This is a genomic window from Archangium sp. (assembly GCF_057119385.1).
In genome coordinates this window covers 1-57,671 of record NZ_DBNGVP010000212.1, presented here as the reverse complement: position 1 = coordinate 57,671, position 57,671 = coordinate 1, and the positions used below count along the sequence as shown (strand labels likewise).

41 protein-coding genes and 1 pseudogene are annotated in these 57,671 nt (G+C 70.4%); 25 read left to right on the top strand and 17 right to left on the bottom strand.

Going from position 1 to position 57,671, the window contains the following annotated elements; translation table 11 throughout:
- The first annotated feature begins 34 nt into the window (after positions 1 to 34).
- From AC16DP_RS48300 to AC16DP_RS48285, 4 genes are all read left to right on the top strand, one after another.
- Positions 35 to 1,570 (top strand): FAD-binding oxidoreductase, encoded by a 1,536-nt coding sequence (locus AC16DP_RS48300; protein ID WP_329728852.1) that lies wholly within the window; start codon positions 35 to 37, stop codon positions 1,568 to 1,570.
- Between the two features lie 104 nt (positions 1,571 to 1,674).
- Positions 1,675 to 2,625 (top strand): hypothetical protein, encoded by a 951-nt coding sequence (locus tag AC16DP_RS48295; protein ID WP_329728851.1) that lies wholly within the window; start codon positions 1,675 to 1,677, stop codon positions 2,623 to 2,625.
- A gap of 105 nt (positions 2,626 to 2,730) precedes the next feature.
- Positions 2,731 to 3,918, top strand: coding sequence for a tetratricopeptide repeat protein (locus AC16DP_RS48290; RefSeq protein WP_329728850.1), 1,188 nt, complete (start codon positions 2,731 to 2,733; stop codon positions 3,916 to 3,918).
- Positions 3,919 to 3,981: 63 nt separating this feature from the next.
- Complete coding sequence (locus AC16DP_RS48285) at positions 3,982 to 5,694, top strand: GNAT family N-acetyltransferase (RefSeq protein WP_329728849.1); 1,713 nt, start codon at positions 3,982 to 3,984, stop codon at positions 5,692 to 5,694.
- Positions 5,695 to 5,743: 49 nt separating this feature from the next.
- On the opposite strand, the gene AC16DP_RS48280 is transcribed toward AC16DP_RS48285, so the two are convergent.
- The 4 genes from AC16DP_RS48280 to AC16DP_RS48265 form a co-directional block, all read right to left on the bottom strand.
- Positions 5,744 to 5,965 carry a hypothetical protein gene (locus AC16DP_RS48280; RefSeq protein ID WP_329728848.1) on the bottom strand — a complete coding sequence of 74 codons (222 nt, stop codon included), beginning with the start codon at positions 5,963 to 5,965 and terminating at the stop codon, positions 5,744 to 5,746.
- 495 nt (positions 5,966 to 6,460) lie between these two features.
- Complete coding sequence (locus AC16DP_RS48275) at positions 6,461 to 7,360, bottom strand: DUF2381 family protein (RefSeq protein ID WP_329728847.1); 900 nt, start codon at positions 7,358 to 7,360, stop codon at positions 6,461 to 6,463.
- A 24-nt stretch (positions 7,361 to 7,384) separates the two neighbouring features.
- Positions 7,385 to 9,043, bottom strand: coding sequence for a serine/threonine-protein kinase (locus AC16DP_RS48270; RefSeq protein WP_329728846.1), 1,659 nt, complete (start codon positions 9,041 to 9,043; stop codon positions 7,385 to 7,387).
- A 121-nt stretch (positions 9,044 to 9,164) separates the two neighbouring features.
- Positions 9,165 to 9,506 (bottom strand): hydrogenase maturation nickel metallochaperone HypA/HybF, encoded by a 342-nt coding sequence (locus AC16DP_RS48265; RefSeq protein WP_329728845.1) that lies wholly within the window; start codon positions 9,504 to 9,506, stop codon positions 9,165 to 9,167.
- Positions 9,507 to 9,764: 258 nt separating this feature from the next.
- Here AC16DP_RS48265 and zwf point away from each other — a divergent pair, with 258 nt between their 5' ends.
- Genes zwf through gndA form a run of 3 tightly spaced genes read left to right on the top strand, consistent with a single transcriptional unit; the run spans position 9,765 to position 13,455 of the window.
- On the top strand, positions 9,765 to 11,309 hold the full coding sequence (zwf, locus tag AC16DP_RS48260) for a glucose-6-phosphate dehydrogenase (RefSeq protein WP_329728920.1): 1,545 nt from the start codon (positions 9,765 to 9,767) through the stop codon (positions 11,307 to 11,309).
- Positions 11,306 to 11,974, top strand: a complete 669-nt coding sequence (gene pgl / locus AC16DP_RS48255) for a 6-phosphogluconolactonase (RefSeq protein ID WP_329728844.1) — start codon at positions 11,306 to 11,308, stop codon at positions 11,972 to 11,974. Before zwf ends, pgl begins: the two co-directional genes overlap by 4 nt.
- Before the next feature lie 59 nt (positions 11,975 to 12,033).
- Positions 12,034 to 13,455, top strand: a complete 1,422-nt coding sequence (gene gndA / locus AC16DP_RS48250) for an NADP-dependent phosphogluconate dehydrogenase (protein ID WP_329728843.1) — start codon at positions 12,034 to 12,036, stop codon at positions 13,453 to 13,455.
- 154 nt (positions 13,456 to 13,609) lie between these two features.
- Here gndA and AC16DP_RS48245 read toward each other — a convergent pair whose 3' ends face one another.
- Both AC16DP_RS48245 and AC16DP_RS48240 read right to left on the bottom strand, forming a co-directional pair.
- Positions 13,610 to 14,914 carry an aminotransferase class V-fold PLP-dependent enzyme gene (locus AC16DP_RS48245; RefSeq protein WP_329728842.1) on the bottom strand — a complete coding sequence of 435 codons (1,305 nt, stop codon included), beginning with the start codon at positions 14,912 to 14,914 and terminating at the stop codon, positions 13,610 to 13,612.
- A 118-nt stretch (positions 14,915 to 15,032) separates the two neighbouring features.
- Positions 15,033 to 15,533 carry a hypothetical protein gene (locus tag AC16DP_RS48240; protein ID WP_329728841.1) on the bottom strand — a complete coding sequence of 167 codons (501 nt, stop codon included), beginning with the start codon at positions 15,531 to 15,533 and terminating at the stop codon, positions 15,033 to 15,035.
- A 204-nt stretch (positions 15,534 to 15,737) separates the two neighbouring features.
- Between AC16DP_RS48240 and AC16DP_RS48235 the strand changes: the two genes are divergently transcribed.
- Genes AC16DP_RS48235 through AC16DP_RS48215 form a run of 5 tightly spaced genes read left to right on the top strand, consistent with a single transcriptional unit; the run spans position 15,738 to position 21,503 of the window.
- Complete coding sequence (locus tag AC16DP_RS48235) at positions 15,738 to 16,226, top strand: (2Fe-2S)-binding protein (RefSeq protein ID WP_329728840.1); 489 nt, start codon at positions 15,738 to 15,740, stop codon at positions 16,224 to 16,226.
- Entirely contained in the window at positions 16,223 to 18,388 is a 2,166-nt protein-coding gene (locus AC16DP_RS48230) for a xanthine dehydrogenase family protein molybdopterin-binding subunit (protein ID WP_329728839.1), read from the top strand. The genes AC16DP_RS48235 and AC16DP_RS48230 overlap by 4 nt, the downstream gene beginning before the upstream one ends.
- Before the next feature lie 9 nt (positions 18,389 to 18,397).
- The gene (locus AC16DP_RS48225; RefSeq protein WP_329728838.1) at positions 18,398 to 19,639 is read left to right on the top strand and encodes a uracil-xanthine permease family protein; all 1,242 of its coding nucleotides are present in this window, start codon (positions 18,398 to 18,400) and stop codon (positions 19,637 to 19,639) included.
- Between the two features lie 53 nt (positions 19,640 to 19,692).
- The gene (locus AC16DP_RS48220; RefSeq protein ID WP_329728837.1) at positions 19,693 to 20,796 is read left to right on the top strand and encodes an AAA family ATPase; all 1,104 of its coding nucleotides are present in this window, start codon (positions 19,693 to 19,695) and stop codon (positions 20,794 to 20,796) included.
- Complete coding sequence (locus AC16DP_RS48215; RefSeq protein WP_329728836.1) at positions 20,793 to 21,503, top strand: DUF4276 family protein; 711 nt, start codon at positions 20,793 to 20,795, stop codon at positions 21,501 to 21,503. Before AC16DP_RS48220 ends, AC16DP_RS48215 begins: the two co-directional genes overlap by 4 nt.
- A 53-nt stretch (positions 21,504 to 21,556) precedes the next feature.
- Here AC16DP_RS48215 and AC16DP_RS48210 read toward each other — a convergent pair whose 3' ends face one another.
- The 5 genes from AC16DP_RS48210 to AC16DP_RS48190 all read right to left on the bottom strand — a co-directional run bounded on the left by AC16DP_RS48210 (position 21,557) and on the right by AC16DP_RS48190 (position 26,613).
- A complete protein-coding gene (locus tag AC16DP_RS48210; RefSeq protein WP_329728835.1) occupies positions 21,557 to 22,372 on the bottom strand; it encodes a hypothetical protein in 816 nt (271 codons plus the stop codon).
- Positions 22,373 to 22,439: 67 nt separating this feature from the next.
- Positions 22,440 to 23,828, bottom strand: a complete 1,389-nt coding sequence (locus AC16DP_RS48205) for a sigma-54-dependent transcriptional regulator (protein ID WP_329728834.1) — start codon at positions 23,826 to 23,828, stop codon at positions 22,440 to 22,442.
- Complete coding sequence (locus AC16DP_RS48200) at positions 23,825 to 25,288, bottom strand: sensor histidine kinase (RefSeq protein WP_329728833.1); 1,464 nt, start codon at positions 25,286 to 25,288, stop codon at positions 23,825 to 23,827. The genes AC16DP_RS48205 and AC16DP_RS48200 overlap by 4 nt, the downstream gene beginning before the upstream one ends.
- A 114-nt stretch (positions 25,289 to 25,402) precedes the next feature.
- The gene (locus AC16DP_RS48195) at positions 25,403 to 26,041 is read right to left on the bottom strand and encodes a hypothetical protein (RefSeq protein WP_329728832.1); all 639 of its coding nucleotides are present in this window, start codon (positions 26,039 to 26,041) and stop codon (positions 25,403 to 25,405) included.
- Positions 26,038 to 26,613, bottom strand: coding sequence for an RNA polymerase sigma factor (locus tag AC16DP_RS48190; protein ID WP_329728831.1), 576 nt, complete (start codon positions 26,611 to 26,613; stop codon positions 26,038 to 26,040). The genes AC16DP_RS48195 and AC16DP_RS48190 overlap by 4 nt, the downstream gene beginning before the upstream one ends.
- A 287-nt stretch (positions 26,614 to 26,900) precedes the next feature.
- Between AC16DP_RS48190 and AC16DP_RS48185 the strand changes: the two genes are divergently transcribed.
- The 4 genes from AC16DP_RS48185 to AC16DP_RS48170 are packed head-to-tail and all read left to right on the top strand — an operon-like array spanning position 26,901 to position 34,713.
- Complete coding sequence (locus AC16DP_RS48185; protein ID WP_329728830.1) at positions 26,901 to 28,550, top strand: SulP family inorganic anion transporter; 1,650 nt, start codon at positions 26,901 to 26,903, stop codon at positions 28,548 to 28,550.
- A 38-nt stretch (positions 28,551 to 28,588) separates the two neighbouring features.
- Positions 28,589 to 31,798 (top strand): YbcC family protein, encoded by a 3,210-nt coding sequence (locus AC16DP_RS48180; RefSeq protein WP_329728829.1) that lies wholly within the window; start codon positions 28,589 to 28,591, stop codon positions 31,796 to 31,798.
- Positions 31,785 to 33,203 (top strand): proton-conducting transporter transmembrane domain-containing protein, encoded by a 1,419-nt coding sequence (locus tag AC16DP_RS48175; RefSeq protein WP_329728828.1) that lies wholly within the window; start codon positions 31,785 to 31,787, stop codon positions 33,201 to 33,203. Before AC16DP_RS48180 ends, AC16DP_RS48175 begins: the two co-directional genes overlap by 14 nt.
- Position 33,204: 1 nt before the next feature.
- The gene (locus AC16DP_RS48170) at positions 33,205 to 34,713 is read left to right on the top strand and encodes a complex I subunit 4 family protein (protein ID WP_329728827.1); all 1,509 of its coding nucleotides are present in this window, start codon (positions 33,205 to 33,207) and stop codon (positions 34,711 to 34,713) included.
- Positions 34,714 to 34,741: 28 nt separating this feature from the next.
- Here the strand turns inward: AC16DP_RS48170 and AC16DP_RS48165 are convergent, their stop codons facing one another.
- Positions 34,742 to 36,394 (bottom strand): acetate--CoA ligase, encoded by a 1,653-nt coding sequence (locus tag AC16DP_RS48165; protein ID WP_329728826.1) that lies wholly within the window; start codon positions 36,392 to 36,394, stop codon positions 34,742 to 34,744.
- A gap of 84 nt (positions 36,395 to 36,478) precedes the next feature.
- Between AC16DP_RS48165 and AC16DP_RS48160 the strand changes: the two genes are divergently transcribed.
- The gene (locus AC16DP_RS48160) at positions 36,479 to 37,024 is read left to right on the top strand and encodes a metal-dependent hydrolase (protein WP_329728825.1); all 546 of its coding nucleotides are present in this window, start codon (positions 36,479 to 36,481) and stop codon (positions 37,022 to 37,024) included.
- A gap of 7 nt (positions 37,025 to 37,031) precedes the next feature.
- On the opposite strand, the gene AC16DP_RS48155 is transcribed toward AC16DP_RS48160, so the two are convergent.
- From AC16DP_RS48155 to AC16DP_RS48140, 4 genes are all read right to left on the bottom strand, one after another.
- On the bottom strand, positions 37,032 to 38,006 hold the full coding sequence (locus tag AC16DP_RS48155) for a type VI immunity family protein (protein WP_329728824.1): 975 nt from the start codon (positions 38,004 to 38,006) through the stop codon (positions 37,032 to 37,034).
- Between the two features lie 41 nt (positions 38,007 to 38,047).
- Positions 38,048 to 38,851: a hypothetical protein gene (locus AC16DP_RS48150; RefSeq protein ID WP_329728823.1), complete on the bottom strand. Its 804-nt coding sequence runs from the start codon at positions 38,849 to 38,851 to the stop codon at positions 38,048 to 38,050.
- Between the two features lie 17 nt (positions 38,852 to 38,868).
- Positions 38,869 to 44,175, bottom strand: a complete 5,307-nt coding sequence (locus AC16DP_RS48145) for a trifunctional serine/threonine-protein kinase/ATP-binding protein/sensor histidine kinase (protein ID WP_329728822.1) — start codon at positions 44,173 to 44,175, stop codon at positions 38,869 to 38,871.
- A gap of 109 nt (positions 44,176 to 44,284) precedes the next feature.
- Complete coding sequence (locus AC16DP_RS48140) at positions 44,285 to 45,169, bottom strand: LysR family transcriptional regulator (RefSeq protein WP_329728821.1); 885 nt, start codon at positions 45,167 to 45,169, stop codon at positions 44,285 to 44,287.
- A gap of 109 nt (positions 45,170 to 45,278) precedes the next feature.
- Between AC16DP_RS48140 and AC16DP_RS48135 the strand changes: the two genes are divergently transcribed.
- The 5 genes from AC16DP_RS48135 (at position 45,279) to AC16DP_RS48115 (ending at position 54,900) form a co-directional block, all read left to right on the top strand.
- Positions 45,279 to 45,914, top strand: a complete 636-nt coding sequence (locus tag AC16DP_RS48135) for a CHRD domain-containing protein (RefSeq protein ID WP_329728820.1) — start codon at positions 45,279 to 45,281, stop codon at positions 45,912 to 45,914.
- A gap of 1,217 nt (positions 45,915 to 47,131) precedes the next feature.
- Positions 47,132 to 48,241: an S-(hydroxymethyl)glutathione dehydrogenase/class III alcohol dehydrogenase gene (locus AC16DP_RS48130; protein ID WP_329728819.1), complete on the top strand. Its 1,110-nt coding sequence runs from the start codon at positions 47,132 to 47,134 to the stop codon at positions 48,239 to 48,241.
- Positions 48,241 to 49,092, top strand: coding sequence for an S-formylglutathione hydrolase (fghA, locus tag AC16DP_RS48125; RefSeq protein WP_329728818.1), 852 nt, complete (start codon positions 48,241 to 48,243; stop codon positions 49,090 to 49,092). The genes AC16DP_RS48130 and fghA overlap by 1 nt, the downstream gene beginning before the upstream one ends.
- Positions 49,093 to 49,273: 181 nt before the next feature.
- Positions 49,274 to 50,308: a polysaccharide lyase family 20 protein gene (locus AC16DP_RS48120; RefSeq protein WP_329728817.1), complete on the top strand. Its 1,035-nt coding sequence runs from the start codon at positions 49,274 to 49,276 to the stop codon at positions 50,306 to 50,308.
- A 119-nt stretch (positions 50,309 to 50,427) separates the two neighbouring features.
- Positions 50,428 to 54,900 (top strand): AMP-binding protein, encoded by a 4,473-nt coding sequence (locus AC16DP_RS48115; RefSeq protein ID WP_329728816.1) that lies wholly within the window; start codon positions 50,428 to 50,430, stop codon positions 54,898 to 54,900.
- On the opposite strand, the gene AC16DP_RS48110 is transcribed toward AC16DP_RS48115, so the two are convergent.
- The gene (locus AC16DP_RS48110) at positions 54,837 to 55,136 is read right to left on the bottom strand and encodes a hypothetical protein (protein ID WP_329728815.1); all 300 of its coding nucleotides are present in this window, start codon (positions 55,134 to 55,136) and stop codon (positions 54,837 to 54,839) included. The two genes, AC16DP_RS48115 and AC16DP_RS48110, sit on opposite strands and share 64 nt — an antisense overlap.
- A gap of 248 nt (positions 55,137 to 55,384) precedes the next feature.
- On the opposite strand from AC16DP_RS48110, the gene AC16DP_RS48105 reads away from it, so the two are divergent.
- The 3 genes and pseudogenes from AC16DP_RS48105 to AC16DP_RS48095 all read left to right on the top strand — a co-directional run.
- Positions 55,385 to 55,870 carry a hypothetical protein gene (locus AC16DP_RS48105; RefSeq protein ID WP_329728814.1) on the top strand — a complete coding sequence of 162 codons (486 nt, stop codon included), beginning with the start codon at positions 55,385 to 55,387 and terminating at the stop codon, positions 55,868 to 55,870.
- A 260-nt stretch (positions 55,871 to 56,130) separates the two neighbouring features.
- A complete protein-coding gene (locus AC16DP_RS48100; RefSeq protein ID WP_329728813.1) occupies positions 56,131 to 57,459 on the top strand; it encodes a hypothetical protein in 1,329 nt (442 codons plus the stop codon).
- Positions 57,449 to 57,671 (top strand): annotated as a pseudogene (locus AC16DP_RS48095) (DUF2380 domain-containing protein); the annotation flags it as partial. The gene AC16DP_RS48100 and the pseudogene AC16DP_RS48095, both read left to right, overlap by 11 nt.

The following is a 57,671-nucleotide window of genomic DNA, read 5'->3' as shown; positions in this document are numbered from 1 at the left end:
CGCCCTCGTTCCCCTCTCCGTCCGGGAGGCGCCCATGAGCGCGCGGGAGTCCGCCCTGGCCGCATGGCGCTCCGCGCTGGGCGAAGAGCACGTCGTCACCGAGCCGGAGGCGCTCGCGGCCGCGGAGACGGCCACCTTCGCCACCACCCAGCGCATCCCCGCCATCCTCCGCCCGGCGAGCACCGCCGAGGTCCAGGCCTGTCTGCGCATCGCCCAGGAGCACCGCGTCCCCGTCTACCCGGTGAGCACCGGACGCAACTGGGGCTACGGCTCGCGCGTGCCGCCCCGGGACGGCAGCGTGTTGATGGAGCTGGGCCGGATGAACCGCATCCTCGCCCACGACGAGAAGCTCGCGTACCTCACCGTGGAGCCCGGCGTCACCTTCCGCCAGGCCCATGCGTGGCTGCGGGCCCAGGGCTCGCGGACCTTCATCACCTCCATTGGCGGCTCTCCGGACGCGAGCATGGTGGGCAACGCGCTCGAGCGCGGGGACGGGCGCGGGCCACACGCGGACATCTTCCAACACGTGTGTGCCCTGGAGGTGGTGCTTCCCACGGGCGAGCGGGTGGAGACGGGGCTGGCGCGCTTCCCGGGCGCCCGGGCCGCCCCCGTGTTCCGCTGGGGCGTGGGCCCCTCGCTGGACGGGCTCTTCAGCCAGTCCTCGCTGGGCGTGGTGACGCGCATGACGTTCTGGCTCGCGCGCAAACAGCCCTACCTGCGCGAGTTCTTCATCTCCGTGGACGAGGACGCGCAGCTCTTCGAGCGGCTGGACAGGCTCCAGGAGCTCGCGCTGGACGGCACGCTGCGCAGCAGCTTCTTCTTCTGGAACGACATCAAGGCGCTCAGCATCGCGCAGCAGTACCCGTATGCCGCCACCCGTGGGCGCACGCCCCTGCCCGCCTTCCTCCTGGACCAGTTCCGCGAGGGCTTCGGCCGCTGGGCCATCAGCGGGGCCCTCCACGCTCCGGACGTGGACATGGGCGCGGTGCTGGAGCGGAGGCTGGCCGCCGCGCTCGAGGGACTGCCGCGTCCGCTGCGCCTCTCGCCTCCCCCCGTGGACGGAGAAAGCCCCTTCCAGGGCGTCCCCACGGACATCAACCTGTCCATGACTTACTGGCGCAAGCGCACGCCCAGGCCGGACGAGCCCCACCCGGACCGGGACCGCTGCGGCTTCATCTGGTGCTCGGTGGCCCTGCCCTTCACCGGCGAGGAGGCCTGGCGCGCCGTGGCCATCGCGGACCGCCTCCCGCGCATGTTCGGCTTCGAGCCCAACCTGGCACTGCTCGCCCACTCCGCCCGCTGCCTGTACCTCGTGGTGGCCCTCGCCTTTGATCGCGACAAGCGCGGCGAGGACGAGCGCGCCCTGGCCTGCTACCGGGCGCTGGCACGCGAACTGACCACCGCCGGCTACTACCCCACCCGGCTGGGCCTCCAGTCCGCGGAGGACTCCCTGCCCACGGGGGATGACTCGCTCGCGCTCCTGCGGCGGCTGAAGCGGGCCGTTGATCCCGCCGGAATCCTGGCCCCGGGGCGCTATGTGCCCGGAATCCCTGGGGAGGACCCGGAATAGCCCCGGGAAGATCCACGGAAAATAAGTCTCCAGGAAACTTCTTTTAGGCCCCGCCGATAACCCCTTCAACGCCGCACTCGCCAGAATCCCCCGGAGCCCCCGCCATGACCTCGATCTCGCGTTCCGCTGAGTTCAACCGCTACCGCCCCGTGTCGCAGACCCGCGCCGAGCCCGGTGCGGAGCGCAATCAGGCGTACCGCGAGGTGCAGCGGGACTTCCGCGCGGACAACAACCCGCAGCGCCAGGCGGAGCTCGACGCCGCCGTCGCCAGGCAGAAGCGTGGCGAGACGCTCAACCCGCACGAGCAGGGGCTGATCGACGGCCAGCGCCGCACCACCAGCACCACGCAGACCCACAGCCCCGGCCAGACGTCCATCCAGAAGACGCTGGAGACGAGCGGCTACGAGCAGGAGCTGGTCTCCGGCAACGTGGGCAAGGAGTGGGCGGCCTTCCAGGGCTCGCACACCTCGGGTGACGTGAACGGCTCCTTCCACAACACGGTGGAGGGCCAGGCCCTCACGGCCGGCGCCAGCGCCAACGGCTCGGTGGCGTTCGACCCCGCCAACGGCAAGGTGATTGCGTCCGGCGGCGCCGAGGCCAAGGCGGACCTGGTGCGCGGCTCCGTCGAGGGCCACGTGGACAGCCCCGTGGGGAAGACCACGTGGCAGGCGCAGGGCAACGTGGGCGCCGAGGCCAGCGTGCAGGGCCAGGTGGTGGTGGATCCGCTCCACGGTGACGTGGCGGCCAACGTGGGCGGCGAGGCGTTCGCCGGGGCCCGCGCCAGCGCCGAGGTGACGCAGCAGGTCGGTCCCGCCTCCGCCACGGTGGGCGCGGAGGCCTTCGCCGGTATCGGCGCCGAGTTCGAGGCCAACGTGGGCCTGCAGGACGGCAAGCTGTCGGCCAACTTCGACGTGGGCGCCGCGCTGGGCATCGGCGGCAGCGTGGAGTTCGGCGTGGAGCTGGACGTGGGCAAGGCCGTGGACACCGTGAAGGACATCGGCGGTGGCATCAAGGACGCCGCCGAGGGCGTGAAGGACTTCGTCACCTCCTGGTAGTTCCTCGCGCTGACCGCTGTTCCCAGGGGCCTCGCTTCGGCGGGGCCCTTCGCGTTTCCAGCCCACGCTCGACAGCCCCCGGGCCCTGGGGGACACTCACCCACCATGAATCCTCTCGAGAAGCTCCTCGCGGCGGGGCAGCTGGCCCAGGCCCATGCGGAGGCGAAGAAGGTGCTCGCCCGCCAGCCGGCGAACCGGGACGCCCTCGTCGTCCTGGCCAAGCTGGCCCTGTTGCAGGGCAATCTGCCCCAGGGCGAGGAGCTCATCGCCAAGGCCGAGGCCCAGGGCCCCACCGGGGACACCCTGCTGCTGCGCGCGACGGTCGCCGCCCAGAAGGGCCAGCTGGACGTGGCCCTCAAGGCCTACCAGCAGGTGATGGCCAAGGAGCCCAAGCGCGCCGAGGCCCACTTCGGCCGCGGGATGATGCTCATCAAGCAGGACAAGGCGGAGCAGGCGCTGGAGTCGCTCGCCAAGGCCGCGCAGCTCGCTCCGGACAACTCCGTCTACCGCTACCGGCTGGGGCAGGTGCAGCTGGAGGCGGGCAAGGACGCGGAGGGGCTCGCCACGCTGCGGCAGGTGCTCTCGCAGCACCCCCGCTTCCTGCCCGCGTACCTCGGCCTGTCGCACGCGCTCGCGTCGCGGGATGATCTGCCGGGGGCCAGGCGCGTGCTGGAGCAGGGCCTCAAGGAGATTCCCCGCCACCCGCGCCTGCTCGGCTCCCTCACCGTGCTGAGCATGGCGCTGCGCGACGTGAACGCCTCGTACAAGGCGGCCTCGGCGCTGGCGGCGAGCCGGCCCAGGGACCCGGACGCGCAGGCCAACCTGGCGCAGCTCATGCTGGCGCGCGGCCAGTACCCGCAGGTGCTGCACCTGTGCCGCACCATGGACTCGCTGGGCCTGGCCACCGAGGCCCTGAAGATGGCGGAGGCCACCTGCTACGAGGCGGAGGAGCCGCCCGCGTACGACAAGGCGGTGGCGGCCTACGAGGCGGGCATGGGCCTGGCGCCGGACGGCTGGCGCGCCGCCAACAACCTCGGCCAGCTGCTGCTGCGCATGTCCGAGGAGGACGAGCCGCAACACCTCACCCGCGCCCTCACCGTGCTGGAGGAGGCCGTCCGGCGAGCCCCCCAGCAGCCCGAGCCCCAGCTCAACCTCGCCCTGGCCTTCGCGCGGGCGGGACAGCAGGCCAAGGCGCGCGAGCAGGTGAAGAAGGTGCTGGCCCTGCCCCTGCCCGAGACGGACGAGGTGCGGCAGGAGGCCGCTCGCCTGGAGCAGGCGCTGGCGAAGGCCTGACGCCCTGGGGCCTCCGGCCAGGGCACCGCCCGGGTGTAGAATCGGCCTCGACAGGAGGCCGGTATGAGGAGCGCGCTTCACGAGCGGTTCCGAACCCTGGGTGAGCACTACCGCACCGAGCGCACGAAGCAGGGCCGTCAGCGGCGCAAGGGCGCGGCGGCGGCCCCGGGTTTCGATCGCGCGGCGTTCCGGTGGCTCGGCGAGGCGGGCATGTTCCGCGGGGCCCTGGAACCCTCCATGGGGGGCGAGGGGCTGCCAGGCGCGGTGCATGCGCTCGCGGGCTTCGCGGCGGGCTCGGGAGACCTCGGGCTTGCCACCTCGCTGCTCACGCACCTCGTCTGCGTGCGGCTGCTGGCCCGGGCCGGCACGGAGGCCCAGCACGCACGGCACCTGCCCCGGCTGCTGTCCGGCGAGTGGGTGGGCGCGGTGGCCAACACCGAGCCGCGCGCGGGCACGGACATCCTCGCCCTGCGCGCGCGCGTGGTGCCCACGCCCGAGGGCCCGCAGCTGGACGCGCGCAAGTGCAGCATCACCAACGTGGGGCCGGCGGACCTGGCCATCGTCTCCGCGCGGCTGGGCGGCGTGCCTCCGGCCCACGCGGTGAACCTCTTCCTGGTGGAGACGGCGTGGCCGGGCGTGCACCTGCGCCCGGTGACGGACCTCACGGGCCTGGCCACCTCCGCCACCGGCAACCTCATCGCCCGCCGGGTGGTGCTGCCCGAGGACGCACGGCTCGGCGAGCTGGGGGACGGCGTGCGCCTGTTCCGCGCCACCTTCACCGAGGAGCGGCTGCTCACCGGCGTGCTGTACCTCGCGGCGGTGCGCCGCTGCCTGGAGCGGGGAATGGCCCACGCGCAGTCGCGCCGCACCTTCGGCGAGCCCCTGGGGCGCCACCAGTACATTCAAGAGCGGCTGGTGCGCATGCGCGTGGCCGAGGAGACGCTGGAGGCGCTGCTGGACTCGACGCTCGGCGCGCTCGCGCGGGGCGAGGACGTGTTCGGCACCCTCTCCATCATCAAGCTGCACGGCGTGGAGACGGCGGTGGACGCGGCCCAGGGCCTCATCCGCATTCTCGGGGGCAAGGGCCTGCGCCGGGGCGAGGGCGCCGAGGGGATGCTGCGCGACTTGCTGTGCCTCTCCGTCTTCGGCGGCACCGTGGAGCTGCACAAGGTGGTGCTCTACAACGAGACGGTGAAGGCGCGCGGGAGGGCCCGGCCCGCCGCGAGCGGGGACGCGTCGCTCGAGGTGCACGACACCCGGGAGCTGCCGCCCGGGCTGGAGGCGGAGCTGTGCGCGCTGGTGGCCCGCTGCTTCCCGGGAGAGGACTCGGTGCGGGGCCGCTACTACTACGACACGCGGCCGGACCTGGTGGTGACGGTGCGGCGGGGCGGAGCGCTCGCGGGCTTCCGCACCGTCACCTTCCGCGAGGTGATGCTGGGCGGCCGCATGGTGAAGGTGGCGGGCCTGGGCATCGCCGTGGCGCCCGAGCACCAGCGGCGGGGACTGGGCACGCTCCTCACCCAGCGCGTGCTGGCACTGCTCGCCGAGCGCGGCGTGGAGCTCGCCCTCGCATTCCTCCTCAACCGCGCCGCGGAGAAGCTGCTGCGCGCCTCTGGCTTCTCCCGCCTCGCCGCCCCGGTGACGTACCTCGCCCGCGACGACGGCCGGCTCGTCACCGAGTCCATGCCCGCCTATGGCCTGGCGCTCGGCGGCTCCGCGCTGCTGGAGGAAATAGAGGCCCGCGGCGGGCTGCACCTGGGCGTCGGCACCTGGTGAGCCGGACGCGGTGCGTACCCTCCGTTGCCGCGGTGCCCAGTGGAGCGTCTCAAGCCTGTCCGCCGGTCACCGGGGACGGCGGGCCGCGCCGCAGGGGATCCCACGTGTACTGCTCCGTGGGCGTCAGCTTCATGTTGGTGAAGCCATGCCGGGCCACGAAGTCCGCGAAGCGCTCGGAGACGACGATGGTGCCGGACAGACCGCGGGCGGTAAAAATGTCATCGCCATTCCAGCTGCCCTGCTCGAGAACCACCCCGTGGATGGAGTCCACTCCAGTCTCACGGCACCAGTGACAAGTGATGGGCGAGGAGCGCCGGATACGGCTGCGGTGTTCGTCTACTGCCGCACTGCCAAAGACGGGAGTGACCACGAAGTACCTGGGTGTCGTGGGTGTCTTGGGGCCACGGCGCTGCCTGCGTACTCGCAGCACTTCCACTGGATGGCAACCTCGCAAGCCAGTGAGCCCCTCCGCACGAAAGGCGTCAACCAGACGCTCGCTGATGAGGACTTCATCACCGACGCCCCTGACGAAATCGCCAGGGTCCTTTCCGTAAAGTTCCAATGTACCGCGGTAGGGTGGCAACCACGGCAGCGAGCCGATGAAGTCTCCACACTGCGGGCATCTCGATGCTTCGCCTACATTGTTGTCGCTGCTGGTGAAGTCGACGTCGTGACTCCCCCCTCTTTCATGCTTCAAAACGAAGAAGCGCGGGGATGTGGAGGATTCAATAGCCATTGGGGAACCATGCCCGTCCCGGAACCCCGTCTACGGGAAGGTGACCTTGGGCAACGTAATGGTGCGGCCCCGCTCGTCCCACAGCGTCAGCGTCAACTCACCGCGAGCCTGCGCGTAGGACGCATCCACCTCCACGATGACGGGCTTGAGCTGGCCGGGTTCGATGTCTTCGTCCTGCCGGAACTTCAACCCCTTCATCTCCACGCCCCGCGCGTCCACCAGCGAGCCTCCGGCCACCCGCCACGGCTCCGGCCCGGAGTTGAGCAGCCACACCTCCGCCGCCACGCTCTTGTTGGAACGGTAGCTGTTCCCACTCCCCCAGGAGAGTCCCCCTTCCGGCGGCCCGGGCAAGTCCAGTTTGAGCATCTGGGCCTGGACTCCGCTGCGCCCCACCGTCTTGCTCGCGATGAGGCTCCGCAGTCCCCCTGACTGCTCGAGCAGGGCCTGGGTTCGCGCCAGTGCTTCGCGCAGTTGCGCCGTCCTGGCACGCTCCTGGAGCAATTCCCGCCGGAGCGACTCCCGGGTGCGCGCGTCGCGCGACACCTCCACCTGATGCGTCGCCTGTCCCGAATGGCCCACCAGCATCAACGTGATGCCACTCGAGGCCGGTTCTCCCTCGAAGCGGACCGTGAGCCGCAACCGCTCCCCCGCGCTCATCTCCGGGGGGGGCATCACCGTGAGCAGCTTGCGGTCACGCACCACCTCCTCGAAGTGCACCTCGTCCTGCAGCTCCACGCTGGCGGGAGCGTCGAAGTGCAGGCTCGTCGTGAGCCCCGGACTGACACAGATCTCCCGGGCCGCGGCGGTGGGCTCGAGTGCCAGCTCGATGCGCTGGACGTCCTCGCAGCGGGCCACCGGGCGTGGCTCCACGACGGCGGCGCCTTGAAGGGACAGCAGTGTCAGGAGGGACCAGGGCGGGGATGGGAGCACGGAAGACGGCCTCCAGCGCGGGGACTAGCGGAAGCTGAACACGGACATGACGCGCGGATCCCACCAGATGCGCGCTTCCTTCGCCGTACTCCCCGGTTCCATCTCCCAGCCAACGCCCGAGGTGGACACCCACTCCAGGCAGACGGGCACGATCTCCCCTCCCGGCAGGAGGGCCTCGCTGAAGCGGCCATAGACCCGCCCCTTCCCGAAGATGGCCTGGCCCCGGAAGCGGGTGTGCTCCGGCAGCTTTCCCCAGGTGCCCAGCATCTCGACGGTGACCTCGCCCTCGCGGATGACGGCGATCCGGGTGCTCCAGAAGGCGGGGAAGATGGTGGGCTGCTCCTCTCCCGCGGGAATCTGGAACCGCTCGCGGGTGGCGGCGGCGCCGGGCGGGCACTCGGCCGGTGCGGGAGGCGGGCGCTGCGGCGGGCCGCTCGCACAGCCGGAGCCAGCGAGGCAGCCGGCGGCGAGCAGGGAGCGGGTCGTCTGGGATTTCTTCATGGCGGGTTCCTCGCTTCGTTTCGTCGCACGGGCGACGGACGTGGGAGTGGGTGACGCCTCGGAAGCCGCGCCCTGGCCAACGTCTCCCGTCGAGTGAGCGGACGCGACTTCCTGGCGTGGGACAGCCTGCTGAGACGGGAGAGGCAGGGTGGACGCGGGACGCTGGGTGGCCTTGGGACTCCCGGAGGCCGCCCACAGGACGCCCCCCAGCACGGCGGCGCCGAGCCCGAGCCCCACGGCCCATCGCCACCGCCGTTCCACCGGACGGGTGGGCTCGGAGCGCTTCTCCAGCGCGGGAAACAGCGGCGCGCGCCAGGAGTCATCGGCCTGGGCCGCCGCGGCCTCCAGCGCTTCCTCCAGCGCTTCCTCGAGCGCCACGGCGTCCGGGTAGCGGGCCTCGGGCGCCTTCTCCAGCATGCGCAGACACAGCGCGCCCAGCGCCGGGGGCACGCGCGGGTTGAGCACCCGCGGGGCCGGGGGCGTCTCCTCGAGGATGACGCGCACCAGGCCCGGGTTCTTCCTGTCGCCGAAGGGCAGCTCGCGCGTGAGGAGCCAGTAGAGCATCACCCCCAGCGCCCACAGGTCATCCGCCGGGCCGAAGGGATAGGGCTCGCCCTCCCACTGCTTCGCGAAGCGCAGCGCCTCGGGGCTGCGGTACTCCGGGGTGCCGGGCGGCAGCTGCATCGTCAGGCGCCGGGCGCCCTCGTACGCGGCGGCGCCGAAGTCCACCAGCACCGGCTGCCCATCCGCCTCGCGCATGACGATGTTGGCTTCCTTCACGTCCCGGTGCACCACGCCCGCGGCGTGCACGTCCGCCAGGGTGCCCGCCAGCGGCAGCAGCACCCGCTCCAGCAGCTCGAGCGCGGACGGGTTCTCCTCGCGGACCCACACGTCCAGTGGGCGGCCCTCCACCAGCTCCAGGGCCAGCACGAGGAAGCGCGGCGCGTCCTCCGGCCAGAGGCTGTAGCCCAGGAAGCTGACGACATTGGGGAACTGGGCCCGGCGCAGCGCATCCACCTCGCGCTCGCCCCGGGGGCCCATGCGCACCAGCTTCACGGCGAAGCGGCGCCCATCCCGGGAGGCCTTGAAGACGGTGCCGAAGCTGCCGGTGGCGATCTTCCCCTCGAGGGTGAAGCCGGCCACGCGCCCGCCCACCGCCCACTCCGCCATCTCATCGTGCATCCATTATCCACCTCTGCCGGTGAGGTTACCCGACCGGTGGGTGGCGGCCCCGGACGCACCGGGTAGGGCCTGTTTCACAGGACGTCTTTAGAGAAGCCGGAGGGGAAGCCCGGTGGGAAGCTCAGTCCACCTCGATGGCGGTGACGGCCAGGCCCGTCTGTCCGAGCTGCTCGCCGTCGCCGCTGCCACACACGGGGCAGCGCAGCTGGTGGTGCTCGGGGGCGTAGGTGCGGCCGCACGTGCGGCAGCGCGCCTCCACGTGGATGAGGTTCAGCAGGAGCCGGGCCCCCTCGGCGCGGGTGCCCCGGGCGTGGGTGGCGAACTGGGAGGACAGCCGCTCGGGGGACAGGGACTCCGTCTCCGCCACCCAGCCACGCACCACGCGGATGCGCGAGGCCCGGTGGAACACGGCCTGTTGGAGCACGGTCTCGAGCACCTGCCGGGCAAGGGAGGACTCATACATGGCGACACTCTCGGAGCGGAGGTCCCGAGGCCTCCGGGGGGAAGGGTCTGGAAATGTACCGTGCCAGCCCCCGCGCCCTCCCAGTCCCCCCTCCGCACAAGGGAGCCGGGCACGTCATCCGGCCAACGGTTGCCCCTCCCCCATCCGGCACCGGACGGCGGGCCCGGCCGGCTGGGAGGGGGCATGTGACGAAGGATTGATGCACCCGCGAGGAGCCGAGCGCATATGTTCCCCCGCATCCGCGTTCCGGAGGGCGACATGGACGAGCAGGGCGTACACATCGAGACCCATCCCCGCGAGGGAGATCCACTGCTGCGAGCGGGCAGGCCGGACCCCTGCCTCATGGTGCTCTTCGGAGCCACGGGAGACCTGGCGCAGCGCAAGCTCTTCCCGGCGCTCTTCGAGCTGGCGCGGCAGGGGAACCTGCCCGACCAGTTCGCGGTGGTGGCCTTCAGCCGCTCGGAGCACAACCTGGAGCAGTTCCGCGCGCAGGTGAAGGAGGGGCTGAAGAAGTTCGCCCGCACGCAGCCGCTGGACGAGGCCACGTGGGAGCGGCTCGCCTCGAAGCTGGAGATGATGACGGGGGCCTATGACGACCCGGCCTCCTACCAGCGCCTGCGCGAGCACCTGGACCGCATCGCCGAGCGCTTCGGGACGCAGGGCAACCAGCTCTACTACCTGGCCACGCCGGCCTCCACGTTCCCCGCGCTGCTGGAGGGCCTGTCCGGCTCCGGGCTGTTGTACCGGGAGAACGCCGAGGTGAAGCGGCCCTGGAGGCGGCTCGTCATCGAGAAGCCCTTCGGCAGGGACCTGGCCACGGCGAAGGAGCTCAACCGGGCGCTGGCGGCGGTGCTGGACGAGAAGCAGATCTTCCGCATCGACCATTACCTGGGCAAGGAGACGGTGCAGAACATCCTCGTCTTCCGCTTCGCCAACGCCATCTTCGAGCCGCTGTGGAACCGGCAGCACATCGACCACGTGGAGATAACGGCGGCGGAGAAGATTGGGGTGGAGGGGCGGGGGCGCTTCTACGACGAGACGGGCGTCATCCGGGACATGGTGCAGAACCACCTGTTGCAGGTGCTGGCGCTGTGCGCGATGGAGCCGCCGGTGTCGTTCGCGGCGGAGGACATCCGGGACGAGAAGAACAAGGTGTTCCGCGCGCTGCGGCCCATGGTGGGCAGCGAGGTGCAGAAGTACGTGGTGCAGGGGCAGTACCGGGGCTACCGGGAGGAGCAGGGGGTGGCCAAGGACTCGAGGACGCCCACGTACGTGGCGCTGAAGACATACGTGGACACGTGGCGTTGGCAGGGGGTGCCCTTCTACGTGCGCGCGGGCAAGAGCCTGAGCAAGCGGGTGACGGAGGTGTCCATCCACTACAAGTCCGTGCCGCACTGCCTCTTCAACACGAGCGACACGTGCCAGCGGTTGCAGCCCAACGTGCTCACGCTGCGCATCCAGCCGCGCGAGGGGATTGCGTTGAGCTTCGAGTCGAAGGTGCCGGGCGAGGACATCAACATCGCCGGAGTCACCATGGACTTCGACTACTCCAACAGCTTCCACAAGCCGGTGCCGGAGGCGTACGAGCGGCTGATGTTGGACTGCATGCGGGGCAACACGACGCTCTTCGCGCGGCAGGACAGCGTGGAGCAGGCGTGGGGGTGGGTGACGCCCATCATCGAGTCGTTGGACTCGGGCAAGGGCGGGGAGCTGCACACGTACGAGCCGGGGAGCGCGGGGCCGGACGCGGCGTCGGCGCTGCTGGGGCGGGACGGGCGGCGGTGGATGGAGCTGAAGGGATGAGGCCGGCGCCCATCGTGGTGGAGAAGGAGGAGCTGGGGAGGGCGGGGGCGGACTGGGTGGCGCGGCAGCTGGTGGAGGCGGTGGCGGGAGGGCAGCGGGCGAGCCTCGCGCTGTCGGGCGGGAGCACGCCGGGGCCGGTGTACCGGGAGCTGGCGAAGCGGGACGTGCCGTGGGAGCGGGTGGACTTCTACTTCGTGGACGAGCGCTTCGTGCCGCCGGACCACCCGGAGAGCAACTACCTGCTGGCGGAGGAGGCGCTCTTCAAGCCGCTGGGGGTGCCGCCGCATCAAATCTTCCGGATGCAGGGAGAGCGGGCGGACCGGGAGCAGGCGGCGCGCGACTACGCACAGCGGTTGCCGCCGGTGCTGGACGTGGTGGTGCTGGGGATGGGGGAGGACGGGCACACGGCGTCGCTCTTCCCGGGGCACGAGGCGTTGAAGGAGACGGAGCAGCGGGTGCTGGCGGTGGTGGGCCCCAAGCCGCCGCCGTGGAGGATGACGCTGACGCTGCCGGTGCTGCGCTCGGCGAGGAAGGTGTTGGGGCTGGTGAGTGGGGCGGGCAAGCAGGACATGGTGCGCCGGGTGCTGGCGGGCGAGGACCTGCCGGCGGCGAAGGTGGAGCACGCGCAGTGGATGATGGACCGGGGAGCGGCGGGCCAGGAGTAACAGTTCGAGAATCCAGGGTTGGACGCCGTGAGCGCACGGCGGGCACAGGAGTCAACGCAATGACCACAGCACACGCGCAGTTCGGAGTGGCGGGGATGGGAGTGATGGGGCAGAGCCTGGCGCTCAACGTGGCGGACCACGGGTACCGGGTGGCGGTGTGGGACCGGCATCCCGAGCGCTTCGACGAGTTGCGCACGAAGGGAGCGCCCGAGAGCCTGAAGGGCCACGCGAGGCTGGAGGACTTCGTGGCGGGGCTGGAGAGGCCGCGCCGCATCATGCTGATGGTGACGGCGGGGGCGGCGGTGGACTCGATGATGGAGAAGCTGGAGCCGCTGCTGCAGCCGGGGGACGTGGTGTTGGACTGTGGCAACTCCTGGTTCCACGACACGCGCAAGCGCGAGGAGGCGTGGAAGGCGAAGGGGCTGCACTTCATGGGGGTGGGGGTGTCGGGCGGAGAGGAGGGAGCGAGGTACGGCCCGTCGATCATGCCGGGAGGCCCGGCCGAGGCGTACGCGCTGGTGCGCCCGGTGCTGGAGGCGATCGCGGCGAAGAGCGAGGCGGGGATGTGCGTCACGCACGTGGGCCCGGATGGAGCGGGGCACTTCGTGAAGATGGTGCACAACGGCATCGAGTACGCGGACATGCAGCTGCTGGCGGAGACGTACGACCTCCTACGCCGGGGGCTGGGACTCCCGGCGGAGCAGCTGGCGGACCTCTTCGCGAAGTGGAACGAGGGCATCGCCGAGTCCTTCCTGTTGGAGACGACGGTCAAGGTGCTGCGCAAGAAGGATGGGGAGACGGGCAAGCCGCTGGTGGACCTGGTGTTGGACAAGGCGGGCCAGAAGGGCACGGGGAAGTGGACGGTGCAGGTGTCGCTGGACCTGGGGGTGCCGGTGCCGTCGATCGCGGGGGCGCTGGACGCGCGCAACCTGTCCTCGATGAAGGACGAGCGCGTGGCGGCGAGCCGCGTGCTGCCGGGCCCGCGGGGCGAGGGCCTGTCGGCGGAGGAGAAGACGAACCTGGCGGCGTGGGTGCATGACGCGCTGTACGCGGCGAGGGTGGTGACGTACGCGCAGGGGATGCGGCTCATCCAGGCGGCGTCGAACGAGTACAAGTGGAACGTGTCGTTGGCGGAGATGGCGCGCATCTGGCGGGCGGGGTGCATCATCCGCGCGAAGCTGCTCACGCCGTTGCGCGAGGCCTTCGAGAAGAAGCCGGACCTGTCGAACCTGATGCTGGCGGACAGCCTGGCGCCGGTGTTGGGGAAGATGGCGCCGGCGTGGAGGCGCACGGTGGGGGTAGCGGCGCGGCTGGGAATCCCGGCGCCGGTGTTCAGCGCGAGCCTGGCGTACTTCGACAGCTACCGGAGCGCGGAGCTGCCGCAGAACCTGACGCAGGCGCAGCGCGACGCCTTCGGAGCACACACCTACCAGCGCCGGGACAAGCCCGAAGCGGGCTTCGTCCACTCGGACTGGAGCTGAAGCCAAGCGCCCCCAATCCTCCCACTTCGCCCCATTCCCCTCGCCCTCCGGGAGAGGGACGGGGTGAGGGTGCCACGGACCCCGGGTTGAGCCCATGACGCCGCACCTCGTGGCCAATCCGGTGTTCTCGCATCAATAACGCCCGCCCGGCCACTCACGCCATGGAGCGGATGGCGGCGAGCGTCTTCTCCACCTCGTCCACGGTGTTCTGGATGCCGAAGGACACGCGCGCGAAGGGCACGGCGTAGGGCGTGGTGGAGGCGAGAATCCTGTTCCGTTCCGCGAGCCGCTGCACCACCTGCTGCGACGTCATTCCCTTCACGTCGAAGCAGACCATGCCGGAGGAGAGCTCCTTCGAGCGAGGCGTGTACAGGGTGACGTGAGGCATCTTCGCCAGGCCCTCGCGCATCTGCGCATTCAACGCATGGATGCGCTCGGTGATGCGAGCGGGGCCGATGGCCCGATGGAACTCGAAGGCGGTGGGAACGGCCCAGTAGTGCTCGAACGCCTGGAATCCGCCGGGGGAGAACCAGGTGGCGCGAGCGGGCATATCGGGGGGCTTTTCACCGGCCCAGGCGAAGAACAGCTCGGCGGACGAGGTGCTGGGCATGAGGGGCCGCATGACGGACCACACCTCGGGGCGGGCCCAGACGAAGCCGGTGCCGCGCGGGCCGAAGATCCACTTGTGCGTCCCCGCCGAGAACGCATCCATCCCCATGGCCACGATGTCCGGCGACTCCACGCCCAGACCATGGACCCCATCGACGACGAAGAAGACGCGGCGCTCCGGGGAGCGCTCACGGTTCACCACCGCGAGGGCCTCGGCGATGCGCCGGAGCGGCAGCTTGAGCCCGCTGCTCGAGTGCACCCACGTCACGCCCACCACGCGGGTCTCCGGGCGGATGGCCTTGCACAGACGCTCGACCATGCCGTCGGCGGAAATACGGTCGTACGCGTCGAAGAGCGGGACCTTGCGCCATGTCGCGCCACTGCGCTCGGCCGCGAGGCGGATGGCCTCGTGGTGCACGAAGTGGTCATGGGTGGTGGTGAGAATCTCATCTCCGGGCTTCAGGGGCAGGCCCTGGTAGATGACGGCGAGGCCGGTGGTGGTGTTCTGCGTCAGCGCGATGTCATCCGCGCTCCCGCCGATGTACGAGGCAATGGCCTTGCACACCTGGGTGGGGACGTACTCCTCGGGCCCGCCGAACACCAGCCGCTCCACGGTCTGGAGCGGGTTGGCCTCGAGCTGCTGGCGGTAGGTGGCGATGGCCTCGCGCACGGGGCGCGGATGCGAGGCGAGGAAGAAGAGACCCAGGTGGATGTAATCCGGGTCGAGGTCGAACTGCTTCCGCACGGCGCCCCAGTCCTTCGAATGGAAGGGGGCGGCCTTCGGCATCGGAACAGCACCCGCCCCCGTGGCGAGCGCACTGGTGAGGAGGAAACGGCGCCGGCTCAGCATGCACGCAACTCCTTCCAAAAATTGTCATGCAAAGCCTAACGGCGGATGCGCGGATATTCCATACGCGTTTCTCACATTCCCTGAGGTTGCGAGTGTTTCAATGGCAGTGGGCCCTCGTTCACCGGGACTCGGGGGATTTCGCGATCCGCCGCCCACGGAGCCACGCCTTGGCGGGCCACAGCCCCAGCAGCAACACGGGCAACCAGCTCGGAACGCCCACCCAGAATGCCCCTGCCTTCACCACGGACGGCACCGGGACGAGGGGCCGCGGGTGCTCCTCGCGGATGAACCAGAAGCCCACCCGGTTCCACGAGGAGCGCGGCTGCGGCCTGCGCGGCGCACGGAAGAAGGCGCCTCCCAGGTCGAAGGCATCCAGGGGCTCCGAGGCCGGCAGCCAGAACGACTCGCCCCCCAGCCAGAAGGAGCCATCCCCCGGCCAGCGGAGCCGATGATGTGCCCGCTTCACGGCGCCTTCCTGGTCCCGGTCCGTGTCGAGTCCGAACGAGGTGTAGAAGCCGTAGCTGAACGGCCACATCACCAGGAAGGCCAGACACGGCAGCCACGCGGCTCCACGACGGAGCCCGGCCAGGAAACGAGCGGAGGTCGCTGTCTTCTTCATGCGGAGCGTCATGCTGAAGGGCTCCGGCGGCGTTCATCAACACGCAAAAGAAGCACACTCCACGGAATGCGCACCCGGGGTAGCGGCGAGCGTGGGGGCAGGCGGAGGGATGCGAACCCGAAGCGCCCGCCCTCGCGCTGGGTTATCTTCTGCTCCCCCCTGGCAGAGGGAGCAGAACCCCCTGCCCGCCCCCCCGGAAAACACATGAAGCTCACCATCAACGACCGGGAGTACGAGGTTCCCGACCAGAACCCCCACCGCGTGCTGCTGTGGGTTCTTCGGGACGAGCTGGGACTGGTCGGCACCCGCTTCGGCTGTGGTGCCGGCATCTGTGGTGCGTGCACCGTCCATGTGAATGGCGTGGCCACCCGGGCGTGCCTCACTCCCGCGTCCACGCTGACGGGCGCGCGCATCCGCACCGTGGAGGGCCTGTCCACCCCGGGGCCGGATGGCCAGCCCCGGCTGCACCCCGTGCAGCGGGCGTTCCTCGACGCGCAGGTGGCCCAGTGCGGCTGGTGCATGAGCGGGCAGATGATGAGCGCCGCCGCCCTGCTGGAGCACAACCCGAGCCCCACGCCCGAACAGGTGGTGGAGGCCATGCAGAACAACTACTGCCGCTGTGGCACCTACTGCCGCATCAAGAAGGCCGTGCTCTCGGCGGCGCAGCAGCTGGCGCAGGAGACGAAGCCATGAGTGACGCGGTGGCTACGAAGAAGGGCTGGCGCCCGTCGCGCCGGCAGTTCCTGTTGGGCCTCGGCGTGGGAGGCGTGGGGGCGCTCGCCCTGGGCCTGCCCGCCATCCGCCTGGGCGTGGCTCGCGCCTTCGACAAGGGCTTCACGCCCTCCGGGGACTCGCTGGACCCCACGGTCTGGTTCGAGGTGCTTCCGGACGATCGCGTGCGCCTGCACCTGCCCAAGGTGGAGATGGGCCAGGGCATCCACACCGCGCTGGCGCAGATCGCCGCCGAGGAGCTGGAGGTCCCCTGGGAGCGGATGGAGGCGGTGCACGCCACCACCACACATGGGCCGGTGGACAACCGGGGCACCTCGGGGAGCATGACGGTGGTGGGCCTGTACCAGCCCCTGCGCGAGGCGGCCGCCACGCTGCGGGAGATGCTGCGCGCCGAGGCCGCTCGTCAGCTGGGCGTGCCGGCCAGCTCAGTCGTAGCCGCGGCGGGGACGCTGAGCGTGAGGGAGCAGCCCGGGAAGACGCTGCGCTACGGCGAGGTGGTGGCGAAGCACACGGGCACGTGGGAAGTGCCCGAGCAGCCCCCCGCGCTCAAGCCGGCGAAGGACTTCCAGGTCATTGGCAAGCCGATGCCGCGCGTGGACCTGGAGGCCAAGCTCACCGGGCAGGGCGTGTATGGCTATGACCAGCGGCTGCCCGGCATGCTGTACGGGGCCACGGCCCGGCCGCCGCGGCTGGGGAGCACGCTGCGCGCCGCGCGCGAGGGCAAGGCGCGCCAGCAGCCCGGCGTGGTGGAGGTGCTGATTGGGAGCGACTTCGCCTCGGTGGCCGCCGAGTCCCGCGAGCAGGCCCACGCGGCCCTGGCGCACCTGGAGCTGGAGTGGACCCGGGGCGAGTCGCTCCAGCAGGCGGACGTGGACGCGCGGACGACGGTGAAGGACGGAGCGGGCGTGCTCGTCCAGGACGAGGGCGACGTGCCGGAGCACCTGGGACGCGGCAAGCAGCTGAGCGCCGAGTACCGCACGCCGCTGGCGGCGCACGCGCACCTGGAGCCGCAGGCCGCGCTGGTGGAGGTGAAGCCGGAGCGGGTGCGGGTGTGGATGGCCACCCAGTCACCCGGGAGCATCCGCAAGCAGGTGGCGAAGGCGTTGGAGCGGGACGAGGAGAGCGTCGAGCTCGTGCCCATGTACCTGGGAGGTGGCTTCGGCCGGCGCCTGGACGCCCATGCCGCCATCGAGGCCGCGCGGCTCTCGCGGGCCACGGGCCGGCCGGTGCACGTGGGGTGGACGCGCGCCGAGGAGTTCCGCCATGGCTTCTTCCGCCCGCCCACGCACCATGTGCTGAAGGCCTCGCTGGAGGAGTCCGGCCGCGTGCTGGCCTTCGAGCACCAGCAGGCCAGTGGTGACGTGCTCTTCTCGCTGATCCCCGAGGCCGCGGGCGTGGTGCTGGGAGCGGACCCGGGCTCCTGGCGCGGGGCCACCATCCGCTACGCCGCCATGCCCCACCGCCGGACACGGGCCCAGCGCGTGCGGCTGCCCGTGCCCACCGCCACCTGGCGGGGCCTGGGCCTGCTGGCCAACACCTTCGCGCTCGAGGGCTTCATGGACGAGCTCGCCCATGCCGCGGGAGAGGATCCGCTGGCCTTCCGGCTGAAGCACCTCGGCGACGACGAGCTGGGGCGCCGGTTCCGCCGGGTATTGGAGGCCGCGGCGAAGCAGGCCGGCTGGGGCACGCCCGCTCCCGAGGGCCGGGCGCGCGGCCTCGCGTGCTCCGTGGACATGAACACCGTGGTGGCCCAGGTGGCCGAGGTCTCCGTGGACAACGGCCGGCCGCGCGTGCACCGCGTCACCTGTGCCGTGGACTGCGGGCTCGTCATCAACCCGGACGGCGCCACCGCCCAGGTGGAGGGCGGCATCATGATGGCCCTGAGCTCCACCCTGTCCGAGCGGATTACGCTCGAGGACGGGCGGGTGGAGGCGGAGAACTTCTACGACTACCCGCTGCTGACGATGAGGGACGCGCCGGACATCGACACGCTGCTGGTGGGCGACGGGGACAAGCCGCTGGGCATGGGCGAGCCGCCCATGGGCCCGGTGGCCGCCGCCGTGGCCAACGCCCTCTTCACGCTCACCGGGAAGCGCTTGCGGACCCTGCCCCTGAAGCTCTAAGGCGGGGCCATGCCCCTCCCGCTCCAGAAGAAGGTCGTGCTGGGCCTCCAGCACACCATCGCCATGTTCGGCGCCACCGTGCTGGTGCCGCTGCTCACCGGCCTCAATCCCAGTGTGGCCCTCTTCGGAGCGGGGCTCGCCACCCTCCTCTTCCACGTCCTCACCGGGCTGGGCGTGCCCATCTTCCTGGGCAGCAGCTTCGCCTTCATCGCCCCCATCATCGCCGTGCTGAAGGCCGAGGGCCCCGCCGCCGTGGGCGGTGGGCTCGTCGCCGCCGGCGCCATGTACCTCGTCTTCTCCGCGCTGGTGAAGCTCGTCGGCATCCGCCGCGTCCAGCAGGTGTTTCCGCCCATCGTCACCGGCCCCGTCATCATCGTCATCGGGCTGAGCCTCGCCGGGGTCGCCGTGAATCAGGCACAGAGTCACTGGGGCCTGGCGCTCGTCACGCTGCTGGCCGCCATCGTCACCAGCGTCTTCGCCCGCGGCCTCTTCAAGATGATTCCCATCCTCATCGCCGTCATCACCGGCTACCTCGCCGCGCTGGTGCTCGGCGCCGTGGAGCCCGCGAGGCTCGACGCCATCCGCGAGGCCGCCTGGCTGGGCCTGCCGCCCTTCCACGGCCCCACGTTCTCGTGGAGCGCCATCTTCGTGCTCGCCCCCGTGGCGCTCGTCACCTTCATCGAGCACATCGGCGACGTCATCGTGAACGGCCGCGTGGTGGGGAAGAACTTCCTCGAGCACCCCGGCCTGCCGCGCACCCTCTTCGCCGATGGCATCGCCAACATGGCCTCGGCGGTGCTTGGGGGGCCGGCCGCCACCACCTACGCGGAGAACACCGGCGTGCTCGCCGTCACCCGCGTCTACGACCCCGCCGTGCTGCGCATCGCCGCCGGCTTCGCCATGCTCTTCGGCCTCTCGCCCAAGCTGGCCGCCGTCTTCCAGAGCCTCCCGCCCGGCGTGCTCGGCGGCGTCAGCATCCTGCTCTTCGGGATGATCGCCTCCGTGGGCATCCGCACCCTCTCCGAGGCGCGCATCGACTTCGCCCACAGCCGCAACCTCATCGTCGTCAGCCTCATCCTCGTGCTCGGGCTCGGCGGCGCGAAGATTCCCGTGGCCTTCGGCGGCGTGCACCTGGAGCTGCATGGGATGGCATTGGCGGCGCTCGTCGGGATTCTCGCCAATGCGTTGTTGCCCGCTTCGCTCGACCGCGAGGAGCTGGATGCGCATCCCGCTGAAGATATGAGACCTTGAGGCAGGTGGTGCCTGTAGGATTCGCTCGGCCTCGTCGGTTGGAACTCCGTACCATGTCCCAGCAGCTCAAGAAATTGACCATCAAGGGCTTCAAATCCATCCGCTCCCTGGAGGATCTGGAGCTGCGTCAACTCAACGTCCTGATCGGCGCGAATGGGGCGGGGAAGAGCAATTTCATCTCTTTCTTCAAGTTGCTGAACGAGCTGATCGAGGGCCGTCTCCAATTCCATGTCGCACAGCGAGGGGGCCCCGACGCCTTGCTGCATTATGGCCGCCGGACGACCCCCCAGCTCGAAGCCGGGCTCTTTTTTGGTCGCAATGGCTACATCATCGACCTGGTACCCACAGTCGATAATCGCCTCATCTTCTCCAACGAGACCCTGTGGTTCGATGCTCCTCGCGGCGAGCCGCGTTGGAACCTCGGTTCGGGTCACGCAGAGAGCTTGGCGCCAGAAAGGATGACGTCGAAGTCCGGAACCTTCTGGAGGGTAGCAGACTACGTCGTTCCCGCGATCCGAAGCTGGAGGGTCTACCACTTCCACGACACGAGTGATGCGGCGAAAGTGAAGCTTCCTGGCGCTATCAACGACAACCAGACGCTCAGAGCAGACGCTGGGAATCTCGCTGCATTCCTATACCGGCTACAGCTACAAAACCCTCGCGAGTATGAGCAGATTCGGGACACCGTCCGGCTGGTCATGCCCAGCTTCGACGATTTTTCTCTTCGCCCATGGCCATTCGACCCCAATACGATCGCCTTGGAATGGAGGGAACAGGGCTCTGACTTCCCATTCCTTGCGCATCAACTCTCGGACGGCACCCTGCGCTTCATCTGTCTGGCCACACTCCTTCTGCAGCCGGAGCTTCCGTCCACCATCCTGATTGACGAACCAGAACTGGGACTCCATCCCTACGCCATCAATGTCCTTGCTTCACTCCTTCGGAGTACCTCCACCCGGACTCAGCTCATCATCGCCACGCAATCCGTTCCCCTCATTGATTTGCTGGAGCTCGAGGACTTGATCATCGTCGAGCGTTCCGGCGGGCAATCTGTCTTCAGGCGGCTACAACGTACGGAATTCGAGCACTGGCTGGAGGAATACAGCCTGGGCGAGCTGTGGATGAAGAATGTCCTGGGAGGGAGACCCTCTCGATGACCCGGCTGAATATCATCGTTGAGGGACAGACAGAGGAGACCTTCGTCCGAGATCTGCTCGCCCCTCACCTCGGTCAATTCCAGGTATTCGCCACGGCTCGCTGCGTTGAGACCGGACGCCGCAAGCAACAGATCTATCGGGGCGGTCTGGTCAGCTACACCAAAGCGCGCAAAGACATTCAAACCTGGCTGAAACAAGACAAGCAGGCACTTGTTTCCACCATGTTTGATTACTACGCCCTACCCAGCGACTTTCCGGCGCCAGCGGGCATCCGGAAAGAGGGACGCCCCCTTGACTGGGCGATACAGCTCGAACACGCGTTTGCAGCCGAGATCAATGACCCCCGATTCATTCCCTACATTCAAGTCCATGAGTTCGAGGCACTGCTCTTCAGCGATGTGCGGAAGGTCGGCGATGTCTTGGGTGCGGACACGCTCCAACTCAAACAACTTCAGGACATCCGGGCGGCATTCCAGAGCCCAGAGCACATCAACGACTCTCCAGAAACCGCGCCCTCGAAGCGGCTGTTGAAGCTGTTCCCAAAGTACGACAAGCCGGTTTTCGGCTCGCTTGCGGTAAGCCGCATCGGGCTCGCGCTCATCCGGCAGGAATGCCCGCATTTCGCGAGCTGGTTGCAGAAACTCGAAAGCCTCGGCGCCTCAGCGCCAGATCCGTCACCCACGCCCGCTCCGGCTCTGCAGGAGTAATCCGCACCCGGCCCGCTCTCCCAAAGGAGAGGGGCCTGGCACACAGACTCCGACTAGAAGTTGAGGCCGAGCCGCAGCATCGCCATCGGCCCACTGCTGTTGGAGGCGCGCGGCATGTAGTAGCCGCCCAGCAACGACAGCTCCACGATGTCGAAGCCGTAGCCCACCATGCCGCCCGTCATCAGCTCGAACTCACGGCCCGGGTGACGGCCCGCCTTCTCCGTCTCGAACTCGTGCTGGTAGCGCGTGTTCAGGCCCACCACCAGGTTCTCCATCACCAGGTAGCCCAGGCCCACGTGGCCCTCCACGTCTCCTTCCGGGCTCGACAGCTCGCGGCCCACCACGAAGTTCGCCGTGGCCAGCACGTTGCCGAAGCGCTTGCCCGCCGCGAAGAACGCCTCCGCCTCGCCCCCCGTCGACTGGAAGCCCTGCTGCTTGTAGCGCAGGCCCGCCGACGCGTTCAGCCCGTGCTCCTCCTGCCGCCAGAACTGGTACTTCGCCTGCGCGCTCGGCGTGAAGCCATACGTCGCGTTGCGCATCTCCGCGCCCACGCGCAGCGACAGGCCCTTCACCACCACGAACTCCAACCGCTGTGAAATCCCATAGCCCTGCGTCGCGTCGCTCGACGTCGTCTGGCCCGCCGTCTCCGCTCGCACGTACGTGGGCGGCGTCGCCGCGCTCTCCGACAGCGGGAAGAAGCGATCCATGCTCGCGCGGTTCTCCTCCGTGGCGCGCGTCGGCTGCGCGAGCGCCGCGGGCGCGAGCATCAGCCCCGCGCCCACCGCGAGAAGGCGCGCCGCCCCGCGAACCGGGCTCACGCTCATGGGGGGGGTACCACGCACCTGCTTCGTCTCCTGCGTCTGGCGCATCGGGGTCCTGCCTCCAAGGGGGTGCCCGGAGGAAGCACGCGGCATGCCAGAGGGCGGGAGGCCCCGCTCATGCCTTGTCGTCCTTGTCCTCGGGGCCGGCGTTGCGCCGGCCCAGCTTGCGGTAGATGGTCTTCCGGTCCACCCCGAGGATGCGCGAGGCCAGGGTACGACTACCACCCACCGCCTCCAGCACGCGCTGGATGTAGCGGCGCTCCATCTCCTCGAGGGAGACCAGCTCGGAGACATCGTCCGCCTGGGCGCGGTTGGAGCCGCGGTAGTCGCGGATGCGCTCGGGCAGGTCCTCCACGGTGAGCTGCTCGTAGGAGGTGAGGGCCACGGCGCGCTCGATGCAGTTCTGCAGCTCGCGCACGTTGCCGGGCCAGGTGTAGGTGAGCAGGCGCTGGGCCGCGGCGGGGCTGAGTCCCAGCACGCGCTTGCCGCTGCGGCCGGCGAAGTGCTCCACGAAGCGCTGGGCCAGCAGCAGCACGTCATTGCCGCGGGCGCGCAGCGGGGGCAGCTCCAGGCCGATGACGTTGAGCCGGTAGTACAGGTCCTCGCGGAAGCGCCCCTCCTCCACGGCCAGCTCCAGGTCCCGGTTCGTTGCGGCGACGATGCGCGCGTCGAAGGGCAGCTCCGAGTCGCCTCCCACCGGGCGCACCGTGCGCTCCTGCAGGGCCCGGAGCAGCTTGGGCTGCAGGGACAGGGGCATCTCTCCCACCTCGTCCAGGAAGAGGGTGCCGCCGTTGGCCTTGATGAAGAGGCCGGTGCGCGCCGCCTTGGCGTCGGTGAAGGCGCCCCGGGCGTGGCCGAACAGCTCGCTCTCCAGGAGCTGCTCGGGCATGGCCGCGCAGTTGATGGCCACGAAGGGCCCCGCGTGGCGCCGGCTCCGGGCGTGCAGGGCCCGGGCGGCCACCTCCTTGCCCGTGCCGCTCTCCCCCGTAATCAGCACCGAGGTGTCCGAGTCCGCCACCCGCTCGATGAGCTCGTACACCCGGCGCAGCGCCGGGCTCTCCCCCACCCAGCCCCCGTCCGCGGAGGCGTCCCCCAGGGCCTGGCGCAGCCGGCGCACCTCCTCGCGCAGCGCCCGGTGCTGCACCGCCCGCTCCAGCACCAGCACCAGCGCGTCCACGTCCACCGGCTTGGTGACGAAGTCGTACGCCCCCGCCCGGATGGCCGCCACCGCCGTCTCCAGCGTGCCGAACGCCGTCAGCACCACCACCGGAATGTCCGGCCGGTTGAGGACGATGCGCTCGCACAGCGCCAGCCCGTCCATGCCCGGCATGCGCAGGTCCGTCAGCACGGTGTCGAAGTCCTCCGTCTCCAGCAGTGGGAAGGCCTCGTCCGCACGGCCTCGCACCGTGGGGATGAACCCCCGGCGTGCCAGCCCCTTCTCCAACAGCGCCCGCATCTCCCGCTCGTCCTCGACGACCAGGATGCGGCCCTTCGTCGCGCTCATGCCTCTGCCTCTCGCGGCCCGCCCGCTTCAGGTGGAAGGAAGATGGAGAAGCAACTCCCACGCCCGGGCTCGCTGCTCACGGATATCCATCCCCCATGGTCCCGGATGAGGCCATAGGAGACGGAGAGCCCCAGGCCCGTCCCCTCGCCCACATCCTTGGTGGTGAAGAAGGGCTCGAAGACGCGCGGGAGCGTCTCCGGGGAGATGCCCTCCCCCTCGTCCATCACGTCCACCCGCACCCACTCCGCCTCGGGGCCCCCCAGCTCCACCGGGGGCAGCGCCCGCGCGTGGCCCAGCCGCACCCGCAGGGTGCCCGGGCGCTTCATCGCGTGGATGCCGTTGACGACCAGGTTGGTGAGCGCCTGTTGAATCTGCCCGCCGTCCACCTCCAGCCGCAGCGGCCCCTCGGCCTCGCTGGCGAGGAGGATGCCGCGCCGCGTCGCCATGGGGTGCAGCAGCCGCAGCGTGCGCGCCACCAGCTCCGCCAGGTCCTCCGGGGCCCGCTGGGGCTCGCGCCGCCGGGCGAAGTCCAGCAGCTGCCGGATGATGCCCGTCATGTGCTGCACCTGCTGGGTGATGATGTGGGCGCACTCCCGCGTCTCGTCCCCCTCGGCCTCGCCGGAGGCGATCATCTTCGCCCGGCCGAGCACCACGTTGAGCGGAGTGCCCAGCTCATGGGCCACGCCCGAGGCGAGCTTGCCCACCGTGCCCAGCCGGTCCGCGTGCCGCAGGTGCTCGAGCGTGGCCAGGCGCGCCGCCGTCTCGGCCGCCACCTGGGCGCGGGCGGCCGCCAGCCCACTGGCCATCTGGTTCATCGCGTCCGCCAGCGTGGCCAGCTCGTCCTTCTGACGCAGGTGCACCCGCGCCTCCAGGTCTCCCTGGCCGATGCGCCGCGTCAACTCCACCAGCTGCTCCACGGGGCGGCCCACCAGCTGGTGGCCCATGGCCATGGCCACCCCCAGGAAGGCCAGGAAGATGACGCCGGTGGCGATCGCCATGCCCAGCACCGTCCGGCTCACGTGCAGGCGCTGCTCCGTCAGGGGCTCGGTGATTTCGATGGCGCCCCGCCGGGGGCCGATGCCCACCGGGGTGAAGGAGCGCAGCACGCCCGGCCCCCGCTGCTCGTCCACGAAGGAGACGTCCTTGCCCGCGAGCAGCTCCTCCCGCAGCTCGGCGGACAGCTCCGCCGCCTCCGGCGAGTCCAGCCAGAGCCAGCTCAGCTTCACCTGCTCCTGGAAGCGGTTGGCCTGCGACAGCAACAGCAGCGCCTGCTCCCCGCCCTCCAGCTCCCAGGCCCGGACGAAGGAGCCGCTCAGCGCATGGCCGAGCAACCGATGATCATGCTGCATGTCCTGGGCGGACCGGGACAGCTCCCGCCGCACCTCCACCGTCTCCAGCCCCGCGATGACCGCGAAGGCGAGCAGCACCAGGGCGAATACGAGCTTCCTCGCGAGCGTCATGCCGCCTTCCACACCACGGCCCGCCCCGCGATGTCCAACCCGTCCACGGGCGCGGGGCACAATGCCCCGTGGGGCACAATGCCCCATTCATGCCAGGGCCTGGAACCGGGGGCGTCAGTGCCCGGCGTCCACCACGAAGCGCTCGTTGATCTGCCGGTCATCCGAGGCGTGGGAGACGCGGAACTCGTAGCGGCCCGGCTTGTGGATGCGCACGCGCAGCGGCTGGGCGGACGGGCCGCTCGGGGCCTCGAACTGGTGCAGGCAGCGGTCCGCCTCGCAGCTCACCAGCTGCAGGGAGGGCAGGTGCCCGGCGTGGTGCTCGTGGAAGTTCATCTCGGCCGGGGTCTCCATGTGCACCACGGCCTTGCCCTCGGGGTGCTCGTCGATGTTCCAGGGGAGCTCCACCCAGCCGAAGCCCTCCTTGGGAAGCTGGACGGACAGGTGCCGGGCGGGCAGCGACTCGTGCGAGATGAGCTGGGAGTCGTCGCCGTCGAGGTTGACCGTCACGCCCAGCATGAGGGCGCCCGTGAGCACCGCGCCCATGGCCACGCGGAACCCGGCGGACGCCCGCCACCCCGAGTGCTTCGGAGCCGGCGGAGGCCGCGGCGCGGACTGGCCGGCCTCGGCCGCCTGGAGGGCGGCGTGGATGCGGAAGCGGGCCTGCTGCGAGGGACGCTCGGAGCGGAAGGCCTGGATGGCGAACCGCGCCTCCTCGGGCAGCGGCGGCAGCTGGGTCTCCTCGTCCTTGCTCACGGGCCTCCTCCTGTGCGCACCGCGCACTCCTGCTCCAGCTCCGCCTGGAAGGCTGTTCCCAACTGGGCCCGGCCCCGGGAGTGACGGCTCTTCACCGTCCCCACGGGCATCCCCAGGATGGAGGCCACCTCCTCGTAGCCCAGCTCTTCCACATCACACAGCAACACCACCAACCGGTACTTCTCCGGCAAGGCATGCAGGGCGCGCAGCAGCATGGCCGACTCCTCGGACTGGCAGGCCCGCGACTCCGGATCCGACTGCTCCACCCCACCCGTGAAGAGAGAACCCAGCACCGACGACGCTCCCTCCAACACACTGTCCAGCAGCGAGCGGCGCCGGGCCGCGGACCGCCGGCTCTCGATGAACTGGTTGCGGACGATGCCACACAGCCAGCCAAAGAAGGAGCCGTGCCCCTGGTAGCTGTCCCGGTGGAGGTACGCCCGCACCAGGGAATCCTGGAGCAGATCCTCCGCCTCCTCCCGATCCTTGCAGAGCGTCAGACAGAACCGGTGCAGCCGGGGCATGAGCGCTTCGACTTCGGCCTCGAACCGGGCCCGCTCGTTACCGGACACGGGAGGCCTGCCTCTCCCGTCCTCGCCTCTTCATGACTTCCACCCTCCAGACGGAACGAACCGTCAGCCGGTTCCCACTCATCTTGTTTTTTCGGTGAAGCCAACAACCCAAGGGCCACCGGCTCCGCTCGCCTGGATGCCAAGAGAGGGAACAAGCGGGAAACGGGGAAAAAAATCCAACGCGGGAACCGGAGCGCGGCTCGTCCCATCCCCCGGAAGTCCGAAGCAGGAACCCGGCGCCGTCCCCACGGCCCGCCCGCCTGCGAGCACGAGGAGTATCGAAACCCATGCAATCCCCCTCCACGCCTTCCTCCACGCCCCGTCCCGAGCAGGCGGACGCGGCGACCTGGAAGAGCGATCTCGTCTCTGGCTTCCTGGTCTTCCTCATCGCGCTGCCCCTGTGCCTGGGTATCGCCATGGCGAGCGGCTTCCCGCCCGTCTCCGGCATCCTGACCGCGGTGGTGGGCGGCGTCCTGGCCTCGTGGCTGGGAAGCGCCCGGCTGACCATCAAGGGGCCAGCGGCCGGTCTCATCGTCATCGCCCTGGGCGCTGTGCAGGAGTTGGGCCAGGGTGACAATGCCCTGGGTTACCGCCGCGCGCTGGCCACCATCGCGGTGGCGGCGGCCATTCAAATCGCCTTCGCGCTGCTGCGCGCCGGGACGCTCGGGGACTTCTTCCCCTCCTCCGTGGTGCACGGAATGCTGGCGGCCATCGGCGTCATCATCTGCTCGAAGCAGATCCACACGCTGCTGGGCGTGGCGCCCAAGGCCAAGGAGCCGCTGGCGCTGCTGGGGGAGATTCCCCAGAGCCTGGGGCGGCTCAACCCGGAGATCGCCCTCGTCGGTGTCATCAGCCTGGTGCTGCTCTTCGGGCACATGGCGCTGTCCAAGAAGGTGGCGTTCCTCAAGCGCGTGCCGGCCCCGCTGCTGGTGCTGCTCGTCGCGGTGCCCCTGGGCCTGTACTTCGATCTGGACCACGAGCACACCTTCACCTTCTCCGACCACCTGTACTCGGTGGGCCCCAACTTCCTCGTGAACCTGCCGGGCAACCTGCTGTCGGCCGTCACCTTCCCGGACTTCTCCGCCGTCGCCACGGGTCCTTCCCTCAAGTACATCATCATGTTCTCGTTGGTGGGCAGCATCGAGTCGCTGCTGAGCGCCAAGGCGGTGGACATGCTGGATCCCCAGAAGCGCCGCTCGGACCTGGACAAGGATCTGCTGGCCACGGGCGTGGGCAACCTCGTCGCGGGCCTGCTCGGCGGTCTGCCGATGATTTCGGAGATCGTCCGCAGCTCGGCCAACATCGGGTATGGCGCCAGGAGCCGGCTGTCCAACTTCTTCCATGGCCTCTTCCTGCTGCTCTTCGTGACGTTCGCGCCCATGCTCATCCACCGCATCCCGCTGGCCGCGCTGGCCGCGATGCTCATCTTCACCGGCGTGCGCCTGGCCTCGCCGAGCGAGTTCGTGAAGACGTTCCGCATCGGCGTGGAGCAGCTCACCCTCTTCAGCTTCACGCTGGTGGTGACGCTGGCCACGGACCTGCTGGTGGGCGTGGCCGCGGGCATCGCGCTGAAGCTGGTGGTGCACGTGCTCAACGGCGCGCCGGTGAGCGGCCTGTTCCGGCCCGCCATCGAGGAGGAGAAGCTCGGGGACAAGGTGGTGCTGCGCGTGCGGCACGCGGCCGTCTTCAGCAACTACCTCAAGCTCAAGAAGCAGATCTCCAAGCACGCCGAGGCGAAGTACGTGGAGCTGGACCTCGAGGACGCGCGCCTGGTGGACCACACGGTGATGGAGCGGCTGCACGAGCTGGAGGACGAGTTCTCCCGGTCGGGCCGCCACCTGCACATCCGTGGGCTCGACCAGCACCGCGGCCTGTCGACGCACCCGCTCGCCGCGCGCAAGAAGCTGCCGGGTAGCAGCCCCGTCGGCGCGCAGTAGCCCCCTTTCCAAGTCCCCCTGAACCAGGACGTCTCCCGATGAGCCATCCCCACCCCTCCCCGCACGGCACTCCCGTGGACCGCGGCCAGCACCTGCACCAGGTGCTGGAGCATGCGGCCCACCTGCTGCCGGCCCAGGGCCCCATCAGCGTGTTCGTGCACCACAACACGCTGCATGCCTTCCAGCACCAGCCCTTCCACGAGGCGGTGGAGGCCGCCAGCGCCGTCTTCGGCACGGAGGGCTACTACCCGGAGGCGCGCTTCCGCGAGCTGTACCAGCGGGGCCGCATCACCGACGGGGACCTGGAGGCGGCCCTGGCCGAGCGCCACGAGGGCCAGCCGGTGGTGGAGCTCGCTCCGGGCTCCCTCACGCTGCGGGAGGTGGAGCAGCTGGCGCTGCGCCATGCCATCCCCGTGGAGACGGCGGCCTCGCTGCGCTGGAAGCTGGAGGAGCTGTCCTCCGCGCGGCGGCTGCGTCCGGACGTGCCGGAGGCGGCGAGGACCCGGCTGCTGCGGCGCTCCACCGAGGGCCTGCGCGGCTGGATGGATCGGGTGGGCAAGGACTGGACCATGAATGACCTCGCGGCGGCGCTGCTCGGGCCGTCGTGGAAGCCGGCGGACCTGAGCGCGGTGGCACGGGAGCTGGCGGCCGTCTTCGGCGGCAATGGCAGCCTGCCCTCGCTGCGCGAGCGCCTGGCGAAGGAGCCGGAGGTGTTCGCGGTGAGTGCCCTGTGGGCCGCCTGCCGGAACCCGCTGCTCACGCCGGAGACGCCGGAGGCCCCGGCTCCGGAGACGGTGCGCAGCCACCGGGACGTGCTGCGGGACATCACCGGGGAGGATCCGTCCGACCTGGTGAACCCGCACCTCATCCGCGCCTGCGCGGCCTACCTCGACGAGGGGGTGTCGCACTGGCCCATGCCGGAGCGTGAGCGCGGGCTGTTCGCCGCGTGGCGCACCCTGAAGCTGCGGGGCAGCGGCGTGTTGCCCCACTGGCTGTCCGGGCTGCACGAGGAGCTGGAGGAGTCCGAGCGCCGGGGCCTGTCCGCCCAGGACACGGTGCTGGCCGCGCTCGACACGCTCGGCGTGCCCCAGGAGAAGTGGGAGGCGTATGTCGTCCGGGTGCTGCTGGCGCTGCCCGGGTGGGCGGGCATGGTGAGCCGCCTGGAGCACAACCCCGCGGACCGCGCGCCCGGGGCACCTCCGGCCGCGCTGGTGGACTTCCTCGCCGTGCGCCTCACGCTGGAGCTGTATGCGCTGCGCGACGTGGCGAAGCGGCGCCTGGAGTACACGGGCCCGCTCTCCAGATTGCCTTCCCGGCGCGTCGTCCACGAGCGCCCGGAGGAGGAGGGCAGCTGGCGCTTCTTCCAGCTCGCGCAGGTGGCGGGCCTGTCCGCGCCGGAGGTGGCCGCGCTGTCGCTGGCCCAGCGCCGCACCCTGCTCACGTGGCTGGAGTCCTTCGACGAGCTGGCGCGCCGCCGGGTGTGGCAGGAGGCCTACGAGCACCGCTACCGCACGGAGGTGCTGCACGGCCTGGAGCAGAACCGTCAGCGCCCGGAGCCACTGCGCACGGTGCGGGGCGCCCGCTTCCAGGTGTTCTTCTGCATCGACGACCGCGAGGAGGCCATCCGCCGGCACTTCGAGGAGCTGAGCCCCCGGCACGAGACGTTCGGCGCGGCCGGCTTCTTCGGCGTGGCCATGGACTACCGGGGCCTGGACGACGCGAACCACGCCTCGCTGTGCCCGGTGGTGGTGACACCCGGGCACGAGGTGGTGGAGCAACCGCACCCGGAGCACGAGCACCTGGCGCAGGCCCGCGCGCGGGTGCGTGCCCTGTGGGCCCGCTTCGACCACTGGCTGCACGGCGGGGCGCACTCGCTGGAGCTCGGCTGGCTGCTGACGCCGCTGGTGGGCCTGCTCTCCGCGCTGCTGCTGCCGCTGCACGTCTTCTTCCCGCACCCGGTGGACCGGATGCGCCGGGCGCTCGCCGCGAAGCTGGTGCCCCAGCCGCGCACGAAGCTGGCGAGCCTGCGGGACGAGTCGCTGCCCGCGCCCCAGGTGGGCAAGCCGCGGGGCTTCACGGTGAACGAGAAGGCGGACCGCGTGGCCGCCCTGCTGGACAACGTGGGGCTGGTGAAGGACTTCGCCCCGCTGGTGGTGCTGCTGGGGCACGGCGCGGTGAGCGTCAACAACCCGCACATGTCCGCCTATGACTGCGGCGCGTGCGGCGGCCGCCACGGTGGCGCCAACGCCCGCCTCTTCGCGGAGATGGCCAACCGGCCCGAGGTGCGGGCGCGTCTGCGCGAGCGCGGCATCCACATCCCCGCCGGCACGTGGTTCATCGGCGGACTGCACAACACCACCACCGACGAGGTGGTGCTCCACGACACCGAGGACGTGCCCCAGAGCCTGCGGGGCGAGCTGGAGGAGTTCCGCCGCGAGATGGACAAGGCGCGGGCCCTCTCCGCGCACGAGCGCTGCCGGCGCTTCGAGTCCGCTCCGTCCCGGCTCTCGCCCAAGGCGGCGCTGCGCCACGTGGAGGAGCGCGCGGTGGACCTCAGCCAGGCCCGCCCCGAGCTCGGCCACGTCACCAACGCCTCCTGCATCGTGGGCCGCCGCGCCCTCTCCCGGGGCCTCTTCCTGGACCGGCGCGCCTTCCTCGTCTCGTACGACCCCTCGCACGATCCCACCGGCTCCATCCTCGAGCGCGTCCTGCTGGCGGTGGGCCCGGTGGGCGCCGGCATCAACCTCGAGTACTACTTCTCGTGCGTGGACAATGACCGGTACGGGTGCGGCACCAAGCTGCCCCACAACCTCACCGGCCTGCTCGGGGTGATGGATGGCGTGGAGAGCGATCTGCGCACCGGCCTGCCCCGGCAGATGATCGAAATCCACGAGCCCATGCGCCTGCTGCTCGTCGTGGAGGCGAGCATCGCGACGCTCTCGGCCATCTACGCGCGCCAGGCGCCCATCCGCGAGCTGGTGGGCAACGAGTGGGTGCAGCTGGTGAGCGTGGACCCGGAGACGGGCGTCATGACGCGTTTCACCCCCAAGGGAGGCTTCCGTCCGGTGGCCGTGCCCTCGAGCAAGCTGCCGGTGGTGGCCACCTCGACCGATTGGTACCGTGGGCATCGGGACTTCCTGCCTCCGGCGTTGATTCAGCTGGCGCAGCCTTCGGGCTCGAGCGTCCCCGTGGTGGGCCGCGGCGCCATGCCCTCTGTCCAGGGAGAATCCATCCATGCAGCTCAGTGACGTCGTGGTGGGAGGAATCGCCACCACGGTTCCGTTCTGGCCCCTGCTGGCCTTCGTGGGGCTGGGGCTCGTGACGCTGGTGCACCGCACGCCGCGCGAGCGCACGGTGGCGGGGTGCGTGTTGTGGTCCCTGTCGCTGTCGCTCATCGGCTCGCTGGTGACGGCCGTCTTCATGCTGTCGCACCACCAGGACGTGTTGATGGTGGACGTGGGCCCCTGGTTCTCCACGGGCTCGTACACCTTCGAGCTCTCCTTCCTGGTGGACCGGCTGTCGGTGACGATGATGGTGCTGTCGAGCGCCATCAGCCTGCTCATCGGCCGCTTCTCGGTGAACTACCTGCACCGCGAGGCGGGCTTCACGCGCTTCTTCCTGCTGCTGGCGCTGTTCGCCACGGGGATGATGCTGCTGGTGGAGGCGGGCAGCATCGACCTGCTCTTCGTGGGCTGGGAGCTGGTGGGCCTCACCTCGGCGCTGCTGATTGGCTTCTTCCACGAGCGGACGACGCCGGTGCGGGCGGGGCTGAAGGCCTTCACCATCTACCGGCTGTGTGACATCGGCCTGCTGCTGGCGGTGGTGCTGCTGCACCACTACGCGGGGAGCGCGGAGTGGGTGGAGGCGCTGGGCGAGTGGGCGTGGCCGGGCCCGGCGGTGGTGATGGGCGTGGGGCCGGCGACGGTGCTGGGCCTGTGCCTGGTGCTGGCGGCCATGGGCAAGTCGGCGCAGCTGCCCTTCAGCAGCTGGCTGCCGCGCGCCATGGAGGGCCCGACGCCCTCGAGCGCGCTCTTCTACGGAGCGCTCTCCGTGCACGCGGGCCTGTACCTGCTGCTGCGCGCCGAGCCGCTGCTGCAGCGCGCGCCGCTGGCGTCCGGGGTGCTGGTGGCGGTGGGCCTGCTGACGGCGCTGCACGCCACGCTGGTGTGGCGCGTGCAGACGGACGTGAAGAGCGCGCTGGCGTACGCGGTGCTCACCCAGGTGGGCCTGATGTTCGCCGAGGTGGGCATGGGCTGGTACCGGCTGGCGCTGGTGCACCTGGTGGCCCACGCCTGCCTGCGCTGCCTGCAGCTGCTGCGTGCGCCGTCCGCGCTGCGCGAGGTGCAGGCGCGGCACGCGGCCAGCCAGGGCGTGAAGCAGCCGACGGTGGCGGTGGGCCACCACGTGCTGCCGGAGAGCCTGCGGCAGCGCTTCTACCGGCTGGCGCTCGAGCGCTTCGCGCTGGACGTGCTGCACGAGCAGTGGGCGCTGCGTCCGCTGCTGTGGATTGGCGCGTGGGTGGACAAGGCCGAGCGCGTGTGGGTGGGCGTGGTGAGCGGTTGGACTCCGCGTTCGGCGGAGAGCAAGCCGTTGGAGTCCGGGCACGGTGCGGCCACCGAGCCGTCGGGCGGCAAGTCGACAGGAGCGGTGTGAGATGCAAGCGAGTGTCCTTCCTCTTCTCTCGATGATGGTGCTGCTGCCGGCGCTGGGCGCGGCGGGGCTCGGGCGGGTGTTGTCGCCGGAGCGTGCGCGCAAGGTGGCGGTGACGGTGGCGTCGCTCACGCTGGTGCTGGCGGTGGGCGCGCTGGCGCTCGTCCAGGCCAGCGAGGGCGCGCGGGCGATGGCGTCCCTGGGCCAGGTGCTGCGGCTGGGCGTGAACGGCATGAGCGTGGTGGCGATGCTGCTCACCGCGCTGCTCACCCTGGGGCTGGTGGCGGCCGGTCCGCGCCAGATGCTGGACATGGCGACGCTCCGGGCCGTGCTGCTCACCGAGAGCGCCGCGCTCGGCTTCTTCTGCGTGCAGGACCTGGGGCTGATGCTCGTCTTCTGGGTGGCCATGCTGCTGCCGGCGGAGGTGCTCATCTCCCGCCGGGCCAAGGCCGAGCCCGAGGCGCGGGCGGTGCGCACGTTCCGCATCTACCTGCTGGCGGGCTCACTGCCGCTGCTGGCGGCGGTGGTGCTGCTGGGGCTGCCGGGCTGGCAGTCCGGCGCGGCGGCCCCGCTCGGCCTGTCCGAGCTGCTCGCGCGCGGCATTCCCGCTCCGCGGCAGACGGCCATCCTCGCGCTGATGATGCTGGCGGTGGCCTTCCGCATGGCGGTGGTGCCCTTCCACTCGTGGCTGCCCGTGCTGCTGGCGCGGGGGCCCTTTGGCGTGGGCATGCTGATGGTGAGTGCCCACACGGGACTGTACCTGCTGGTGCGGGTGGCCATGCCGCTGCTGCCCGAGGCGTGGGCGGCCTTCAGCCCGCTGCTGGAGGGCGTGGGCCTCTTCTGCGCCCTCTACGGCGCGGTGCTGGCGCTGGCCCAGATGGACCTGCGCCGCACGGTGGGCTTCCTGCTGGTGAGCCAGTCGGGGCTGATGCTCGCGGGGCTGGCGGAGCGCAACACCGAGAGCCTCGCCGGGGCGCTGCTGCAGAGCGTGGCGGCGGCGGTGCCGCTCACGGGGTTGATGCTGGTGGTGCGGGCCATCGAGGTGCGCACGGGCACCGCGGACATGACGCGGCTGGGCGGCCTGGTGCGCCGCGCCCCGAGGATGGCGGCCCTCTACTTCCTGCTGGGTATCGCCAGCCTGGGCTTCCCGGGCACGCTGAGCTTCGTGGGCGAGGACCTGCTGCTGCACGGCATCCTCGGCACCCATCCGCTGGTGGCGCTCCCGCTGCTGCTCACCACCGCCATCAATGGCATCACCTTCCTGCGCTCCTTCCAGCGCACCTTCCTCGGGGCGCCGGCCCACGGCCACGCGTCCGTGCTCGACACGGTGGAGGATCTCCTCCCCCGCGAGCGGATCGCCGCGCTGGCGCTGTGCGTGCTGGCCTTCCTGGGCGGGCTGTTCCCCGGGCCGCTGATGCGCCTGCGGGAGCACGAGGTGTCCGCCCTGGCGGGTCCGGCCGCCGCGGAGCACGCCGAGGCCGGGGCACACGGTCCGGCCATGGCGTCCCACTGAGAAGGCGCCCTCCCGCGAGGAAGGAGGCTCAGTCCTTCTTCGCGGGCTGCTGGGACATGGCGCGCAGCTCGGTGCGGCGGATCTTCCCGCTCACCGTCTTGGGCAGCTCGGTGACGAATTCTATCTCCCGCGGGTACTTGTACGGGGCCGTGGTCTTCTTCACGTACTCGCGCAGCTCCTCGGCGAGCGTCTCCGAGGCGGAGAACCCCGGCGCCAGCACCACGTACGCCTTGATGCGCTGGCCGATGCGCTCGTCCGGGACGCCCACCACCGCGGACTCGGCCACCGCCGCGTGCTCCAGCAGCGCCGACTCCACCTCGAAGGGGCCCACGCGGTAGCCGGACGTCTTGATGACGTCGTCACTGCGCCCCACGAACCAGAGGTAGCCGTCCGCGTCCTTCACCGCTCGGTCTCCCGTCACGTACCAGTCGCCCCGGAAGGCCGTGAGGTTCGCCGCGTCGTCGTTGAGGTAGCCCGTGAAGAGGCCCACCGGCGGCACCGGCTTCACCCTCACGGCGATGTCGCCCTCCTGGCCCGTGGGGACTTCCCTGCCCTCGCCGTCGATGACGGACACGTCGAAGCCCGGCGACGGCTTTCCCATGGAGCCTGGCTTCGGCTCCAGCGCGGGGAACATGCCCACCAGCACCACGGACTCCGTCTGGCCGTAGCCCTCGCGGATGTGCAACCCGGTGGCCTGCATCCACGAGTCGATGACCTCGGGGTTGAGCGGCTCGCCCGCGCTCAGCGCGTGCCGGATGGAGGACAGGTCGTACTGGGAGAGGTCCTGCAGCACGAGGGCCCGCCACGCCGTGGGAGGCGCGCAGAACGTCGTCACCCGCTGCCGCTCGAGCACCCGGAGGATGCGCGCCGCGTCGAAGCGCCCCCGGAAGTCGTACACCACGTTGCACGCGCCCTGGCTCCACGGGCCGAACAGCTTGCCCCACGCGCACTTGGCCCAGCCGGTGTCCGACAGCGTCAGGTGCCGGTCCTCGGGGGTCAGGTCCAGCCAGTAGCGGCCGGTGATTTGATGGCCCAGGCCATAGCTGGCCTGCGTGTGCTGCACCATCTTCGGCATGCCCGTGGTGCCCGAGGTGAAATAGATGAGCATCGGGTCATCCGCCCGCGTGCGCTCGAAGCTGCCGCCGTGCTGGCCGGTGCCCGAGGAGCCCGTCGCATAGGACACCCAGGGCGAGGGCGCGTGGCCCACGGCCACCCACGTCTCCACGCGGCCGGTGCCCGCCATGCCCTCGAACCTGTCCAGACAGCTCGAGTCGGCGATGACGCCGTTGGCATCCGCGGCCAGCAGCCGGTAGCGGATGTCCTTGGCGGTGAGCATGGGCGTGCCGGGCATGAAGACGATGCCCGCGCGGATGCAGCCCAGCACGAGGAACCACCACTCCGGAATGCGCGGCATCATCACGAAGACGCGATCGCCCTTGTGCAGGCCCTGGCTGGTGAGGAACTGGGCGGCGTGCAGCGAGCGCTGCTTCACGTCCTTCCACGTGAAGAGCTGCGCGTGTCCCGCCTCGTCACTCCATTGAAGCGCGGGGGCATCGGGACGCTCGGCGGCCCAGCGGTCGACGAAGTCGGTGGCGAAGTTGAAGTACTCGGGGCGCTCCCACTGGAAGGCCCTGTGGGTGGCCTCGTAGTCGGTCATGTTGCGCGGAGAGGGGGTGGACATGACTCGCTCCTGGAGTGAAGGACGCGGCAAGCCTGCCACGGCATGGGCTGGCGGACCACGGGCCGCTGACACCAGAATGTCCGAATGAATCCCATCGTCCACGCCGAGCTGTCCTGGTTGATGACTCAACGTCTGGAGGCGCGGAAGGACCGGGTGCTGGTGGTGTGCGCGGGGCTGGCGCCGGACCTGGATGGGCTGACGATTCTCGGCGGGGGCGAGCTGTACGCGCGCTACCACCACCTCATCTTCCACGGGTACGTGGGCGCGCTGGTGACGGCGGGGGTATGCGTGGCGCTGGCGCGGCAGCGGCTCCAGGTGGGGCTGCTGGCGTTGCTGGCCTTCCACCTCCACCTGCTGTGTGACCTCGCGGGAAGCGGCCCGGGCTGGCCGCTCTGGTACTTCTGGCCCACCAGCCTGCGCGAGTGGTTCTGGGACGGGCAGTGGGACCTGGCGTCCTGGCAGAACAGCGTCATCGGGCTGGCGGCCACGCTGGTGTGCCTCGCGTGCGCGCTGCGCTACCGGCGCACCGCCGTGGAGCTGCTCTCCACGCGCTGGGACGCGGAAGTGGTGCGCACCCTCCGGGTCCGCTTCCTCGGAGAGGGCCGGCCCGAGAGCCCGCCTCAACCCTGAGCCGTGCTCAGTCGAGGAAGCGGCGCCACCATCTCAGGGCCTGTTCCTCGGTGAAGCCCATGAAGGAGTTCCCGGCGGCCATCCAGGTATGGGGAGATGACCGCTCCAGGGGTTCGAGCAGTGGCCCGAGGACGTGGGCGAGCTCCCGGTAGGCTGGCAGGGTCAGCCCCAGCTCCAGGTCACCCGACTCGGGCCATTCCCCCAAGGAGACGAGCACGCGGTCACCCGCGAGCGTCTCCACACGTGTGCTTGCGGAGCGGAGCCGTTCGCGGAGGCCCCCCGCTCCACCCAGCTTCTCGAGCACGGGCGGAGCGAAGAAGTTCAGCCAGTGGACACCATCGACGTGGAAGCCCACGTCCTCTTCCCACAGCCAGGCCGGGCGCAGGTCGATGCCTGGATACCGGAAGGCCGCGGAACGAAGAGAGTCATCCGTGGACCGCGAGGGCCAGTGGAGTTGAAGGGCGAGGCCCGCGTGCCCCGTGGCGAATCGAAGCTGGGAAGCCATCGTGCGAGCGAGCCCGGCCACGTGGGCGGGCCCATGGGCCTCCAGGTACTCGGTGGGAACGGTCGCCGTCAGCAGACTCACCTTGTTCGCAGCGGGCTCCCGCCAGGGGATGCGCGCTCGATACCGGAAGCTGTAGCCATTCCGAGCACTGCCTCCGTCGAGGAAGAGCTGTGTCTCGTAACGTCTCTTCTCCACGCGATTCGCGTAGGACTCGCTGTAGTCCTCGGCGAAGCGCCAATGGCGCTCGGGCCGCAGACGCTGGCGGATCGACTTCCAACGTTCCGGGGAAAGCGGTGCTCCCTCATCGTCATCGATGAAAGCCTCGTGGAGGGTCGAGGAGCCTTCCCCCACGGCCCGCATGTAGCTGTCCAGGGCAAGGCTGACGCCCGATGCGATGTCCGGATGATCATACGGCAGATAGAAAGCGAGCCGGACGACCTCGCGGGCAAGCAACTCCTCGCCATGCACTCCGTCCACGGGAGGAGCACCCACGAGACGGATTCGGGGGTAGCGGGGCATCATGGAGGTAGGCGAGTCAGGCCCAGCTGAGGAGTCACCACCGCAGGCTGGCATTCCATGCTCAAGGGTTTGTAGCTCAAAAGCTGCTGGAGGGTATCCGGGTCGCCCAGCGGGTTTCCCATTCGCCTGGGGAGACATGGGAATTTGAAATCAAAAACACACTGGATCCGGGTCGCGTTCCGCGTGAAGTGCAGGACGAAGTCTGGCTTGAGTGAGCCGCTCTTGCGGTCAGTCAGAACATAGCCACTCGTCCCCGGGTCTGGATCTCGCCGGTACCTGGGCTCGATGGAGAAATTGTCCGGAAACCTTGAAGAGAGGCGAGCCTTCACGCAATCGAAGGCAGCCGTGTGCTTCAGGCGCCCGAGCTCCCTGGCGAGCGTCACTTCCTCATCGCCTTCGAGGCGGAGGACCCGGTTGCACTCATTCTCATTGGGAAACTGGCCGTTCTTGAATGGGCCGATGTCCTCACGCTTCTGGGCAACTTGGTTGACGTCCGCCTCGGCCTGCTTCGCACAGTCCTTCAGGAAGTCCTCCACCTCGCCTACTTCAGCCTCGGTCAGCAACCGTTGGAGCGTGATGTAGCCCTGGATTGCCTCGACGGCTCGTACGGAGGCATTGATGGCCTGAGCCGCTCTCCCCGCTGCCGGGATGAGTATTTCCCCGGTGCTGGTGGGCGCAGAGGCGTTGCAGATGGCAGCACCGCCCGGAGTCGAACACGATTGGTTGTACCGGGTCGGAGAACCAAGAGACATGACGCACGACGTGAGCAGGAGCGGAGTCAAAGAAAGCCAGCGGCCAGCCATGAACGTGATCCCTCGTCCTAACGCGTGAAGGGAAGCTCGAAGGTGGCGGTGGCGCCCTTTCCCGGCCCCTCGCTCTCCAGGGTCAGCTTTCCCCCCATGAGGCGGGCCGCCAGCGCGCTGGCGTGCAGGCCGTAGCCATACCCGTCCTTGCGCGTGCTGAAGCCCTGGGTGAACAGGCGCTCTCGCACCTCCGGCGCCAGGCCCTCGCCGTTGTCCACCACCTGGATGCGCACCCACCCGCCCTCCGCCTCCAACCTCACCCCCAGGTAGCGCCGCGCCTCGGGCACCGGCTCCAGCGCACTGCGCGCGTTGCTGAGCAGGTTGAGCAGAATCTGCAACATCCGATGCCGGTCCACCCGCACCGGGGGCAGCTCGGCGATCTCCCGCGTCACCGGCACCGGGGATTGCCGCGAGGCCACCTGGTGGATGCGCAGCGCCTCCTCCACCAGCCCGCCCAGGTCGCACTCGTCCGCCAGCAGCGTGGACTTCGCGTAGGTGCGCTGCATCTGGATGATGGTCCGCACCCGCTCCACGTGCCCGTCCAGGTCCTCCAGGCCCTGCCACAGCACCGCCTGCTCCTGCAGCAGCTCGTCCGCGAGGCCGGAGAGGTAGGCCGGCAGGAGGCTGCCGCGGGGATCCCTCGTGAGGAAGTCCGCCAGGTCCTCGCGCCGCGCATCCATCATCTCCACCACCTGCTTCACCCGGCCCACGCGCGAGTCCTCCACCGTCCTGCGCAACAGGTCCGAGTCCACCACCACGCTCGTGAGGGCATTGCCCGCGTCGTGGAGAATGTTGGAGGCAATCTCCTCCATGCCCACCACGCGCGCCGTCTCCATCAGGTGGGCCTGCGCCTGCTTCAGCTCGCGCGTGCGCGCCTCCACCCGCCGCTCCAGCTCGTCGTTGGACTGGCGCAGCGCCGTCTCGGCCCGCCGCACCTCCTCGTACAGGCGTGCGTTCTCCACCGAGATCGCCGCCTGCGAGGCGATGTGCTTGAGCAGGGCGATGCGGCTCGGGGAGAAGGCCTCGGTGGCCAGGTCGTTCTCCAGGTACAGCACTCCGCCAATCGTCTCCCCCCGGCCCAGCGGGAGGCACAGCAGGCAGCGGGCCGCCCCGTGGGTGAAGTAGGGATCGTTGGAGAAGCCATGGGGCAGGGAGATGTCGTTGAGCAGCACGTGCGAGCCCGAGCGCCGCACGTACGTCAGCAGCGTCCAGGGCAACCGCCGCACGGGCTCCTCGGGGAGCGCGGCCCGGCCCGGAGTGGAGTCCACGAGCGCCGCCACCTCCAGCGTGTCCTGCCGCAACAACAGCAGCGCGCCGCGCTGGGCCCCGGCCGTCTCCAGCGCCACCCGCATGAGCGTGTCCACCAGCCGCTCCAGGACGATCTCACTGGAGATGGCCTGCTGGGCCTTCACCACCGTGAGCGCATCCAGGTGGTTGGAGTCCGTGTCGTAGCTGGTGCTGGACTCCTCGAGCCCGGCCTTCGGCGAGGCCAGGGAGGGCCACTGCTCATCCAGGTGCCGCACCTTGCCCGCGGCCCCCCACTGCATCCAGGCCTCGCGGGCCTCCCGGGCGAAGAGCAGCGCGGTGGTGGCCATCCCCCGCTCCTTCCAGAAGGACGCGGCCAGCTCACACGCCAGGGCCGCGTTCTGCAGCGAGCCCTGCTCACGAGCGCACTGGAGCGCCTCCTCGTAGGCGCGGTGGGCCTCGTCCGCTTCTCCCTCCAGGCGCGCCAGCTCCGCGGCCACCAGCCGCTCGGCCGCGCGGAAGTTCTCCGGACTGTTCGCGGCCCACTCCGCCAGCTGCCGGTGGTGCTGGCCAATCGTCTCCAGGTACTCGCGCCGCCGCGCCGGTGAAGCGTCCCGGCAGCACGCCGCCAGGGTCAGCGCCTCGTACAGCACGTACAGGTAGTAATAGAGCTGGCCGACATTGGACCAGAGCAGCCCCTGGACGCTCCCGGCCGCCTGCCGCGCCTGCTCGTGCGCACCGCTCATGAAGCGCGACATCATCTTCATGATGGCGTAGCTGGAGCGCAGGGGAACCAGACTCCCGGCGGCCAGCCTCGCCTCGAAGGCCGCCTCATCGAACCCCTCTCCATTCAACGAGGAGAAAGAGTCGGAGCGCCCCTGCAGCTGCGCCACGTAGCGCAGGAAGATGCGCATCATCTGGATGACGTCCCAGAACTCCACCTTGGAGGCGAAGTCGAAGCCCGCCAGGGCTTCCCGGCGGACCTCCTCCAGCTCGCGCCCCATGACGAGGGGAATCAGCGTGCTGTGGTTGAAGCAGAGGCTGGCATTGCGGAAGGCCCCCGCCTGGGCCGACTGCTGGATGGCCTTGTGGATGAACTCCCGCGAGGAGAGCAACGGGCCCACCCAGACGCCATTCATGGACCGGGCATGGAGCGCCTCGCCCTGGAAGGTGGAGCTGCCCTGGCGCTCGGCGAGCCGGCACGCGAAGTCGCTGATGGCCAGCCCCTCGTGGTAGCGCTTGAAGACGTTGCTGCTCAGGAAGCCGAACCACGCGTAGGCGTGCGCGGACGCATCCACATGCCCATGCCGGATGGAGAGCGTCACCATGCGGCAGATGTGGAGGACGTGCAGGTTCCTCCGGCTGAAGAAGGCCGGCGCGTACAGGGCCGCGAGGACGCTCAGCACCGCCTTCATGTCCGGGTCCGTCAGGGCCGGCAGCGCGAGCAGGCTCTCCAGGGGCCGCGCGTGGAGCAGGGACCACGCCTCCGCGTGGGCCGCCACCACCTCCTCCCAGGAGGGCTCCAGCGGCAGCGGCATGCCGAACTTCTCCAGGCACTCCAGCAGACAGGCGACGGCGCCCTCCGCGTCACTCGAGGAGACGAGCAGATCGCTCTTGAAGCGATAGGCCTTCGCCATCTCCGAGCGCGTGCGGGCCCAGGGCAGCACGCCGTCCACCAGGCGGCGCGCCTCGGCGGAGTTGCCGCTCATCACCTCGCTGCTGGCCTGGGCCAGGCGCAGCTTGAAGGCCGTGGCCCTGTCCGTCTCCCAGGGATTGCCGGGCAGCAGGGAGAAGGCCGTGTCGAAGCACGTCACCGCCGAGCGGTGGGCACTGGAGGCCTTCGCCTTCCAACCCGCCTCGGCGTTCAGGTACGCCAGGTGCGCGCGCTCCACGTCGTCCCGCATCAACGCCACGCCCACGTTGAGGTGGCTCACCACCTCGAAGAGGCGCTCGCGCAGCTCCTCGGGAGAGAGCCGCTCCAACAGCAGGCGGCCCACGCGCAGGTGCACGGCCTTGCGCTCCCGCTCGGGGATGAGGGCATAGGCGGCCTGCTGGATGCGATCGTGCGCGAAGCGGTACTGCTCGGCATCCGCCCGCACCAACAGCTCCTCCTGGAGCGCGGGCTCCAGGTCCTGCTCCACCTGGGAGCTGTCCTGGTGCGACAGGAAGGCCAGCTTGCGCAGGGCGAAGGTGTTGCCCATGCACGCCGCCAGGCTGAGCATCTGCCGGGTGTGCTCCGGCAACTGCAGCAGCCGGCCCACCATGAAGTCGATGACGTTGTCCGAGTACCCCCGGGCCCGCACGCCCTCGGCGTCCCAGCGCCAGCCGCCCTCCGGCGCGCGCACCACCAGGCCGTCCTGGTGCAGCGCCTGCACCCACTGGAGGAGGAAGAAGGGGTTGCCGCCCGTCTTCTCCTGGACGAGCGAGGCCAGGGGCACCACCAGCGCGTCCCCGGCGCCGGGGAAGGCATCCGCCACCAGCCGCCGCGTCTGCTCCAGGGTGAGCGGGCCCAGGTGCAGGTCCCCCACCCGCGTCCCCTCCTCGCGCACCAGCGCCAGGGTCCGCGCCAGCGGGTGCGAGGGGCTCACCTCGTTGTCCCGGTAGGCGCCAATCAACAGCACGGGCGGCGTGTCCGGGTGCGTGGCGATGTAGCGCAGCAGCTCCAGGCTGGCGGGGTCCGCCCACTGGAGGTCATCCAGGAAGAGCACGAGCGGGCGCTCGGGGCTGGCGAAGATGCCGAGGAAGCGCAGGAAGACGCGGTTGAAGCGGCTGCGCGCCTCGAAGGAGGGCAGCTCGGGGAGGCCGGGCTGCTTGCCGGCGACGCGCTCCAGCTGGGGCACCAGGTCCACCAGCAGCTGGCCGTTGCCCTCCCACGCCTCCAGCAGCCGCTGGCGCCAGAGCGCCACCTCCTCGTCACTGCCGGCCAGCAACTGCTGCACCAGCTCCTGGAAGGCCCGCGCCAGCGTGGAGTACGGGACGTCGTGCTGGAGTTGATCGAACTTGCCGCTGAGGAAGAAGCCGCGCCGCCGCAGCACGGGGCGGTGCAGCTCGCGCACGGCGGCGGACTTGCCGATGCCGGAGTAGCCCCGCACGAGCACCCACTCGGTGTGCCCCGTGAGCGCCACCCGCTCGAAGGCCTTCAGCAGGAACTCCACCTCCTCCTCGCGGCCATACAGCCGCTGGGGGAGCTGGAAGCGCGCGGAGACATCCCGGCTGCCCAGGGGGAACGTCTCCAGCGAGCCGAGCCGCAGCGCCTCCTGGCACCGCTCCAGGTCCGCCCGCAGCCCCTCGGCGCTCTGGTAGCGCTCCTCGGCGACCTTGGCCAACAGCTTCATCACCACCGCCGAGAGCGCGGGGGGAATGGAGGGCACCACCAGGTGCGGCGGCACGGGAGCCTGGGCCAGGTGGGCGTGGAACCACTCCAGCATGTCCTGCCCGCGGAAGGGCAGCCGCCCCGTGAGCACCTCGTAGAAGGACACGCCCAGCGAGTAGAAGTCCGTGCGGTAGTCCACCGCGCGATTCATCCGCCCCGTCTGCTCCGGGGACATGTAGGCCGGAGTTCCCTCGCCGAGCGGCTGCTGGAGGACGGCCTCCACGTGCTCCACCCGCTGCAGGGTGGCGATGCCGAAGTCGATGAGCCACGCCTTCCCCGAGGGGGCGACGAGGATGTTGGCGGGTTTGATGTCCTTGTGGATGACGCCGCGCCGGTGGACCTCGGCCAGGGTGGCCGTCACGGAGAGGGCCCAGGTGAGGAAGCGGGAGGGCGCGAGGGCCTGGCCCACCTGCTCCGAGAGGGCCTTGCCCCCCACGTCGTCCAGCACGAGGACGGGCCGCTCCTGGAGCACTTCCAGTGCGTGGGCGGTGAGCACTCCGGGTACGCCCTTCAGGTGGCGCAGCAGCTCGTACTCGCGCTGGTAGCGGGCCCGCTCGCGCGTGCCGACGGGCCAGGAGCGCGGCGTCTTGACGATGACGGGCAACCCGTCCGCCTCACGGACCGCGCGGTAGAGGAGGCTCGTCGCCGTCTCCTGGAAGCGGCCCAGCAGCCTGTACCCGGGGAGGAGGAGAGAGGTGATGCTCATGAGGTGGGGCCCTGCTCTGCTCCGAGGCGGAGAGCCGTGGGGTACCATACCACCTCCGGCGTGGTGCTCTCGCGGCTCCCCCCGGGGCCCTGGCATACCCGGCCGCCCCTCATAGCGGCTCCAGGAACCGCCGGATGTGCGAGAGCACCCGTTGGATTTTCGGAATCTCGGCGAGCGCCTCGGGCACGCTGATGCGCACCGGGCGCTCCCGCCCCACCAGCCCGGGCAGCACGGGCACCAACGGCTCCGCGGAACTGCCCGGGTCCTCCAGCTCGACGCTGGGCACCAGACCGATTCCCAGCCCCGCGATGCAGCAGGAGCGGATCAGATGGATGTCCGCCGTGACGAGCACCGGGGAGACCGTGAAGGTGGCGCCCCGGAGCGTGGGCCAGGTGTGCGCATCGTCTCCCGGCGCCTCCCAGGAGAAGAGCTCGTGGCCCCGCAGCTCCTGGAGCGAGCCCGGGGTCCCCCGCCGTTGCAGGTACTCCGGGCTGGCCAGGAGCCCCTCCCGCACGCGCATCACCACGGAGGAGAGCCAGGGCCCCCGGGGCATGTCCTCGCCGAAGTGGATGGCCATGTCCACGCCGTCCAGCGGCTCGCCCAGGGGGTCTCCGCTGAAGCGGGCGTGGACGCGCAGCAGCGGATAGGTGGTGCGCAACAGCCCGAAGAGCGGCGTGAGCAGATGCGGCGGCAGCCCCACGGGCAGCACCACCCGGAGCACTCCCGAGGGCTCCTGGCCCACCTCGCGGATGGAGGACAGCAGCGCGCTCGTCTCCTGCATCATGACGCGCCCGCGCCGGGCGAGCACCTCACCGGCTTCCGTCAGGATGATGCCCTGGGCCGTGCTCTTGAGGAGCGGCACGCCGGCCCGGGCCTCGAGCGCCTCGACGCGGCGCCGCAAGGTGGTGCGCGACACGCCCAGGGACTCCGCGGCGGCCAGGAACGAGCCCGTCTGCACGACGTCGAGAAAAGCACGCAACTCTTCCAGATCCATGCTCTTGCCTCGCTGTCCGGGGAGTGGCCACCCCCTGTCCATCTGCGGCCATCGCCCGCGCCCGGGGAGCGCTACGAAGAGAGCCGCCACCCTCCAGGAGGAACGCACCATGCGTACGCCCACCACGGCCCTTGCCTTCGCTCTCGCGCTGTCCACCCTGCCCGCCCACGCCAAGGACCCTGCCCTCGGTGCGACGACCTTCACCACCTACGAGGCCTTCCTGAGCCCCGCCCAGGAGCCCGGTGAGGAGTCGGAGGTGCCCAAGCCGCTGGAGAAGAGCCTCGGCGCCACGGCGCCCTCGACGCCTCGCGAGAACCGGAAGTCGCGGGGCCATGGGCAGCTGCGATTCGCCCGAGACCTGAGCAAGGCCTATGTCGAAGTCGAGATCCAAGGGGTGAACCCCGCCGACATCGTCATGTTCCACATCCACTGCGGCCCGCCGGGCGTGCTCGGCCCCATCATCGTGGACTTCGGCGAGTCCGGCAGCCCGGGGAAGAAGTTCACCGATGGCAGGTTCTCCGTGGAGCTCACCAACAAGAACGTCGTCTACGTCAAGGATATGCCGGGCCTGAAGCCCTCGCTACCCGAGGGCTGCCCCTCCGAGCTGGGACTCCCGGGACAGGTCAAGACGCTCGCCGGGCTCGAATACCTGGCGAGGAAGGGAGTGCTCTATTTCAACCTCCACACCAAGGCGCACACCTACTACGGAGAGATGCGCGGCCAGCTCTACCCCGCCAAGGACTGAGTCCCTGGACGTGCGAGGTCCTGGCGCGCGGCACCTTCCGGCCGCGAGCCATTCCAACGGGTCCGACCATCGGACCAGTTGCTCGACCTCGAGCCCGGAGGCTGCACGCACTCCCACGGGAGGGCGGACGCGATGTGTCTGGTGGTCGTCCCGAGCGCGTCGCTCCAGGCCACCCTGAACACGCCCACGCGGAGGCGGTCCGGCGTCCCACGCGGGACGCACGTCCGCCAGTGCCTTGTCTCTTCCTGGAGGGACACGCGCCGTGACACGCGCCACGGCTCCACGCCTCGCGGAGGCGTGCGGGTGGCCGGTGCTCGGGCGGTGTGCTCGAGACGGAGGGCCCTCGGGCCCGTGCGCGAGCACGAGCCCTCCCGCGGTTCCCCAGGCCACGACGGGTGGTGGGGGCTCCGCTTCAGGTGAGCGTCTCCACGGCCCCTCCACGCCCGTCCCGGCAGGAGTCCTGACGGTGCCACGGTGCGCGAGGAGTGACGGAGGGGAGGAAGCGCCCATCAGCGGGCGCTCCACGTCCGCCGGCTCGGTGGAGTGCACCCACCTGCCACGGACGACGCCCTGCAGCCGCGGTGCGCTCACGCTGACTGCGAGGCGGGGGGCCTTCACCGGACGCGAACCGGAGGCCCCGACACCGGGTGCGAGTCCCGTCTTCACCTGCGGGGACTCGTGTCTCCGGGCCAGCCTCGGAGGCGGTGCCTCCTGGCCCGGCGGGGACCGGTGAAGCCCGGTGCCCCCTGGGGGCGGGATGTCCGCGCGGCTGACCGCGAGGCCCGCGATGAGCACTCCCCGGACCCGGGCGGAGCGCTGCGTGGGCTCCGGCTCCCACTCACGCACCGAGGCCGGGTGCGGGAGAGCCGTGCCCTGTCCGGACTTCCCGGCGGTGTCGTGCCGGTGCCGGTCCCACTCCTCCAACCGGAGGGTGAGGGAATCAATGGAATCGTCGAGCTGGCCGCACCCGGACGCCGACACGGCGAGCAGCAGCGCCACCAGCAGGACACTCGTCCCGCCGGGCCGCTGCACTGCCCTCGTTCTGTCGGCCACGCCGCTCATGCGCCTCGTCCGGTGCTACTTCGATGACCAGCCAATCCCACCATGTGTTACCGCGACTGCCGGGAAGCGCAATTCTTCGGCCGGTGAGGCCACGGTGACGCTCACGTGGTAGCTACGGTCCGACGCAACCCGCTACATCCCTGGAGGACACGAGCATGGACATCAAGGCAGCGGTGGCATTCGAACCCGGCAAGCCCCTGCGCATCGAGACGGTGCACCTCGAAGGCCCCAAGGCCGGCGAGGTCCTCATCGAGCTGAAGGCCACGGGCATCTGCCACACGGACGCGTACACGCTCTCGGGCAAGGACCCCGAGGGCCTGTTCCCCAGCATCCTCGGCCACGAGGGCGCGGGCGTGGTGGTGGACGTGGGCCCCGGCGTCACCTCGCTGAAGAAGGGGGACCACGTCATCCCGCTCTACACGCCCGAGTGCCGCCAGTGTAGGTCGTGCCTGTCGCGGAAGACGAACCTGTGTACCGCCATCCGCGCCACGCAGGGCAAGGGCCTCATGCCGGATGGCACCAGCCGCTTCCGGATCGGCAAGGAGCCCGTCCACCACTACATGGGCACGTCCACCTTCGCGACGCACACGGTGCTCCCGGAGATCGCCGTGGCGAAGATTCGCGAGGACGCCCCGTTCGACAAGGTCTGCTACATCGGCTGTGGGGTGACCACGGGCATTGGCGCCGTCATCTACACCGCGAAGGTGGAGGCGGGCGCGCGCGTGGTCGTCTTCGGCCTGGGCGGCATCGGCCTCAACGTGGTGCAGGCCTGCCGCATGGTGGGCGCGGATCAGATCGTCGGCGTGGACCTCAACCCCGCCCGGCGCGAGATGGCCGAGAAGTTCGGCATGACCCACTTCGTCAACCCGAAGGAGGTGGGCGCGGACCTGGTGCCCTACCTCGTCAACCTCACGGCGGGCGGCGCGGACTACAGCTTCGAGTGCATCGGCAACGTGACGACCATGCGGCAGGCGCTCGAGTGCTGCCACCGCGGCTGGGGCGAGAGCATCATCATCGGCGTGGCGGCGGCCGGACAGGAGATCAGCACCCGTCCCTTCCAGCTCGTCACCGGGCGCGTGTGGAAGGGCAGTGCCTTCGGCGGCGCCCGCGGCCGCACCGACGTGCCCCGCATCGTCGACTGGTACATGGATGGGAAGATTCAGATCGACCCGCTCATCACCCACACCCTCCCGCTGGAGCGCATCAACGAGGGCTTCGACCTGATGCACAAGGGCGAGTCCATCCGCGCGGTGGTGAAGTACTGATGGATACGGCCCTCCGGCTCGCCTCCGAGCACCGCTGCTTCGAAGGCACCGTCGCCTACTACCGCCATGACTCGGTGGTGTGTGGCGGCGAGATGCGCTTCTCCGTCTACGTGCCCCCGCAGGCGCGGACGGGCAAGGTGCCCGTGCTCTACTTCCTCTCGGGCCTCACGTGCACCGAGGAGACGTTCCAGATCAAGGCCGGTGCGCAGCGGCTCGCGGCCGAGCTGGGACTGATGCTCGTCGTGCCCGACACCAGCCCGCGCGACACCGGCATTCCGAACGAGAGCGCCGACTGGGAGGTGGGCACCGCCGCCGGCTTCTATGTGGACGCCACCCAGCAGCCCTGGGCCTCGCGCTTCCGCATGTTCAGCTACGTCACCCAGGAGCTGCCCGGGCTCATCGGGAAGAACTTCCCGGCCCGCATGGACCGCGAGGGCATCTTCGGCCACTCCATGGGAGGACATGGCGCCCTGATGTGCGCCCTGCGCCAACCCGGCCGCTACCGCTCCGTGTCCGCCTTCGCTCCCATCTGCGCGCCCGTGCGCGTCCCCTGGGGACAGAAGGCCTTCCGCACCTACTTCGGGGCCGACACCGAGGCCTGGAAGCAGTGGGACACCACCGAGCTCATCCGCTCGGCGAGGACGCGTCTGCCCCCACTGTTGGTGGATCAAGGCACGCGCGACAAGTTCCTCGGGGACCAGCTCAAACCCGAGCTCCTCCGCGAGGCCTGCGACCAGGCGGGGCAGCCCCTGACGCTCCGTTCCCAGGACGGATACGACCACGGCTACTACTTCGTCTCGACCTTCATGGCGGACCACCTGCGCCACCACGCCTCGGCGCTAACAGCCTGAAATCGTAGCGGACACGCGCTCCCTCGCCGGACGGGCTTCCGGCGAGGGGCTCGTGTGCCGTGAAGCAGCACGAGGAGCCCGGGCGGCTCCTGCTCCAGGGAGGGCTGACAAGGAAGCAGGCCGGGAAGTGGGAAGGCGTTCCGTTTGTCCGTGGGGACCCAACGGAACGAAAGGACCGAGCTTGAAGCGTTTGCTGAAACTTGCCCCCTTCGCGCTGCTGCTGCCCACCCTGGCGACCGCCTCCACCGTGTGGAGGGGAGACTTCGAGACCGGCAACCTCTCGCAGTGGGACCGCGAGCAGACTGTCTCCTCGAACCGCCTGCTGGTGGTCAGCTCGCCCGCACGAGAGGGCCGCTACGCGCTGAAGACCACCGTCCGTCAGGGCGACAACCCCATCAGCGCGAGCGGCAACCGCAACGAGCTGCTCTACCTGGATCGCGAGGCGCCCGGCTCCGAGTTCTTCTACAAGTGGAGCACGCTCTTCCCGAAGAGCTTCCCGCGCTCGCCCAGGTGGCAGATCTTCACCCAGTGGCACCACGACGGCAGCGGTGGCTCTCCGCCGCTCGAGTTCTACGTGGTGGATGATCAGCTGCGCCTGCGCGTGGGCGGCAGCAACGGGAAGATCATCTGGCGGGCCCCGCTCCAGCGCGAGCAGTGGAATGACTTCGTGCTGCACGTGAAGTGGTCGCCGGATCCCAAGGCCGGCTTCGTCGAGCTGTACCACAACGGCCAGGTCGTCGTGCCGCTGACGAAGGTGGCCACGCAGTACTCGGGCCAGCTCAACTACCTGAAGCTCGGCCTGTACCGCGACGCGTCCATCGCCCCCGAGGGCGTGGTCTTCCATGACGGCTTCGTCCAGGCCACGCGGCTGGAGGACGTGATGCCCGCGCCCGTCGTCGCCACCCCGGAGCCCCAGCCCCAACCGGCCCCGGAGAGCACGCCGGATGATGGAGCGTCCGACGATGGCGATCCTCCCGCCGAGCAGCCGGGGCCCATCGCCCAGCAGCCCTCGGACTCGCTCCCGGGCACGGGCGGCATCATCCCCGGCGACGCGACGCTCGCCGGCACGGGGATGCCTCCCGCGAGCTGCGGCGCCTCCTCGACGGGTGGAATGCCCCTGCTCGTCGCCGCCGGACTGACCCTGGCCGCGCTGCTGGGCCGGCGCAAGGCCACCGCGCCCGCCTACGCACGGCGCTCGCGCAACCGGCGTCGCTGAGTACCCAGGTGGGGTGACGCCGCCCCACCCGGAGCAACCGGGCTCCGCGCACCGGCATTGCCGCTCATGGGGCGGCCGGATGAAGATCCGGCTCCCCCCCATCCGCGGTGCCAAGAGACATGAAGCCCCTGGCAGTGGTGCGTCGCGAGCCCGGCTCGACCTTTGTGGACATCCTGCGCAGGAGGGCACTGGAGCAGCCCTCGCGCCGCGTCTTCACCCTCCTGGAAGATGGAGAGACGGAGACACAGCAGTTGGACTTCGCGGGCCTGGATGAGCGGGCCCGGGCCATCGCCGCCACGCTCCAGCGCTCGGCCGCGGCCGGCGAGCGCGCCCTGCTCCTCTACCCCTTCGGGCTGGACTACGCCGCCGCCTTCTTCGGTGCGCTGTACGCCGGAGTCGTGGCCGTGCCGGTGTACCCGCCGGACCCCTCGCGCCTGCACCGCACGCTGCCGCGGCTGCGCGCCATCGCCCAGGATGCCCAGGCCACGCTGGTGCTCACCACCCGCGCCATCCACGAGCTGGTGGACGGGCTCTCCAGCCACGCGCCGGAGCTCGCCTCGCTGCGCTGGGTGGCCACCGACGCGCTGGAGCCGGGCAGTGAGCAGGCGTGGCGGCCTCCGGAGGTGACGGCCCGTACGCCCGCCTTCATCCAGTACACCTCGGGCTCCACCGCCGTGCCCAAGGGCGTGCGGCTCACGCACGGCAACCTGCTCCACAACTCCACCATCATCCAGCGGGCCTTCGGCTCCTCGGAGGACTCGGTCGGCGTGAGCTGGTTGCCGATGTACCACGACATGGGACTCATCGGCTGCGTGCTGCAGCCGGTGTACGCCGGCTTCCCCATCGTGCTGCTGCCGCCCGAGTCCTTCCTGCAGAAGCCGGTGCGCTGGTTGCGCGCCCTCTCGCGCTACCGCGGCACGCTCAGTGGCGGACCCAACTTCGCGTTCGACCTGTGCGCGCGCAAGGTGACGCCGGAGCAGCGCGAGGGGCTGGACCTGAGCAGCTGGAGCTACGCCTTCAACGCCGCCGAGCCCGTGCGCGCCGACACGCTGGAGCGCTTCTCACGGACGTTCGCCGCCACCGGCCTGCGCTCGGATGCGCTGCGTCCCCTGTACGGCCTGGCCGAGGCCACGCTCATGGTGACGGGCGGTTTCCCGGGCACGCGCCGCACGGTGCGCACGGTGGACGGCGCGGCGCTGGAGTCCTGGTGGGTCGTCGAGCTGCCCGAGGGCACGCCGGGCTCGCGGCGGCTGGTGGGCCTGGGCCGCCCGTGGCTGGACGAGCAGGTGCTCATCGTGGACCCCGTCACGCGCACGCGCTGCTCCTCGGACCGCGTGGGAGAAATCTGGGTGTCGGGCCCGAGCGTCGCCCAGGGCTACTGGAACCGCCCCGAGGAGACCGAGCACACCTTCGGCGCGATGCGCGCGGACACCACGGATGGCCCCTGGCTGCGCACCGGGGACCTGGGCTTCCTGCAGGACGGCGAGCTGTTCTTCGCCGGCCGCCTCAAGGACCTCATCATCATCCGGGGCCGGAACCACTACCCGCAGGACCTCGAGCGCACCGTGGAGGAGAGCCACCCCGCGCTGCGCCCCGGCTGTGGCGCCGCCTTCTCCATCGACTCGGGACAGGAGGAGCGGCTCGTCGTCGTGCAGGAGGTCTACCGCGACCGCGAGGGAAACAGCCTCGAGGACATCACCCACGCCGCGCGGCAGTCCGTGGCCGCCGCGCACGGCATCCACCTGGACACGCTGGTGCTGGTGCGCCACGGCACCATGCCCAAGACGTCCAGCGGCAAGATTCAGCGCGGCGCCTGCAAGCAGGAGTACCTCGCGGGCTCGCTGGAGATTCTCCACACGGCCCGGCTCGCGCCGCCCCGCGCCGAGCCCACCGACGCGAGCCCCTCCGCCTTCCTGCGCGAGCAGCTCGCCCGCCTCATCGGCATCGCCCCCGAGGCGCTGGATCCGCGGCGCACCCTGGCGGAGCTCGGGCTGGACTCGATGCACCAGCTCGAGCTGCAGCAGTTGCTGGAGGGCCGGTACGGGCTCACGCTCCGGATGGAGGAGCTGCTGAGCCATCCGCTCGGGCAGTTGCTGGAGGAGCTGGGCACGCGCAAACCGCGCGCGGAGTCGGGCCCGTTCTCCATCGCCTGGGACGTGGCCCGCGACGCGCCCGCGCTCTGGCGCTACCTGCGCGAGGCCGAGCCCTGGGTGGCCGAGGAGCTGGAGCGGATGAAGCGGGACATTCCCGTACCGCCCACCAATGGCACCTTCGACACCGAGGGCTTCTTCCGCCCGCAGGGCCACTTCCGCTCCTTCTACCGGCGCGGCCCCGGCGAGAGCGTGCTGGCCATCAAGGGCGCCGAGGTACGGTGCGAGGATCAGATCGGCTTCTTCCAGCTGCTCCAGCAGCGGCTCTTCGAGCGCTTCGCGAAGCACTCGGTGACGAACACGCTGGAGTACTTCCTCATCCAGGAGCGCAAGGTGCCCGGCGCCGTCACGCTGCCCGAGGCGCTCAACGAGGCGCAGCGCGCGGCCGAGGTGCAGGGCCGTTTCCTGGAGGAGTTCCACGAGCCCGGCGGACTGCCGCTGCCGCTGCTGGTGGTGCGCTGGTCCGAGGAGGTGGTGGCGCGCTTCCGCTCGCGGCTGTTGCCACTGCTGTCGGGCTTCACCCTCACCATCGCCCAGAACGAGCTGCGCGACGGGCTGGCCTGCTACGTCTACTGGTTCCCCAAGGCGCCCTTCCCGCGCGTGAGCCACTTCGCCGGCACATTGGCGCAGGAGAGCCAGCGCACCGGCTCGGGCGGCTTCGCCAACACGCGGCTCGTCTACGCCACCCTCAAGCACAACCTGGACCCCGAGGCCGTCGTCGACTCGTGGGTGCGGCTCACCGCGCGCCTGCTGCTGCTCGGCTACTTTCCCAGCGACATCCAGCACTTCAAGAACGGGCAGTGCATCGAGCCGCAGAACGTGCTCCTCAACGGCACCTTCGCGGACCTGGACTCCGTCATCCCCATGCGCCAGCTGGGCAGCGACCGGGAGTTCTACGCCAGCTTCCTCGCCATGCTGAACCTGCTGGCGCACACGGTTCGCGTCTTCCTCACCGCCGAGAGCAACGGCACCACCACGCTGCCGAGTCCCTTCCCCCACCAGTTCCAGCGCCCCGACTTCCTGGAGATGCTCTCCGTCATCCACATCTGGGAGCGCCTCCAGGTGCACCTGCGCGAGCAGCGCCAGGGCCTGCGCGGCACGTTGGACCCGAGGCTGGAGGAGCTCGTCTCGTCCCGGCTGTCCTTCCCGGTGCTCTTCGAGAAGGTGCTGTTCTCGCTCTACTACGCCGGGCCCACCCTGCCCGAGAGCGCCGTGCACCTGCTGTCCGTCGCGGACGTCTACAACGACGTGGGCGGCGCCGGGGAGCGCAAGCCCGCGCGCAAGGTGGAGTACAGCGCGAAGCTCTCCGTGGACGCGGCCGCGCTCGCCACCCTGCCCCGCGCCTTCCTGGAGCAGTTGCGGCTCACGCCCCGCGAGTTCATCCGCGACTGCCTCCACGGCGAGGCCTCGCTCGTCAGCGTGTACGAGACGTTCCTCGGCCGCATCGGGCTCGTCGTGCTGCCGCTGGAGGACGCGGCGCTCTACGTGGACAAGCAGCGCACGGTGGACGCCGTCGTCCGGGGGCTCGAGGAGGCCGCGCGCCTGGGCGCCGACACCGTGTCCCTCACGGGCCTGGTGCCCTCGGCCACGGACTATGGACGCGCCCTCGTGGAGGCCACCGCCGGCCGCGCCGGGCTGCCCCGGCTCACCACCGGCCATGCCACCACCGCCGCCTGCTTCGTGATGATGGTGGAGCAGGTGCTGCGCGCCGGAGGCCGGAGGCTGGAGGACGAGCACGTGGCGCTCCTCGGCGCGGGCTCCATCGGCACCGCCATCCTGCGCCTGTTGCTGCGCACGCTGCCGCACCCGCGCTCCTTGCGGCTGTGCGACGTCCCCGCACGGCGCGAGTACCTGCTGCGGCTCACCGAGGAGCTGGTGGCGGAGCTGGGCTTCCAGGGGAACGTGGAGGTGACGTGCATCTCCGGCAGCTCCGCGCCCGACGAGGTGTACGCGGCCTCCGTGCTGCTCAGCGCCACCAGCGCCGCGAACCTGCTCGACGTGGACAGGCTGCGCCCCGGCACGCTCGTGGTGGATGACTCGGCGCCCCACTGCTTCGACCCACGCCGCGCCATCCGCCGCTTCCAGGAGCGCCGCGATGTCCTCTTCACGGAGGCCGGTGCCATCCGCAGCCACAGGCCCGTGGGGGAGATCCGGGAGCTCACCTTCGCCACCGGCTGGGACCATAAAATCCGCGCCGCGCTCAAGCTGCTGCACCCGCTCGACGACACGCTCATGGGGTGCGTCTTCTCCAGCATCCTCAGCTCGCGCTTCGAGGACGCTCCGTGCCTGGTGGGCACGCCGACGCCGAGGGACCTGGACCTGCACTACCGCAAGCTGCGCGAGCTGCGCTTCGAGGCCGCGCGGCTCTACATCGAGGACTACGTGCTGGACGAGGACCTGGTGGCCATGTTCCGCGCCCGCTTCGGCTCGGGCTCCCGGTAGGTACCGGAGTGGAGGCCCCTCGCGAATCCAGCGGGGAGGCTCACGCGGGCCCGGGCCTCGGCCAGCAGCTCCGCGAGGGCCTCCTGCCCCATGGGCGTCGCGGCCAGCACCCGCTCCTGGAGGCGGAAGAGCAGCGTGGCCACCTCCAGCACCAACGGGCGGAGCCGCCTGGCCAACAACATCGAACCGGCACCTACCCCGCACCCCAGCAGGAACGAGGAAAAATCGAGCTTCACTGGAGATACCTCCCAGAGTGGCTCCCCCAGCCTCCACCCGTGACCCTGACCCCTTCTAGGTGGAGCCGCTCGCTCTCCGGTGCAAGGTGTCACGCCCCTCGCCCTCGCGGACCGGCGGACGGTGCGCCCCTCCCTCGTCCCCTTGCACCCACGAAGGCCCGTGCCTAGGGGCGCTCCCACATGAAGCGGCTCCCCATCGAGCAGCTCGTGCGGGTTCCCCATGAGCCTCCACTCGTTGACGTCAACGAGTGACCGTCCCGCCTTTCGGACTACCTGCCGTGTACGGCACCGTGGCGCGCAACTTCCCGGAGGCCATCTGCACGCACTTCGGCGTGTACCCCCTGCGGGCCCTGCTCCGCTACGTGGAGGCGACCGGCCTCGTGCTGGACAGGGGCAACCCGGGCACCCTGCTCATCGACGTGCCGCGAGAGGACGGCACGGTGGTGAGCAAGCCCTTCGCCGAGTGCGGCGTGGACGAGGTGGAGCGGGCCACGAAGGCCAAGAAGACTCCGCTCCCGGTGCGTGTCCCCGTGCCGGACCGGGCGCGTCTGCTGTTCTTCGAGGACAGCCTCTTGCGCAACTTCAACGGGGTGGCCCCCGTCCGTCTCAGCTCGCGCACCCAGGACGGCAAGACGCTGCTGAGCGTGCAGGACGTGCCGGTGACGGAGGTGGCGCGGCTCCTCAAGGCGCTCCAGGAGGGCATGAGCGCGGAGCCCACGGTGGCCGCGAAGTAGCCGCACCCGTCCTCATGAACTGAAGCACCCGGGCAGGGAGGGATGCCGGCGGACATGGCCGGTGCTCCCTCCCTGTTTCTTTTCGTGACCACCGGGCACCGGCGGAAACGCGGGTTCCGCGGCACCACGAATGTGACCGGGTGACCTGGGGGGTTGAATCACCAGGCTTGGGAATCAGGTCGCATCCACCCGTCTTTTCCCGGTTGTCCGGAGTCGTCGGAGGTGGCCGCTAGAATGGGAGTCCCCATTCGGAGGCGCTGATGACGTCCACGCTGCTGGTGGTGCTGATGCTGTCCCAGGCGGATGGGCCCCCTCCTCCACCTGTGGGTGCAGTGGAGCCCCCACGCCCGGCGTCCCCGCCCGCGAGGTGGAGTTACCTGACGCGCCTGGAGGTGACGACGCTGGCGCTGCTGCCACGGGCGGGAGTGGGCGTGCAGGAGGGCTTCGTCCAGGTGGAGCCCACCTTGATTCTGGATGGCGGCGCGCGGCTCGGCCTCAACCTGGGCGCCCCCGTGCGGCTTCGGCTGTGGGGCGGCGGTGAAGGCGAGGGCCTGGTGCGCCGGGAGGACTGGGACAGCCTGTCGGACTGGGGGCAGCTCGTGCGCGGCCTCAAGCTGGGCTCGGACAACGCCCCCGTGGCGCTGTGGGTGGGCGGACTGGAGGGCTACAGCCTCCTCTCGGCGCACCTCGTCCGCCGCTACTCCAACCGGATGAACCCGGACTACCACCCGGCGGGCGCCTTCCTCACCGGCACGTGGGGCCCTCTCTACGCGGAGGCCTTCGCCTCGGACGTGCTGGGCGCGCGGCTGCTGGGCGCGGAGGTGGCGCTGGACGTGCAGCACCTCCTCTTCGGCCCGCCCCGGCAGCGGGGGCGCTACACGGTGGCGCTGTCCGCCGTCCATGACGGGGGCCTGGCCGGGGGACGGGCGCCCGCGGTGACACTGGCACACGTGGATGGGACGGCGGTGGTGGTGGTGCGGCCGGGCTTCGAGGCCCACCTGCTGGCCGGCTGGGGCGGACGGCCGGGAGTGGGTGGCGCGTGGGGCGCGGTGGTGGGAGCGGGCGCGGATGCGCTGACACCCACGCTGGACATGAAGCTGCGGCTGGAGGCGCGCATGCAGCGCGGAGGCTTCCGCCAGGGCTACGTTGGTCCGGACTACGAGCTGGCGCGCTTGCGGGCCGTGGGCTCCGAGGGGGTGCCGCTGGCCGAGGCGCCGCTTCCGGACGGCTTCTCCGTCTACGGTGAGGCGGTGGTGGGGTGGGACTCCGTGCGCTACGGCGGGCTGCAGAAGCACCTGCAGCTCTCCCTGGGCGCCGAGGCCTTCACCTGGGGCCGCTTCGACGTGGACGGGCGCGTGGCGGTGCAGCTCTTCGGCCGCACCCTCGAGGTGGCCGTGAAGGGGATGGGGGTGGGCCTGGGGCAGTCCGGTGAGCGCTACCTGGGCGCGGCGGAGGTGCGCTGGCGCTTCCTCGGGGGGCACCTGTACGTGCTGGGCCAGGGAGGCACGCTGCTATTCGCGCGAGGCCTGGACATGCCGAGCCCGGGGGCCTTCGCTTGCGTGGGCCTGGGGGTGGACCATGCGCGCTGAGTCGCCAGCAGTCAGGTGGACGGGGCCGCTGCTCGCCCTGGCCCTGCTGTCCAACGCCTGTGCGCCGCTGAGGCCACTGCCCGCGCGGGGGACACCCCTGCGCTACACGCCGCGCGAGGCCGCCACGCCCACCTTCGCACAGGGCCCGGGTGAGGCGCCCACGCCAGAGCCCGAGGGGCCCCAGCGGCTGCACCGCCGCCAGGGCACGCGCG

Coding starts and splice junctions, on each gene's coding strand:
- AC16DP_RS48235 (WP_329728840.1), top strand. CDS start 15,738: ATGAAGCTCACCATCAACGACCGGGAGTACGAGGTTCCCGACCAGAAC.
- AC16DP_RS48175 (WP_329728828.1), top strand. CDS start 31,785: ATGCAGCTCAGTGACGTCGTGGTGGGAGGAATCGCCACCACGGTTCCG.
- AC16DP_RS48210 (WP_329728835.1), bottom strand. CDS start 22,372: ATGCGCCAGACGCAGGAGACGAAGCAGGTGCGTGGTACCCCCCCCATG.
- AC16DP_RS48180 (WP_329728829.1), top strand. CDS start 28,589: ATGAGCCATCCCCACCCCTCCCCGCACGGCACTCCCGTGGACCGCGGC.
- AC16DP_RS48140 (WP_329728821.1), bottom strand. CDS start 45,169: ATGGATCTGGAAGAGTTGCGTGCTTTTCTCGACGTCGTGCAGACGGGC.
- AC16DP_RS48265 (WP_329728845.1), bottom strand. CDS start 9,506: ATGTATGAGTCCTCCCTTGCCCGGCAGGTGCTCGAGACCGTGCTCCAA.
- zwf (WP_329728920.1), top strand. CDS start 9,765: ATGGACGAGCAGGGCGTACACATCGAGACCCATCCCCGCGAGGGAGAT.
- AC16DP_RS48270 (WP_329728846.1), bottom strand. CDS start 9,043: ATGCACGATGAGATGGCGGAGTGGGCGGTGGGCGGGCGCGTGGCCGGC.
- AC16DP_RS48145 (WP_329728822.1), bottom strand. CDS start 44,175: ATGAGCATCACCTCTCTCCTCCTCCCCGGGTACAGGCTGCTGGGCCGC.
- AC16DP_RS48160 (WP_329728825.1), top strand. CDS start 36,479: ATGAATCCCATCGTCCACGCCGAGCTGTCCTGGTTGATGACTCAACGT.
- AC16DP_RS48200 (WP_329728833.1), bottom strand. CDS start 25,288: ATGACGCTCGCGAGGAAGCTCGTATTCGCCCTGGTGCTGCTCGCCTTC.
- AC16DP_RS48100 (WP_329728813.1), top strand. CDS start 56,131: ATGACGTCCACGCTGCTGGTGGTGCTGATGCTGTCCCAGGCGGATGGG.
- AC16DP_RS48150 (WP_329728823.1), bottom strand. CDS start 38,851: ATGGCTGGCCGCTGGCTTTCTTTGACTCCGCTCCTGCTCACGTCGTGC.
- AC16DP_RS48295 (WP_329728851.1), top strand. CDS start 1,675: ATGACCTCGATCTCGCGTTCCGCTGAGTTCAACCGCTACCGCCCCGTG.
- AC16DP_RS48115 (WP_329728816.1), top strand. CDS start 50,428: ATGAAGCCCCTGGCAGTGGTGCGTCGCGAGCCCGGCTCGACCTTTGTG.
- AC16DP_RS48135 (WP_329728820.1), top strand. CDS start 45,279: ATGCGTACGCCCACCACGGCCCTTGCCTTCGCTCTCGCGCTGTCCACC.
- AC16DP_RS48185 (WP_329728830.1), top strand. CDS start 26,901: ATGCAATCCCCCTCCACGCCTTCCTCCACGCCCCGTCCCGAGCAGGCG.
- AC16DP_RS48245 (WP_329728842.1), bottom strand. CDS start 14,914: ATGCTGAGCCGGCGCCGTTTCCTCCTCACCAGTGCGCTCGCCACGGGG.
- AC16DP_RS48205 (WP_329728834.1), bottom strand. CDS start 23,828: ATGAGCGCGACGAAGGGCCGCATCCTGGTCGTCGAGGACGAGCGGGAG.
- AC16DP_RS48230 (WP_329728839.1), top strand. CDS start 16,223: ATGAGTGACGCGGTGGCTACGAAGAAGGGCTGGCGCCCGTCGCGCCGG.
- AC16DP_RS48215 (WP_329728836.1), top strand. CDS start 20,793: ATGACCCGGCTGAATATCATCGTTGAGGGACAGACAGAGGAGACCTTC.
- gndA (WP_329728843.1), top strand. CDS start 12,034: ATGACCACAGCACACGCGCAGTTCGGAGTGGCGGGGATGGGAGTGATG.
- AC16DP_RS48130 (WP_329728819.1), top strand. CDS start 47,132: ATGGACATCAAGGCAGCGGTGGCATTCGAACCCGGCAAGCCCCTGCGC.
- AC16DP_RS48285 (WP_329728849.1), top strand. CDS start 3,982: ATGAGGAGCGCGCTTCACGAGCGGTTCCGAACCCTGGGTGAGCACTAC.
- AC16DP_RS48225 (WP_329728838.1), top strand. CDS start 18,398: ATGCCCCTCCCGCTCCAGAAGAAGGTCGTGCTGGGCCTCCAGCACACC.
- fghA (WP_329728818.1), top strand. CDS start 48,241: ATGGATACGGCCCTCCGGCTCGCCTCCGAGCACCGCTGCTTCGAAGGC.
- AC16DP_RS48240 (WP_329728841.1), bottom strand. CDS start 15,533: ATGAAGAAGACAGCGACCTCCGCTCGTTTCCTGGCCGGGCTCCGTCGT.
- AC16DP_RS48170 (WP_329728827.1), top strand. CDS start 33,205: ATGCAAGCGAGTGTCCTTCCTCTTCTCTCGATGATGGTGCTGCTGCCG.
- AC16DP_RS48290 (WP_329728850.1), top strand. CDS start 2,731: ATGAATCCTCTCGAGAAGCTCCTCGCGGCGGGGCAGCTGGCCCAGGCC.
- AC16DP_RS48165 (WP_329728826.1), bottom strand. CDS start 36,394: ATGTCCACCCCCTCTCCGCGCAACATGACCGACTACGAGGCCACCCAC.
- pgl (WP_329728844.1), top strand. CDS start 11,306: ATGAGGCCGGCGCCCATCGTGGTGGAGAAGGAGGAGCTGGGGAGGGCG.
- AC16DP_RS48300 (WP_329728852.1), top strand. CDS start 35: ATGAGCGCGCGGGAGTCCGCCCTGGCCGCATGGCGCTCCGCGCTGGGC.
- AC16DP_RS48220 (WP_329728837.1), top strand. CDS start 19,693: ATGTCCCAGCAGCTCAAGAAATTGACCATCAAGGGCTTCAAATCCATC.